The sequence below is a fragment of the Pseudomonas sp. VS40 genome, assembly GCF_018587885.1.
Classification (GTDB): domain Bacteria; phylum Pseudomonadota; class Gammaproteobacteria; order Pseudomonadales; family Pseudomonadaceae; genus Aquipseudomonas; species Aquipseudomonas pergaminensis.
In genome coordinates this window covers 57,672-112,096 of the sequence record NZ_JAGYWD010000011.1, presented here as the reverse complement: position 1 = coordinate 112,096, position 54,425 = coordinate 57,672, and the positions used below count along the sequence as shown (strand labels likewise).

Sequence of the window (54,425 nt, the reverse complement as noted above, 5' to 3'; positions counted from 1 at the left end):
CTTCCTTGATATCCGGGCGGGCCAGGGTCACCACTTGCTGGCCGGCGCTGACCACCTGGCCGGCCTCGGCATTCCAGGCGGTGACGATGCCCGCGTGGTCGGTGCGCAGTTCGGCGTAGTTGAGTTGGTCCTTGGCTTGATTGACCGAGGCCTGGGCCTGGTCGAGGGACGCCTGGGTGGTCTTCAGGTCGGTCTGGGCAATATCCAGCTGAGCCTGGGCGCCAACGCCACGGTTGAACAGCTCCTGTTGGCGGCGGGCGTTGGCCTGGGCGTTGATGTATTGCGCTTGCACGCGGGCCAGGTCGCCCTGGGCCGAGCGCAATTGGTTCTGCTGGTCGGTGGGATCGAGAACGGCGAGTAAGGCGCCCTTCTCCACCTCGGCGCCCACGTCCACGGCGCGCCGGGCAATGCGGCCTGGCACACGGAAACCCAGGTTGCTTTCATAGCGGGCCTGGATGGTGCCGGCGAAGCGGCCAAGGTTTTCCTGGTCCTCGGACGTCACTTCCATGGACAGCACCGGGCGCACAGGCTCGGGCGGCGGTTCTTCCTTGGAGCAGGCCACCAGCAACAGGCTGGCGGCGAGTATCCCCGTCAGGCGCTTCATGGTTGGGCTCCTTGCTGGGCGATCTCGACCAGCATGCCGGGGTGCAGCAATTGCCCGCCGGCCACCACGACTTTTTCGCCGCCCTTGAGGCCGTCGCCAATGATGACTTTGCCGGTGAGGTAGCGCGCCACGGTGACTTTGTGCAGCTGCGCCTTGCCGTCGCCGTCGATCAACCACACGGCGGGCTCGCTGAGATCTTTGGTTAGCGCAGCCCAAGGTAATTCGATACTGGCCTTGGCCGGGCCGTTGGCCGTAGCGCTCACTACAGAACCCAACTCCATGCCCTTGGGCAACGCTTGCAGGGCGATTTTCACCTGCACGGTGCCCGTGTTGGCCGCCACGGCAGGCGTGACTTCACGCACTTTGCCCTGGACCTTGATGCTCGGGTTATCCAGCAGGCTGACGGTGATCGGCGCGTCCGGCGGCGGCTCCACCAGCAGCGACTCATAGACGTTGAACACCGCATCGCGCTCGCCATCCCGCGCCAGGCTGAAGATCGGCACGGTGGCCTGCACTACCTGGCCGACTTCTGCCTGGCGCGCGGTAATCACTCCCGGCGCTTCAGCGATCAGCGCGGTATAGCCGAGCTGTTCGCGGGCATTGGCCAGTTGGGCCTGGGCGGCGGCGAGAGCACTCTGGCTGCTGCGCAACGCGGCCTGGGCGGAATCGTATTCGCTGCGGCTGGTGTAGCCCTTGGGCAAGAGTTTTTCCTGGCGCACGAAGGCGGCGGCCGTCTGTTTGACCCGCGCCTGCTCGGCCACGACCTGGGCCTGGGCGGAATCGACGTTGGTCTGCAAGTCTTTGGGATCGAGCTTGGCCAGCACTTGCTTGGCGGTCACACGGTCGCCCACGTCCACCATGCGCTGGATGATCTTGCCGCCCACACGGAAGGACAGATCGGTTTGCACACGGGCCTGGATATCGCCGGTCAACGTGACTGCTGCGGCAAAATCCGCCGGCTGCACGGTCTGTACAAACACCCGTGAATGCTGCTTCGGTTCGGCATTGTCCTCGCTACAGCCGCTCAAAAGCGCCAGTAGGCCAAGGCCTAGAATAAAGGTGGAAATACGACCGCCCATGCAGGCTCCTTTTGCGTGATGCCGACTTGCCAGTGTGTATGCGACTGTGAGCTTAGTTGAGGGTTCCTTATCTGCATGGAGGCTCCCATACTCCAATGGTTCCCACGCCGACTGAATGCCCATGCTCAAGACCCTCGCGGTGGCCAATTACCGCTCGATCAATAAATTGGTAGTGCCCCTGGACCGACTCAACCTGGTCACCGGCCCCAATGGCAGCGGCAAGTCCAACTTGTACCGCGCCCTGCGCCTGCTGGCGGAAACCGCCCAGGGTGGGGTGATCAATGCGCTGGCCCGTGAGGGTGGGCTGGATTCGACCTTCTGGGCCGGGCCGGAGACCATTAGCCGGCGCATGCGCAGCGGTGAGGTGCCGGTCGAGCCCATCGTGCGTCAGGGCGTCAAACGCTTGCGCCTGGGCTTTGCCGGGGAAGATTTCAGCTACGCCATTTCCCTGGGGCTGCCGGAAAAAACGCTGTCCTATTTCTCGCTGGACCCGGAAGTGAAGAAGGAATGCATCTGGGCCGGCCCTATCTACCGCCCGGCCAGCCTGCTGGTGCAGCGTTCCGGGCCGATGGTGCGGGCGCGTGAGGGCCGCGCCTGGGATGTGCTGGCCCAGCACACGCCGAACTACCACAGCCTGTTTGATCAGGTTGGCAGCCTGCGCGGTTCGCCGGAGGTGTTGCTGCTGCGCGAAAGCATCCGTGGCTGGCGCTTTTATGATCACTTTCGCAGCGATGTCGACGCGCCGGTCCGCCAACCTCAACTGGGCACACGTACGCCAGTGCTACATCACGACGGGCGCGACCTGGCGGCGGCGTTGCAGACCATTCGTGAAATCGGCGATCCCGAGGCATTGCAGCGCGCAGTCAGCGACGCTTTCCCCGGCGCACGCTTGAATATCCAACCGTTGCAGGGTGGGCGCTTTACGATTGAGTTTTATCAGGAGGGCTTGCTGCGGCCGCTGTCGGCGGCGGAGTTGTCGGACGGCACCTTGCGTTACCTGCTACTGATCGCGGCGCTGCTCACACCTCGGCCGCCGACCATGATGGTGCTGAACGAGCCAGAGACCAGTTTGCACCCGGACCTGCTACCGGCATTGGCGCGCTTGATCATCCAGGCGTCCCAGCACTGCCAGGTGTGGGTGGTGTCCCATGCCAGCCGCCTGATTGCGGCATTGCAGCAGGATGAGGGCTGCAATTCGATTGTGCTGGAAAAGGTGTTGGGGGAGACGCGGATCGTCGGGCAGGGAATATTGGATGCACCCGCCTGGCATTGGCCGGAATAGGCGGTTGCTGTGCCGGCCTCATCGGGGGCAAGCCCCCTCCCACACTGGGTTGGGTTCACAAATTTTGATGTGTGAATACCGTCAAATGTGGGAGGGGGCTTGCCCCCGATGAGGCCAGAACAATCAATCAACAATCAGCCCTGCCACTTCCCGCCTTCAACAATCACACTCTCCGGCTTGGTGTCATCGCTCAGCTCTTTACGCACATACTGGTCGTACAGCTTGAGCAGGAATTTCTCCTCGCCCAACTTGGCCAGCTCGGCATTCACCCAGTCGCGCAGTTCGATGTTGCCCTTCTTCACCGCGGGTGCAATCGGCGCTTCATCACCCAGCTTTTCTTCCAGCACACGGTAGCCCGGGTTCTGCTTGGCCCAGCTGAACAGCACAAGGTTGTCCTGGGCATAGGCATCACCACGGCCGGCAGACAACGCCTGCAACGACTCGGAGTTTTTCTCGAACTTGAGCAGTTTCCAGTCCGGGTGGTTCTTGGTCAGCCAGATATCGGCGGTGGTGCCGGTAGTGACGATGGTGGTGCGGGTGGCCAGGTCATCCAGGCTTTTCACCGCGCTGTCGTTGGGTACCAGGGCCTGTACCGCAACTTTCAAGTTGGGGTTTGTAAAGTCCACCGCTTCCTTGCGCTCCGGGGTCACGGTCATGTTGGCGAGGATCAAATCGACCTTGTCGCTCTGCAGGAACGGAATACGGCTGGCCGGCTCGACGGCAACAAACTCGACCTTGTTTTCATCGCCCAGCAGGTCTTTGGCGAATTGGCGACCGATGTCGGTATCGAAGCCTACGTAACGGCCAGCTTCGTTCACAAAACCAAACGGCGGTTTGTCGGTGAAGACACCGACGATCAGTTTGTCACGGGCCTTGATCTTATCGATGTAACTGACAGCGGCAGGTTTTACAGGCTCTTCGGCCTTTTTATCGCAGCCGGCCAGCAGAGCGACGGCAAACAGTGGCAGCAGTAACTTTTTCATATCAGCTCCAGTTCCTTGGTTTTCTTGGGCAGTGTTGAAACAAAGGAGAACTTCTCCAGGAACTGCTGCGCGCGTGCGGTTTGCGGGTTCGTAAAGAATGCCTCGGGGGTGTTTTGTTCGAGGATGCGACCGGCCTCCATGAACACCACGCGGTCGGCGACGGCGCGGGCGAAGGCCATTTCGTGGGTAACGATCAGCAAGGTCATGCCATCGCGGGCCAGGCCCTGGATCACTTCCAGCACTTCCTTGACCATCTCCGGGTCGAGGGCGGCGGTGACTTCGTCAAACAGCATGACCTGGGGGTTCATGCACAGTGAACGGACGATGGCGATGCGTTGCTGCTGGCCACCGGATAGCTGACGCGGGAAGGCGTCGCGTTTGTCGGCAAGGCCTACACGGTCGAGCAGTTTTTCTGCCTGTTCACGGGCTTCGCGGGGGTCGCGTTTTTGTACCTTCAAGGGGCCGAGCAGAATGTTGTCGAGCACGCTCATATGCGGGAACAAGTGGTAGCTCTGGAACACCATGCCCACGTCCTGGCGTACCTGGCGCCAGTCGGTGCTTTTGTCCAGAAGCTGCTTGCCGGCGAAACGCAGGCTGCCGCTGTGCGCGACTTCGAGCCCATTGAGGCAACGCAGCAAGGTGCTTTTGCCGCAGCCGCTGGGGCCGAGGATCACCACCACTTCGCCACTTTGCACACTCAGGTCGATGCCCTTGAGCACCTGCTGGTCGCCAAAGAATTTGTTGAAACCCTGGAACTCGATCAATGCGCTCATGCTTGGGCCCAGCGCCGTTCCAGCACCTTGGAGGCGGCCGACAACGGGTAGCAGATAAAGAAGAAAAACAGGAACAGCACGCCGTAGATCAGCACTGATTCATAGGTGCGTTCGATGATTTGCTGGCCAACCTTGATCACATCCACCACGCCGATCAGCACCGCCAGGGAGCTGGTCTTGATGATGCGCGTGTAGACGTTGATGGTCGGCGGCGTCATGCGTTTCAGAGCTTGGGGCAGCAGCACGTAGCCGTAGAGCTGCGGGTCCGAGAGACCAATCGACAACCCCGCTTCACGTTGCCCGCGTGGCAGCGAATGCAAGGCACCGCGCACCACTTCACCCACCTCGCTGGCGCCCCACAGTGACAGCACCAGCACCGCACACCAGAAACTCGGAATGCTCAGGCCGAAGAAAATCGGCAGCCCGAAAAACAGCAGGTACAACCACACCAACACCGGGATCGCGCGGAACAGCTCCAGGTACACCCGCAGCACCGCGTTGATCAACCGGTTGTTCAAAGTGCGCAGCACGCCATACAACACGCCGCCGATGGTGCTGAACGCGATGCTCAAGAACGAGATCGACAGGGTCTGCGCAGCGCCCTTGCCCAGTTGCGGCAACGACACCCACAGCAACTCAAGACCCGAACTGGCCATGCTGGAGCCTCCTTTCCAGGCGGCTGAGCAGCAGCGACAGTGGCAGGAACAGCAGCACGCAAATCAGCGTCAGCACGGCGAGCATTTCGTAGGTCTTGTAGTAGAGGGCGATGTAGCTCTTGGTGGTGTAGAGAATCTCTGGCACCGCCACGGCGGAGACGACGGTGGTCTCCTTGAGCAGGAAGATGAAGTTGGCGAACAGCGCCGGCAGGCTGAGGATGCCGGCCTGGGGCAGGATCACATGGCGCAGCAGCTGCCAGTCGGACAAGCCGATGGACTTGCCCGACTCGATCTGCGCCAGCGGCACTGCTTCCACACCCGCGCGCAGCACCTCAGTGAGGTAAGCGCCGCCAAGGAAGGTCATGGTGATGATCGCCGCCCAGAACCCGGAGATATTGAAACCCAGGGCCGGCAGCGCGAAGTACACGAAGAACAGCTGGATCAACAGCGGTGTGTTGCGCGCCAGCTCCACATAGAGCGCCACCAGGCGCGACAGGTACGGCGTGCGAAACACCAGCATCGCCGCGTTGATCAGCGCCACCAGTAACGAGGTGGCAATGGCGATCAGGCCGACTTGCAGCGTCACGCCCACGGCTTTCAGAAACGCCGGGAGCGTGCTGAGGATAAAAGCGAAATCGAAGGTCATTTCCAGTCCATGACGCCGCAAGGGTAATGCAGCGAGCGCAATCCGATCCGGCATGGGTAACGCCGGGTAGCGCGAACTTTAAAGGTATAAAAAAGAAAATTTAAATACCTAAATAGCATATTGATATCACCCAAAAAGATAACCGCCGGATTCGCGGGTTTGACGGGTGACAGCTATGGTTGGAGGGTCTGAGATTCGAGGGATCGAACCATGAAAGAAGTGAAACCGATTGATCCGCAGGAGCTGGTGAAATGGTTGGTGGCGCTGCGGCGGGCTATCAACAGCCGCGCTCTCTAAAATACACCGCCGACAAAGGTGGGAGCTGGCTTGCCTGCGATAGCGGTGGATCAGCCAGCACGCCATTAGCTGACAAACCGCCATCGCAGGCAAGCCAGCTCCCACAGTTTTAACCGCATTCCAATGCCGAGCATAAAAAAACGCCGACGCTGTAACAGCCGTCGGCGTTCAAACCTTGAAGGGGGTTTTGTCTACATCAGAACGCAGGCACTACCGCGCCGTTGTACTTTTTCTCGATGAAGGCTTTGACTTCCGGGCTGGTCAGGGCCTTGGACAGTTTCTGGATAGCGTCGCTGTCCTTGTTGTCCGGGCGAGCCACCAGGAAGTTCACGTACGGCGACTTGGCGTCTTCGATGATCAGCGCGTCTTTGGCTGGGTTCAGGCCAGCTTCCAGGGCGTAGTTGGTGTTGATCAGGTCCAGGTCCACCTGGTCCAGCACGCGTGGCAGCAAGGCAGATTCCAGCTCCTTGAATTTCAGATGCTTGGGGTTGTCCTTGATGTCTTTTGGCGTGGCCAGGGCGTTGGTCGGGTCTTTCAGGGTGATCACACCGGCTTTCTGCAGCAGCAACAGGGCGCGGCCGCTGTTGGAGCCTTCGTTTGGAATGGCCACGGTGGCGCCATCTTTGAGCTCGGAAATGTTCTTGATCTTTTTCGAGTAACCGCCGAAGGGTTCAACGTGCACACCGACTACGGTGACCAGGTTGGTGCCCTTGCCCTTGTTGAAGTTTTCCAGGTACGGCAGGGTCTGGAAGTAGTTGGCGTCCAGGCGCTTCTCGGCCACCTGCACGTTAGGTTGTACATAGTCGGTGAAGACTTTGATTTCCAGGTCCACGCCTTCTTTGGCGAGGGTTGGCTTGACCAGTTCGAGGATCTCGGCGTGCGGGATCGGCGTGGCGGCCACCACCAGTTTTTCGTTGGCCTGGGCGAAGCTTGCAGTCAGGGCAGCCGCCAGTGCGGTAAACAACAGAACCTTTTTCATGCAGTGTCCTTATCGAAATTCCGGGGCGTCTCTGACGACCGTTTTTTATGAGGTGTGCCAGCGAAGTGCTATCGCGGCGTGGAAGGGACAATACCTAGATTTTTTATTCCCGAACAATATCTTTTATTCACGTTGATATTCCATTTTGTTCATGTAGGAATTTACGCAGAGTTTCCTGCTCGGCGGGGCTGGCACGCTGGAAAATACGCTGCACCTGTTCCAATGGCGAACCAGCGACCGGCAGGTTCAAATGCTCGGGCAGGATCTCGTCGCCGCTGCTCACCAGCAACGCGAAGTGAATGACGTTTTCCAGCTCACGAGTATTGCCCGGCCAGCTGTGGTGTTCCAGCACACGCTGCGCGGCATCGCTGATCAGCGGCACCGGCAGGTCCAGACGCTGGCTGTAGATACCCAGGAAGTACTCGGCCAGGGACAGGATGTCACCCACGCGTTCGCGCAGTGCTGGCAAGTCCAGCCGCCCTTCGCTCAAGTAGTGAAACAAGCGCTCATGGAACTTGCCGGCTGCCACGGCCTGGGCCAGGTCGATGCTGGTGGCGGCGACCAGGCGCACATCCACTGGGCTGGGCTGATGGGCGCCGACGCGAGTGACTTCGTGGTTTTCCAGCGCGGCCAACAGCTTCACCTGGATCGGCAGCGGCAGGTCGCCAATCTCATCCAGGTACAAGGTGCCGCCATTCGCCGAACCGAACCACCCTGCCCGGCTGCTGGCCGCGCCACTGTGGGCACCGGCGGCATAACCGAATAATTCCGCATCGGCATAGGTCGGGCTGATGGCGCCGCAATTGACCGAGACAAACAGGCCTGTGCGGTCGCTGCCACGGTGGATGTGCCGCGCCAGCAACTCTTTACCACTACCGGTTTCGCCACGAATCAATACGGGCAAGGCGCGCGGCGCAAGGCTCTCGAGGTCTTCGCGCAATTGGCGCGAACGGGGATCGACAAACACCAGCGCCTTGGCGCGGATGCTCAGCGGGCTTTTTTCCGCGTCGGGAAAGGTCAGCAAAGGCTGGCCGTAGGTTTCATGCAGACTCATGGCAGGCTCCCGCCCCAAATCCACTTAAGGGACGGGGCGTTGAAAAATGTTCAGGCAGTGCGCCGGGCGTGGTGCTCAAGGCGACTTTGCAGGCGGTACAGGTAAGCAAATCCCTGCTCCCAGCGTTGGTGGCCAGACTTCACATTGATATGCCCGGCGCCGGACAGAATGCCGGCTTCGGCACCCCAGTTGCGCGCCAGCTCCAAGGCCCGAGGGGCGCTGACGGCACTGTCGTTGTCGGAGCTGACCACCTGGCTCGGAAACGGCAGCAGGTCGGTTGGAATGGGGGCGAAATTACGCAAGGCCGGCGCGCAAGCGGGACGTTCGACATCAGCCGGCGCCACCAGCAACGCACCGCGTACCTGACGCAAAAACCGCACCGGTGCAGTGGCCGCCCAGTGCGCCACGGTGATGCAGCCCAGGCTATGGGCGATCAGGATCACCGGCGTGCTGTCGGCCGCAATGGCCTCGGCCAGCGCGGCGACCCAGTCTTCGCGACGCGGGGTCAGCCAGTCGGCCTGCTCCACGCGGGCGCTATTGGGCAGGCTGTTCTGCCAGTGACTTTGCCAATGATCTTCTGGCGATCCTTGCCAGCCCGGCACGATCAGATAACGAATCGACTCGCTGTGCATGGGTGTGCCCTCCTGCAGCGTTTAACGTTGCTGAACAGTATAGGGACGGGTTTTATATTCGTTAAGGAATAAGAAGCTATTTATTAATAACCAAAAATACATATGGGTTTTACACAAAAAAAAGGCCGCACCCTGCCAAGGAGACGGCCAAAAAATTGTCGAGGCATTTGCAACTAACGTGCGGTAATCACCGACAACTTGGTGATGCCCGCGCGCTCGATAGACGCCATGGCTCGCGCCACTTCGCCGTAGTTCACGCCATCGTCAGCCTGCAGTTGCACCCGCACATCGGGGTCCTTGGCCTTGGCCGCCTGCAGGTTGAACTCCAGCAGGTCCGGCTGGATTTCGTCCTTGTTGATAAACAGCTTGCCGGCGCCGTCGATGCTCACCACCAGCGGGTCTTTCTGCTCCACCGGCGCGACCGCCTCAGTCTTGGGTAGGTTGATCGGGATCGCGTTGGTCAAAAGCGGCGCGGTGACGATAAACACCACCAGCAGCACCAGCATCACGTCTACCAGCGGTGTGACGTTGATCTCGCTCAGTACCTCATCGCTGTCTTGCGTGGAAAAGGCCATCTCAGGACGCCTCCTTCACTTTTTGCGGGTTACTGGCAGTGGTTTTGTTCAGGGTCGGGTGCAGCAGCACACGGAAGGAATTTTTCTGCGCCAGGCTGTAGAAGTCGTGGGCAAAGTCGTCCAGGTCCGCAGCCGTCAGCTTCAGGCGACGCAGGAAATAGTTGTAGACCAGCACCGCAGGCACCGCGACGGCGATACCCACACCGGTGGCGACCAAAGCCGCGCCAATCGGGCCTGCCACGGTTTCAAGGCTGGCGGAACCGGCGGCGCTGATGCCCTTGAGCGCTTCCATGATTCCCCACACGGTGCCGAACAGGCCGATAAACGGCGAGGTGCTGCCGATACTGGCAACCACCGCCAGGCCGGTCTCCAGGGAGCGGCGCTCACGCACGATTTGCTGACGCAGGGCGCGCTCGAGGCGGTCCTGGTGGTTAATCGCCTGGCTCAGGTCCGCCGCGTGCGGGGTTTCACCCACCTGGATCGCGGCATAACCGGCCTGGGCGACGCGAGCAGCGGCGCCCGGCTGGGTTTCAGCCAGCTCGGCGGCCGAGTCGAGACTCGACGCCGCCCAGAACTGTTTATGGAACTTGCGATCCTGGGCCTTGAGGCGACCGAACTGCACGCCCTTGAGCAAGGCCAGGCCCCAGGTGGCGACCGAAAAAACCACCAGCAGCCAGATCACCGCGCTTTCGATGGATTCAAGTGGAGATGCTAATGCCATGATGTCTTCCCTCTGTGCAGGTCGCGGCGTGTGCAACACACCGCAGCCGAATAGTTAGTGAATCTTGAAATCGATCGGGACGCTGACCCAGCCGTCCTGGGCCACATCGCCCTGCTTGGCCGGCACGAAGCTCCAACGCTTCACGGCGGTCAGTGCGGCGTCATCGAGTTGCTGGCGACCGCTGCTTTTCTGGACCTGGATTTCGCCCGGCTTGCCACTGGCCAGGACATGCACCCGCAACAACACCGTGCCTTCCCAACCGCGACGCTGGGCCAGTGACGGGTACTCCGGCGCCGGGTTCTTCAGGTACGCGGCGTTGGCCGAAGCAGGCGTTACCGGCGCCGGCGCAGGCGGAGCAACGGGCGCGGGGGCCGGTGGTGCTGGCGTGGGTGGCGCAGGCGGTTGCTCAACCGGCTTCGGTGCAGGCTTGGGCTCAGGCTTTGGAACCGGCTTCGGCTTGGGCTTTGGAATCGGTTTGGGTGGGGCTGGCTTAGCGGCCAACTCATCCACGACCGGCGGCGGTGGCTCGACCACAGGTGGCGGCGGCGGCGGCACAGGCGGCGGCGGTTCCACCACCGGCGGCGCCGGCTGCGAAAATTCGATGGTCATCGGTGGGATTTCCGGCGGCACAATCGGCAGAACCGGCGTCGGCTTCTGGCTCACCCAGTAAATCACCGCTCCGTGCAAGGCCAGCACCAGCAAACCGAGCAGGATCCCTTCGCGACGGCTGGAGAACCGCTTTGGGGTTTGCTGCGTTCGCAGTTGCCCCAACGGCGCGCGGTGCGGCCGGCCAAGGTCGACCAACTCACCGCTCGGTGCCTGGCGCCATTGCGCCTCGTGTGCACTGGCGGCGGTCTGGACATTGCCCATTGATTCACTCCCTACGGTTTTGAAACAAAAAAACCGACAGGCCTGCATGGGAGGCCGTCGAGGGCTGAATCATCGGGTCCAGACGCTTATCTCTTAAAGTAATCTTTAAAGTTATACATAGATCTAAATTGAATAAATGAAGCATCCTGAAATGGCAAACCCACGTCCTGCGTGGCCTGGCGCCGAGGCACCACTTTTGAATGCCTTTCAGGCATAAAAAATATTCAGTAAAGGCATGGGTCAAGCAGGGCTGTTTGCGCACAAATCGAGCAATTGCCGTTGCAGGCTCTGCCCCGCCGCGCCCAAGCCAGTGCGGCCGTACAACGCCAACCGCACGCCTTGGACCTTCGGCAAACCGCTGTCCGGACCCAGCACGACATGCCCATCCTGCACGACTCGACGGGGCAACAAACTGACACCCAGCCCCGCCGCCACCGCGGAACACACACTGGCCAGGCTCGCGCTGGAGTAACCAATGCGCCAGCGCCAGCCGCCCACTTCCAGGTGTTGCAGCATTTCATTGCGATACAGGCCGCCCACCGGAAATGCCACCAACGGCAATGGGTCGCGTCCCAGCGACGGCGTGCTGCGGCTGTCGACCCAGCACAACGGCTCCGGCCACGAGGCCTGGCAGTCATCGCTGTCACCCATCTGCTTGACCAACAATACGTCGAACTCACCGCTGCGGTACTGGCGCTGCAACTCGGGACCAAGGCCGCTGGTGACTTCCAGGCGCACCCGGGGATAGGCCTGCACAAACGACGAAAGCAGCGGCATCAGGCGCTCGGCGGCAAAGTCCTCCGGCACACCGAGGCGCAGCACACCGTCACTTTGCTGGTTGATCAACACATCGGCGGCTTCTTCATGCAGCGCGAGGATGCGCCGCGCATAGGCCAGCAGGCGCTCGCCCTCAGCGGTCGCCACCACCCGGCGCTGATCGCGGTCCAGCAACTGGCACGCTACCGCGTCTTCAAGGCGACGGATCTGCTGGCTGACGGTGGACTGGGTCAGGTGCAGGCGCTCGGCGGCGCGGGTGAAATTGCCGCAATCCACCACGGCGACAAAACTGCGCAACAACACAGGATCGAACATGACGCTCACCATTCCATTTGCCACTGGTTGGCATGGTTATATTTAATTTCAGAATACCTCGGCGGCTGCCCATACTTCACCCTCCATCCTGCCCAGAGGGGTTCCCATGACCGACGATCACCCGCACCTGCAACGCGCCATCCGACTGGCCCAGGCCAACGTCGCCAGCGGTGGCCGGCCCTTTGGCGCCGTGTTGACGCGCAACGGCGAAGTGCTGGTGGAGGCCGTGAATGAAATCCACTTGACCCAAGACCCCACCGCCCACGCCGAACTGCTGGCGATCCGCGCAGCAAGCCAGCAGCTCGGCGCGCGCCTGGACGGCTGTGTGATCTATGCCAGCGGCCAGCCCTGCCCCATGTGCCTGAGCGCCATGTACCTGTGCGGTGTGGAGCGAGTGGTGTTTGCCGCCAGCAATGCCATGGCCGAGCCGTTTGGCTTGTCGACGGCGGCGATCGGGCAACAAGTGGGCTTGCCGGTGAGCGAACAGCGCTTGCCGATCCAGCACCTGCCCGACGCCGCCATGACAGCCCTGTATCGCGAATGGAAAACCCTGCATGCCCCAGAATAAGTCCCTCGCTGGCTGGGGCCTGCTGGTGGTCCTGGGCTTGAACCTGCGCCCCATCCTCAGCTCCATCAGCCCGCTGCTCGGCGAGATCCGCCAGGCCACCGGCCTCAGTTTCCAGAGCAGCGCCCTGCTCACCAGTTTGCCGGTGGTGTGCATGGGCCTGGTGGCGCTGGTAGGCGTGCGCGTGGAAGCGCAACTGGGTGAGCGACGCGGCATCGCCCTGGGCCTGGTGATGATCCTGTTGGCGTGCCTGGCCCGCTGGCTGATGGGCCAGGGGTCGACATTGCTGGTGACGGCATTGCTTGGCGGTGCCGGCGTGGCGCTGATCCAGGCGTTGGTGCCGGCGATGATCAAGCGTGAATTCCATCACCGCGTGCCGGTGGCGATGGGCGTGTATTCCGCGTCATTGATGGCCGGCGGCGGCCTGGCGGCGCTGCTCAGCCCGGTGGCGGCCAGCCACTTCCAGCAATGGCAGGCCGGGCTCGGCGTGTGGCTGTTGCCGGCGTTGGCGGCGTTGCTGCTGTGGGCCTGGTTGCCGCTGGGCGCAGCCAAAAACCTCCAGGTGGCGCCTGCCTTCCAGGGCCTGCGCAATCGCCGCGCCTGGCTGCTGGCGCTGTACTTCGGCCTGGTCAATTGCGGCTACATGAGCATGGTGGCGTGGCTGCCGGCTTACTATCAGCAACTGGGTTGGGGCGTGCTGCCCAGTGGTTCGTTGCTGGCCTTCATGACGATCTTTCAGGTCATCGCCGCGCTATTGATGCCGGTGCTGGCACAACGCGGAGTCGACCGCCGGCCATTGCTGTGGATCAGCCTGCTGGCCCAGACCATTGGCTACCTCGGCCTATTGATCGCGCCGTTGCAGTTTCCCCACCTGTGGGTGGCGCTGTGCGGCTTCGGCCTGGGCGCGTGTTTTGCCCTAAGCCTGTTATTGACCCTCGACCACCACCGCGACCCGCGCCAAGCCGGGCAACTGGCGGCGTTCGTTCAAGGCGTGGGCTTTTTGATCAATGCAATTTCGCCATGGCTGACCGGTTGGCTGCGTGAACTCACCGGCAGTTTTGTCAGCGCCTGGGTGGTGCTGACGGTGACAGCGGTGGCGATGCTGGTGGTGACCCGGGTATTCAGCCCCTCCACCTACCGCACGGCGCCGGCTCTATAGATATGCATTTAAGATCTAGATAAAACAAACATGCTTCATTGACGGAATAAGCACCACCCTTAAAATCCCGGTTCCCCTACAGGATGCCGGGCACACCATGGACCTTCGCCAACTGCGCTACTTCATCGCGCTCAACGAGCACCGCAGTTTTGTGCGCGCGGCGGACGCCATGGGTATCACGCAGCCGGCGTTCAGCCGCAGCATCCAGGGGCTAGAGCAAGAGTTTGGCTGCGTGCTGGTGGACCGCGCCAATAAAGACCTGCGCCCCACGCCGGAAGGCCAGGTGGTCCTGCAACACGCCTTGAGCCTGGTGCAAGGCGCAGCATTGCTCAGCCATGAAGTCACGCGCATGACCAAACTCGATGCCGGCGAAGTACGCTTGGGCAGCGATGCCGTGGCGTCGGTGAACCTCGTGCCCCAGGCCATGGCGCGCTTTATCTCCACCTACCCCAAGGTACGCACCGCCTTGCAGGTGGATAACTGGGAAAAACTCGGACGCAGCCTGAACCGTGAAGAAATCGAATTCTTTATTGCCGATGTGCGTCACTTCGAGGCTGACCCGAACTTTCAGACCCAGGCCCTGACGCCTCGGCGCAGCGTGTTTTTCTGCCGCGCGGGGCACCCGCTGCTGGCCAAGGACAGCCTGTCCACCAACGACCTGTTCGGCTACCCGCTGGCGACGCCACTGATCGCACCCGGCATTCGCAAACTGCTGGCCAACCTTAGCGGGCGCATCGACTTTGCCCCCGCCATCGAGCTTGAGCAGTTTGCTGCGCTGGCCACTATCGTGCGGCAATCCGACGCCATTGGCCTGGGCGCCGAAGAAGCGTTCGTCGACGCCTTTGCCCGTGGCGAACTGCAGGTGCTGCACTGGCGCAACCTGCCTCACGCCCTGGACAGCCTGAACAACCGCTGCGGCGTGATCAGCCGCGCTGGGGTGCGCTTGTCGCCTGCGGCGAAGGCGCTGATCGAAACCCTGCAGGCGGTGGAAACCCAAGCCGATTGGCCCGCGCAAACGTCCCGAAATCATTGAAGCGCACGCCCATCTCAGCCATGACCTTGTGTGCCACCTTGGCGGTCATCTGGCGGATGTAGAACGGCTCCTTCACCACAAAATGGTGGATGCCGTGGGTGCTGCCGAAGTTGAAGCAGAACGCCTGCAACGGCCACAACCACCAAGGGTTCAATACCTGGGTCTGCTGGATCACGTTGCCCAGCTCCACATCGCCGTAGTAGTGCATGTTCGAGCTGACGAAGTGCAGGCAAAAGGTGCGCAGCACATTCGGGCCGATGATCACCACGGCGGCGATGTCGATCACCTGCATCATCTGCTGGGTGCCGGCTGACCACTCGATGGGCGCACCGAGCAGACTGGCAATGCCATTGGCGGCATGAAAGCCAAGGAACACGTACCACGCGCCCCAATGCAGCAGCGCCAGCGGTGCATACACCAGCAGCGAGCGCTTGAGGATCGTCAGTTTGTGTTTCCAGGTCTTGGCCCGCAGGATGCGGATAAACGCCGACATGACGTTATCGCCGACCATCAGCAACCGCGCAAAACCCCAGGGCTCGCCGTTAGTGATCGCGCGCTCTTCCATGTCGGTTTCGGTGCCGGAGACCTTGTGATGGTTTAGGTGCAGGTGCCGGCGCACCCACGGGTTGATCGTACTGGGCCGCGCCAGCCATACCAGGCCCATCATCAGGTTGTGAGGCACACGCTGCTTGCGAAAGTACATGCTGTGGATCAGGTCGTGTTCCAGCTCGTGGGTCAATGACGCCAGGAATGCGTTAAGCAGCAGGCACACCCACCAGGCCATGTGCCCGGTGATGTAGAGCGCCGCCGAGCCCAGCATGCCGAGCAGCGCAAACGCCAGGATGCCTGCGCCCAACGCGTCCTGATGCAGCAACCAGGGGTGCTGCTGGCGCAGACGTACGCCTTCGGCCAGCACCACTTCACGGATATGCGCCGAACGCTGTTGCGCGTTCATCTGCTGGGGACTTGCAGAAGTACCGTCCATGCTTCCATCCTCTTGCTTATTGGTGCTCACATCCTGCCCCAAGCGATCAATCAGGATGCTAGCCCCGGACGCCAACCTGTTGACCGCAAGCGCCAATCGCCATGACCGAACCCACTTCCCTTGCCAGCTGGACCCGCGCCCTGCGCAAGCAGCTCGACGCCCTGGGCCTCGACAGCGCCGCGCTGTGCGTGCAAGCCGGGCTCGACCCACAGCAGATGGACGACCCGAATGCGCGCTACCCGCTGTCGGCCACCACGCGCTTGTGGGAACTGGCAGTGCAGGCCAGCGGCGATCCAGCGATTGGGCTGCGGGTGTCGCGGTTCGTCAGCCCCACCACGTTTCATGCGTTGGGGTATGCGCTGGTGGCCAGTGGCAGCTTGCGGGAAGTGTTCGAGCGCATCGTGCGGTATCACCAGGTGGTCAGCGATGCCTTGAGCCTGGAGCTGAGCGGCGACGGCGAACGCTATCGGTTCCGCTTGCTGCAACTACCGGGAAACCCAGCGCCAGCGTTCGAGGCCATCGATGCGTTTGCGGCGATCTATGTGCGCACTTGTCGCAATCGCCTGGGGCGCGAATACGCGCCGCTGGCGGTGTACCTGCGAAGGCCGGAACCGGCCGATCCCAAGCCATGGCACACGGTGTTTCGCGCGCCGGTGTTTTTCGGCGCTGAGGAAGACCGCCTGGAGTTCGCCGCACAGGATTTCGACAGCCACCTGGACGACGCCAACCCCGAACTGGCCGAGCACAATGAAACCGTGCTCAAGCGCACCCTCGCCCAACTGCAACCGCTGACCTGGGAGCGCAAGGTCCGCCGGGTGATCGAAGCGCAGTTGCCCGACGGCGAACCCAGCGCCGAGCGGGTTGCGCAGGCGCTGCACCTGAGCCTGCGCAGCCTGCAACGCCATCTGGCGGATGAAGGCTGCCGGTTTGATGCGTTGCTCAATGAGTGCCGGGAGAATTTGGCGTTGCTGCATTTGCGGGATCCGCAATGCTCATTGGCCGAGATCAGCCATTTACTTGGGTTCGCCGACACCAGCAGTTTCAACCGTGCGTTCAAGCGCTGGACGGGGATGACGCCGGGGCAGTTCAGGGATGGGTTGCGGTAGGTGGATTTGCGGTGTTCATGATGGCCCCATCGCGGGCAAGCCCGGCTCCCACGGGGGAATGCATTCCAAATGTGGGAGCTGGCTTGCCTGCGATGGCGGTGGTCCAGGTATTGAAGATGCCGGATCAATCAGCGCCCACGGTCACGCCGCAACAACTTCTTCACCCGCGCCACCAAGGCCTTGGCTTCAAACGGCTTGAGCAAGTAATCATCCTCATGCAGTTCCAACCCGCGCAGACGGTCCTCGATCCCTTCCGGGGTCGTCAAGAACAACACCGGCGTCTCGCCCTTCTTGCGAATCGCCTGCTGCAACTTCCAGGCATTCAAACCCGGCAACATGACATCCAGGATCACCAAGTCATAGTCAGTGCTTTCCACAAACCGCTGAGCGGCCATGCCATTGGCTGCGACTTCCACTGCGAAGCCGGCCTCACTCAAGCCCTGGGCCATGACTTGCGCCAATTTCGGCTGGTCTTCCACTAACAACACCTGCATGCCTACCTCTTGGTTTATTACAAACCTGTAATCGAATTGTTCGGCTTTTGACCGAGACCGCTGGCTAAGGTAGCGGCCTGCTTTCTGGAGCCGTTCCCATGTACCGCAATGCCTTGTTCTTGAGCTTCGCCATCAGCGCCAGCGTCCTGGCAGCACCAACGTTGCCGCGCCACGCCGACCTGGATTTGCACACCGCACGCCAACTGGCAGACGCCAGCCTGGCACAGTGCACGGCAGCACTTACCGTACTCGACCGGGGCGGCAATCCGTTGCTGAGCCTGCGGGCCGACGGCGTAGGTCCACACAACAGCATCGCCAGCCAACGCAAAGCGTACACGGCGTTGTCGACTAAAACCCCCACTCGGTTGTTTGCCGAGCGTGCGCGCAACAACCCCGAGGCCGCCAACCTTAACAGCTTGTCCGAATTGCTGTTGCTCGGGGGCGGCGTGCCGCTGTTCGCCGACACTGAACTGGTAGGCGCGCTTGGCATTGCCGGTGCCGGCGGTGCCGAGCAGGACGACGCGTGCGCGGTAAAGGCGGCCAATCAACTTGGCCTGACAATCACCCCTTGAGGAAACCTCGATGAAAACCCTGACTATGACCCTCGCCGCCTTCAGCCTGAGCGGCCTGAGCAGCCTGGCCCTGGCGGCCGGCAACCCGCTGAGCGTGCATGTGCTGAACCTGGAAAACGGTCTGCCGTCTGCCGGTGTCAACGTCACCCTGGAGCAACACGTAGGCGATCACTGGCAGTCGCTGTCCGAAGGTGTCACCAACCAGCAGGGGCGCATCGCCGAACTGTTCCCGGCCAACCAAGCCATGAAGCCGGGCGAGTATCGCGTGGTGTTCAAGACCGGTGACTACTACAAGAAAGCCAATCGCGAGACGTTTTTCCCGGAAGTCCCGGTAATATTCGAGGTCAAGCAGGCCGACCAGCACTACCACATCCCGCTGCTGCTGAGCCCTTACGGCTTTTCGACGTATCGCGGTTCCTAGCCAGCCCCCGCGGCCTGCCGCAAGCGCGGCAGGTCGAGCACTTCAATCGCGCCGTAACTCAGCTTGATGATCTCCTGCTGCTCTAACGCCTTGAGCAAACTGTTGGTGGTCTGGCGCGACAGGCTCAGCATCGCGGCCAGATCTTCCTGGGGCAGTTGCAGGACGCGACGGGAATGCTCTATCTCGCCGTACCCGCCGGCAATCATCAGCAGCCGGTGAGCGATACGTGTCGCCGCCGGCATCAGGCTCATCTGTTCGATATTGATCAGCGACAGGCGCAACTTCTGGCTCATCAACAACGCCATGTCGCGCCAATACGCCGGGCTTTGGTCAAGAATCTCGAGCATCGCCGATTGCGGTACCTGCAACAGCGTGCACGGCCCAACCGACAAGGCGTCGTGGGTACGCGGCAAACCGTCGAACAGGCAGATCTCGCCGAACCAGTAAGGCGTTTCAACCAGGCTCAGAATAGCTTCCTTGCCCTGCGCATTGACCGCGCTGACCCGCACCGCCCCCTCCAATACCGCATACACCCCACAGGGCGGATCACCGCGCCGGAACAGGTACTGCCCCGCCGTCAGCTGACGCAGCCGAGCCGCCGCCAGCAAACTATCCTGTAGCGGTACAGGCAGGTGGCTGAACCACTGGCCGGTGGCCAATCGGGCATGCCAGGTTGCCGCAATCATGAGAACTCCAGAGATTGTCGCCCAGTTGACAGTCAGTCGCCGGCTGACGGGAGATGATCAAACATCCTACAGGAGGAATAACAATGAAAAGCCTCGTCGACCACCTCAGTCAATATGCCGCGTACCACCGCGACCCGCGCAATATCGCCAGCCACTTCGTCGGCATTCCACTGATTGTGGTGGCAGTGGCCGTGCTGTTGTCACGCCCCGAATGGGCGGTGGGTAACTTCTGGCTTTCACCCGCCGTGATTGTCGCGCTGTTTTCAGCATGGTTTTACCTACGCCTGGAACTGGCACTGGGTGTGCTGATGACGGTGCTGATGGGGCTGTCGGTATGGGCCGGGCATGTGCTGGCGGCGCAGAGCACGTTGGTGTGGCTCAGCAGCGGTGTGGGGATGTTTGTGGTGGGTTGGGTGATCCAGTTTGTCGGCCACTATTACGAAGGCAAGAAGCCGGCGTTTGTGGATGACGTTTCGGGGCTGATCGTGGGGCCGTTGTTTGTGGTGGCGGAGTTGGCGTTTCTGCTGGGGTTGCGCCATGACCTCAAGCAACAGATCGAGGAGCGTTCGGGCCCGGTGGCCGTTAGAGGAAAACGCGCCACGGTCTGAAGATTAATGAAGATCCACTGTGGGAGCCGGGCTTGCCCGCGATGACGGTGGACCAGCCAACATCATTGTCGACTGAAAGTCCGCCATCGCGGGCAAGCCCGGCTCCCACAAGGGTTTTGCGGTGTTTTAGGCTCAGGCTTTTTGCCAAACCTTGGGTTTGAAGAACAGCGTCTCGCCGCGCGCCAGGCCGGTCAGGCTGTCGTGGTCTTTCACCACTTCAGCTTCGATCAGCTCGCTCTGGCCTTCCACTTTCAACGTCACACGGGTAGTCGCGCCGAGTGGACGAATATCACGCACTTCAGCCGCGTGATGGTCTTCCAGCTCATGCCGTGACAGCGACACTTCGTGGGGGCGGAACAGCACGTGTTTGTCTTCACCCAGGTGCAGGCGGTTCGAATCACCCAGGAAGTGATAAACGAAATCGCTGGCCGGATTTTCGTAGACGTCACCCGGTGAACCGATCTGCTCGATCACCCCCTTGTTCATCACCACGATACGGTCGGCGACTTCCATGGCCTCTTCCTGGTCGTGGGTCACGAACACCGACGTCAGGTTGATGTCTTCGTGCAAGCGCGCCAGCCAGCGACGCAGCTCTTTACGCACCTTGGCGTCGAGGGCGCCGAAGGGCTCATCCAGCAGCAGCACTTTGGGCTCCACCGCCAGGGCGCGGGCCAGGGCGATACGTTGGCGCTGACCACCGGACAACTGCTCCGGGTAGCGATCCGACAACCAATCCAGCTGCACCATGTTCAACAGCTCATGCACCTTGACCGCAATCTGGCTTTCGCTCGGGCGCTGGTTCTTGGGCTTCATGCGCAGGCCGAACGCGACGTTGTCGAACACGGTCATGTGGCGGAACAACGCATAGTGCTGGAACACAAAGCCGACGTTGCGATCACGCACGTCGTGGCCGGAGACGTCTTCACCGTGGAACACGATGCTGCCGTCATCCGGGGTTTCCAGGCCGGCGATGATGCGCAGCAAGGTGGTCTTGCCGCAGCCGGACGGGCCAAGCAACGCCACCAGCTCGCCACTCTGGATGTCCAGGTTGATGCTGTTCAGGGCCTTGAAGGCGTTGAAGTTCTTGCTGACATTACGGACTTCGATCGACATGACTTATTCCTCAGCCGCAGCGGCGCGCAGGCGATTAATACGGTTCTCGCTCCACTGCTTGAGCAGCAGGATGAAGAGCGCCAGGATCAGCAGCAGACTCGCCACCGCAAACGCGGCAACGTGGTTGTATTCGTTGTAGAGAATCTCGACGTGCAGCGGCAGGGTGTTGGTCACGCCGCGAATGTGGCCGGACACCACCGACACCGCGCCGAACTCACCCATGGCCCGTGCGGTACACAGCACCACGCCGTAGATCAGGCCCCATTTGATATTTGGCACGGTCACATGCCAGAACATCTGCCAGCCATTGGCACCCAGCAGGCGCGCAGCCTCTTCTTCCTGGGTGCCCTGCTCCTGCATCAGCGGGATCAGTTCGCGGGCCACGAAAGGTACAGTCACGAAGATGGTCGCCAGCACGATGCCCGGCAAGGCGAACACGATCTGGATGTCGTGATCCTGCAGCCAGGGGCCAAAGAAGCCCTGGGCGCCGAACATCAGCACATAGACCAGGCCGGCGATCACCGGCGACACCGAGAATGGCAAATCGATGAGCGTCACCAGGATGCTTTTGCCACGGAACGAGTACTTGCTCACGCACCACGCGGCGCTGACGCCGAACACTAGGTTGAGCGGCACCGAAATCACCACGGCGATCACCGTGAGTTTCAACGCCGACAGCGCATCGGGTTCGAGGATCGCGGTGAAGAACGCGCCGAGGCCATTCTTCAGGCCTTGGGTCACCACGATAAACAGCGGCAACAGCAGGAACAGCGCAAACACCAGCCAGCCCAGGCCGATCAGGATACGTCGCGATGCAGCACTGCCACGCCGGGCGGCGTTGGCCGAGGACGCGGCGGAAATAGACGATTGGGACATGTTCCGCGCCTCCTTATGGACGTTCGATGCGCCGCTGCAACAAGTTGATCAGCAGCAGCAGGACAAAGGAAACCACCAGCATCAGCACGCCGATGGACGTGGCGCCGCGGTAGTCGTACTGGTCGAGCTTGACCATGATCAGCAGCGGCAGGATCTCGGTTTTCATCGGCATGTTGCCGGCAATGAAAATCACCGAACCGTACTCACCGACGCCACGGGCAAACGCCAGGGCGAAGCCGGTCAGCCAGGCCGGCAGCAACGCAGGCACAAGGATGTAGCGGAACACCTGCAACGGCTTGGCACCCAGGCAGGCGGCGGCTTCTTCGACTTCCCGGGGGATATCGGCCAACACCGGCTGCACCGTGCGCACCACGAACGGCAGGGTGACGAAGGTCAGCGCCAGGGTGATGCCCAAGGGGGTGTAGGCGATCTTGAAGCCCAGGTCTGCGGCGAACTGGCCGACCAGGCCGTTAGGCGTGTACAGCGCGGTCAACGCGATACCGGCAACGGCGGTGGGCAGGGCGAACGGCAGGTCGATCATCGCGTCGATGATCTTGCGACCGGGGAAGGTGTAGCGCACCAGCACCCAGGCCAGCAGCGTACCGATCACGCCGTTGATCAGCGCGGCGTACAGCGCGGTGCTGAAGCTCAGTTGCAACGCCGCCAGCACGCGCGGTGCGGAGATGATGTTCCAGAACTGATCCCAGGTGAGTTGAGCGGCGTGTACAAACATCGCCGCAAGGGGGATGAGTACGATCAGGCTGAGGTACACCACGGTGTAGCCCAGCGTCAGCCCGAAGCCGGGTATGACGGGGGAGATACGACGCGACATAAGAGTCCTTGGTTAAGGGGAAACCACTGGAGGCACACACGTCCTGTGGGAGCTGGCTTGCCTGCGATGCAAGCGTCGCGGTATGTCGGTCACACCGCGGCGATGCTATCGCAGGCAAGCCAGCTCCCACAGGGCATAGCGTGCGCCACCAGATTGTGTTGGTTACTGCGCGGTGTAAATCTGATCGAACACGCCGCCGTCGTTAAAGAACTTCGGTTGGGCAGTTTTCCAGCCGCCGAAGTCTTTGTCGATAGTCACCAGGTCCAGTTTCGGGAACTGCTGGGCGTATTTGGCGGCCACTTTGGCATCGCGTGGGCGGTAGAAGTTCTTCGCCGCAATCTCCTGGCCAGCCGGGCTGTACAGGTGTTTCAGGTATTCGGTGGCGATTTCGGTGTTGCCCTTTTTCTCGGCGTTCTTGTCGACCACGGCCACTGGCGGCTCCGCGAGGATCGACAGGGAAGGCACGACGATATCGAACTTGTCGGCGCCGCCGTCTTCTTTCAGGGCCAGGAACGCTTCGTTTTCCCACGCCAGCAACACGTCACCCTGACCGTTGTTGACGAAGGTGATGGTCGAACCGCGAGCACCGGTGTCCAACACAGGCACGTGCTTGAACAGCTCTTTCACGTATTCCTGGGCCTTGGCTTCGCTGCCACCGGTTTTCAGGCCGTAGGCCCAGGCAGCAAGGAAGTTCCAGCGGGCGCCGCCGGAGGTTTTCGGGTTCGGGGTGATCACGGACACGTCTTTCTTGATCAGGTCGCCCCAATCCTTGATGCCTTTAGGGTTGCCCTTGCGCACCAGGAACACGATGGTCGAGGTGTATGGGGTGCTGGCGTCCGGCAGGCGGGTCTGCCAGTTTTCCGGCAGGGTCTTGCCCAGCTTGGCGATTTCGTCGATGTCACCGGCCAGGGCCAGGGTGACCACGTCGGCGCGCAGGCCGTCGATCACGGCACGGCCTTGTTTGCCCGAACCGCCGTGGGACTGCTGGATCTTGACGTTGTCGCCTGGGTGGGACTGTTTCCAGAAGTTAGTGAACTCAGCGTTGTAGTCCTGGTACAGCTCACGGGTAGGGTCGTACGAGACGTTGAGCAACTCGTAGTCCTTGGCAACCGCGGAACCTGCAAACACGGCGCTGGCCAGGGCGGCCAGGGCATAACGGCGAATCGACGACATAGAAGCTCCTGAAATTCTGGGGTGTTGGCTTTTTCTTATAGTTGCGGGTCTAGCATGCGAATCGCCGTTCTTGCTTAGCTCGGTTTGTTACCCGGGTTCTGCAGACGGAATTTCTCTTTGCGTTCAATCTGTACCACTTGCGCGTTATGCACAGTGATTTCCACCGCGCCAAACCGCAGATCGCGCAACGCGCTCTGGATCTCACGCAAAATGGCTGCTTCGTCCTGGCCGTCGACGCTACGTAGAGATGCGCTCATGGTCTCGCTCCTGAAATGAATAGTGCGTGCCTTGCAGTGGCGGCACTGCTTGCGGCGTGAGGGCGATAGTAGATAAGCGCGGATATTCTTAAAAATACTATTTAAGAATGTTTATATAACCAGAAAGAATTTTCTGGTGGGACGTGGGGTTGCGCGCAGGTTTGGTGCCCAAGTACGTAAATAAAGCCTTGAGAAGATCCAAATGTGGGAGTGGGCTTGCCCGCGAAAGCGGTATGTCAGCTAAAAAAGTGTTAACTGATGCACCGCATTCGCGGGCAAGCCCGCTCCCACCTTATTGACTGCATTTCAGGGCTGGATTGGGGGGGCTCGGTGCCAATCAATTTCGTGGGCCGGCACCGGCCGGCCAAACCAATACCCCTGCCCCATATCGCACGCCTGATCCAACAAAAACCGCGCTTGCTCCACCTGCTCGATCCCCTCGGCGTGCACCTGCATGCCCATGCTTTTCGCCAGGGCGATCACCACGCGCACAATCGCCGCGTCGTCCTCATCCCACGGCAACCCGGCGACGAAGCCTTGGTCGATTTTGAGCTTCTGCACCGGCAGGCGCTTGAGGCGCAACAACGACGAATAGCCGGTACCAAAATCATCGATGGCCAGGCGCAGGCCCAGTTCGCGCAGGCGATGCAGTTGTTCCAGCGCCACTTCCGGGTCATCCATCACGGCGCTTTCGGTGACTTCCAGCTCCAGGAACGCCGGATCCAGAGCGGTGTCGTGCAGCACCTGGGCCACCTGCTCATACAGCTCGCGCCGGGCAAACAGGCGGCTGGACACGTTGATGGCGATAAAACTCAGCGGCACGCCCTGTGCCAGCCAATCACACATCTGTCGGCAGGCCTGGTCCATCACCCAGGCATCAATATCGGCAATCAGCCCGGTGCGTTCGGCGATCGGGATAAATTCCCCCGGCGGCACCAGGCCACGCTCCGGGTGCTGCCAGCGCACCAGCGCTTCGACGCCGATCAGACGGCTGTTGTGCAGATCGTGCACGGGTTGGTAATAGACGCAGAGTTCCTGCTGTTCGAGGGCACGGCGCAGCTCGCCAGCGATTTCCACGCGGTTCTGCGCATGGGCCGTGAGCTCTTCGGTGTACAAGGCATAGCCTTCGCGGCCAGCGCTCTTGGCCTTGAACAGCGCGGAGTCGGCGTTGCGCAGCAACTGTTCGGCGCTGAGGGCATCATTGGGGAACAGGCTGATACCAATACTGGCGCTGATAAACAGCTGATGACCGTCAAAGATAAACGGCTGTTTCATCGCATCCAGCATGCGTTGCGCCAGGCCGGCGGCTTGTGCCACCTGTGGACAACTTTCCGCCAGCACGGCGAATTCATCCCCACCCAGGCGCGCCAGGGTCACGCCTGGGCCGAACAGCGCCTTGAGCCGCTCGCCCACCAGCTTGAGCAATTGGTCTCCGACGTTATGGCCGAGGCTGTCGTTGATGATCTTGAAGTGGTCCAAGTCCAGCAACAGCAAGGCGCAGCCCCGCTTGTGGATCTGCGCCGAGGCCAGCGCCTGCTCGGCGCGGTCGGTGAACAGCAGGCGGTTGGGCAGGTCGGTCAGCGGGTCGTGATGCGCGAGGTGGGCCAGTTCGTGCTCGGAGTCCTTGATGGCACTGATGTCGGAAAACACGGCGACGTAGTGGCTGACCTTGCCCTGGTCATCGTGGATCACACGAATGGTTTGCCACTGTGGATAAATCTCGCCGCTTTTGCGCCGATTCCAGATTTCACCGCTCCATTCGCCGGTGCGCTCCAGGCTCTGGAACATCTGCTGGTAGAAATTCGACGAATGGCGACCGGACTTGAACAGGCTGGGCTGCTGGCCCATGACGTCTTCGCTGCCGTAGCCGGTGATCTCCATGAAGGCCCGGTTCACGTGCACGATCAGCCCCTGTGCATCGGTGACCAACACGCCTTCGCGAGTGCAATCGAACACTGCGGCGGCCTGGCGCAGGCGTTCACGGTTTTCTTTCAGGGGCTGTTGCAGCTGGTTGGCCCGGGCAAAACGGGCGCAGATTAGGTAAATCGCCAGTGCGCTGAGGGCCACCCACACATAGCCGCGCACCTGCAGCCAGTGGTTCAGCTCACTCGGGTTATCGAGAAACTCGATCAATACGCGCTGGGTTACGCCGATCCACAGAACGGAAACCAGCAGATATACCAGCCCCGCACGCAGGGCACCTCGGTATGAAAACAGCATATGGTTAGTAATCCTTACCAAAAAACAGAATCGCCCTACAAAGGCTGCGGATTATAGAATAAGAAACATCCAGTCACTCCTATCTGAAAGCGCGGCTGGTTTTCTCTGTAGGCTTAGTGATAATGCGTGAGCTGTTCTTTTCTTTATCTGAGGGCCATACAGCCTATGTGGTACAACGGTTTTCTTGACCTGTCAGCCTGGCAACTGGTGGCGGTCACTCTGTTGATGACCCACGTGACCATCGTTGCGGTCACGGTCTATCTGCATCGTTATTCAGCCCATCGCTCCCTGGAGCTCAATGCCGGCCTGAAACACTTCTTCCGCTTCTGGCTGTGGCTGACCACGGCGCAGAACACCCGCGAGTGGACCGCCATCCACCGCAAGCACCACGCCAAGTGCGAAACCGTCGACGATCCGCACAGCCCGGTCATCAAGGGCCTGTCCACCGTGATGCGCAAAGGCGCCGAGCTGTACCGCGCCGAGGCCGAAAACCCCGAGACCCTGCGCATCTACGGCAAGAACTGCCCGGACGACTGGATCGAACGCAAGATCTACACCCCGTACCCCTTGCTGGGCGTGGCGATCATGGGCGTGATCGACCTGATGCTGTTCGGCACCATCGGCATCACCATCTGGGCGATCCAGATGATGTGGATTCCGTTCTGGGCCGCCGGCGTGATCAACGGCCTGGGGCATGCCGTGGGTTATCGCAACTTCGAATGCCGTGACGCGGCGACCAACCTGGTGCCGTGGGGCATCATCGTTGGCGGCGAAGAGCTGCATAACAACCATCACACCTACCCCAATTCCGCCAAGCTGTCGGTGAAGAAGTGGGAGTTCGACCTGGGCTGGGCCTGGATCAAGGTGTTCAGTTTCCTGCGCCTGGCCAAGGTGCAGCGCGTCGCGCCGATTGCCCACCGCGTGGAAGGCAAGGGCAGCCTTGACATGGACACCGCCATGGCGATCCTCAACAACCGCTTCCAGATCATGGCGCAGTACCGCAAGTTGGTGATCGGTCCGCTGGTCAAGCAGGAGCTGGAAAAGGTCGATCACTCGGTTCGTCACCAATTCCACCGCGCCAAGCGCCTGCTGTCGCGAGAAACCAGCCTGTTGGACGACCGCCACCACCTGCGCATCCAGAGCATGCTGGAACACAGCCAGGCCTTGAAAGTGATCTATGAAAAGCGCCTGGCGCTGCAGCAAATCTGGCTCAAGACCAGTTCAAATGGCCACGATATGCTGGCAGCCATCAAGGAATGGGTGCATGAAGCCGAGGCCAGCGGCATCCAGTCCCTGCGGGATTTTGCCCACCAACTGAAGACCTATTCGCTGCGTCCTGCGGCGGTCTGACAGTGCGGCGGGAGGGCCTTCCCTCCCGCCCACCAGCTTTTTGGCGTCATTTCTCGGACACCGGCAATCGGTCCTGTTGACGGAACTTCACTGCAATTCGCCTCTCTCAATGAACACTTCGCCATCATGGTGGCCCCTTGTAGTGACCGCTGCTAAATCCTGCGGCGCGCCCAGAGAGAGTTGTGCCGATGGTTCACGAAAAGTCCTCCTTGATCGACGCTCCTACGACTGAGCCTCCCCGCCCAGCCGCGGCGGCGACCCTGCTGGCACTGATGCATGCCCAGGGTGAAGTCGAGCGATTGAGCGAGCGTGAGCAGCTGCTGAGCTCAATGCTGGTCAGCGTGAATGCCGTGCTGTGGGCCATCGACTGGGAAACACGCCGCGTGCTGTATGTTAGCCCGGCGTACGAGCGGGTGTTCGGGCGTTCTGCCGGCCTGCTGCTGGCCGACCATCGGGAATGGCGCAACAGCATTCACCCCGAAGACCTCGACTACGCCGAACACAGCCTGGCCCGCGTGCTGGAACAGGGCGTCGTGGAAGACCGCGAGTACCGCATCATCACCGCCGACGGGCAGATCCGTTGGTTGAGCGACAAGTGCTACATCAACCAGCAGGTGGAGCCTGGCGAACCGCTGATCGTGGTGGGCATGGCCGAGGACATCACCGAAAAGAAACAGATGGAGCTGGAGCTGCATCGTCTCGCGACCACCGACGTGCTGACCCAGAGCAGCAACCGCCGGCACTTCTTCGAGTGCGCCAACCAGGCCTTCGACAGTGCCTGTGCCCAAGGCGCGCCGCTGTCCTTCCTGTTGCTGGACATCGATGACTTCAAGGACGTCAACGACACCTACGGCCACTTGGAGGGCGATCAGGTGTTGCGGCGTATCGCCGAGAGCGGACGCGGGGTATTGCGCCGAGGTGACCTCTTTGGGCGCATAGGTGGCGAAGAGTTCGCAGCCGTGCTGCCCGGCTGCGGCCCGGAGATGGCTTTGCAAGTGGCCGAGCGGTTGGGCAAGGAGATTCAGGCGCTGAGTTTCAGCTACGAGGGCCAGGCGTTCAGCGTGACCATCAGCCAAGGCCTGGCCAGCCTCACCGAGGCAGATTCGACCCTGGACAGCCTGTTCGCCCGCGCCGATGCCGCCATGTACGAGGCCAAGCGCCAGGGCAAGAACCGCGTCATAGCAGGCTAGGCGCCTACAGGGTGGGTGCAGGCCTTAGGATTTGCGTACTCGGGTCAGTTCGGACAAGCCCACTTTGAGCAGTCGCGCCGTCTTGCCATTGGCAAGTTCTTCCAGCCCTTCATGCTCGGTCAAGCGCGCCATTTGCGCCGCCAGGTTCACCACCAGCGCATCCCGCGCATAGACCCCGCCCTCCAACGAGTAAATCGCCGCAATCAACTGGCGCAACTCATGCGGCAAGCGCCAACGCGCGCGCAGTGCCGAACCATAGGCGGCGCCAAAAGTGTAGAGGGACTCGCCAATCGCTTCGTCGTCCAGCGCTCCGCCGCCCTGGCGCCAGTCTTCCAGGCAGCGCAGCAGCGCCAGGTCACCCAGCCGATGGAGGATGCCGGCGCTGTAGCAGCGTTCGTGGTCCAGCTCCAGCATGCGCGCCAGGCGCCGGGCGTAGTCGGCAGTGTCCTGGGACAACTGCCAGTGGCGCTCGGCGTAGGCCACCAGGGCCGGATCGCCCAATACCACGTTGTGCTTGAGCGCCAACCCCAGGATCAGGTTCATGCTCTGGCCCGGCACCAGCTTGTGCAGGGCAGCGTGCAGGGTTTGCACGGGTGTGCCGTGATGACCGGCACTGTTGGCGGCGGCGATGAGCACGGCGGTGATTTGTGGGTCCATGCGCACTTGGTCTTCCAGGCGCGTGAGGTCCAGGCCTTCTGGCCCGAGGCTATGTTGCACGGCGGCTTTCACATCCACCCGCAATGGTGCGCCATCGGAGGCCTCGCGGCGGCGCTCCAGGAACACCGGCAAGGTCATGCCGGGCGCCAGCGGTGGGATCTCGCAGTAAACGTTCTCGCCTTCGTTGAGCAACAGGTCTTGCAGGCGCTGCGTCAGGCCGTCCATGTTCAGGGGTTTGGTCAGGTACGCCGTGGGCGCCAGGGGCAGGGCTTCGCGCACGCTGGCGCTGTCATTGCGACTGCTGAGCAGAATGAACGGCAGCGCGGGCGAGCGGCGCTTCTGGCGCACGTTGCGCAGCAGGCTCAGCCCATCGATTCCCGGCAGCTCCCAATCCGCCAGGATCAGGTCGTAGGCTTTTTCTCGCAGCAATGTCGCCGCGTGCTGCCCGTCGGCACACACATCCAGCCGCGCATCGCAGCGCACATTCAACAGCACTTGCTTGAGCAGATCCCGCGACCAAGGGTCCGCCTCGGCAATCAATACGCGGGGTACAGCGGGTAAATCAACAGCAGTCATCCAGCACGCTCCCTCGGCAATGCTGCAACCTTAGACAATGGAGGGGCCTACGTACAATGAACAAGGCCTGAATGTGCGGCAATAGGCACAAAAAAACCCGCCGAAGCGGGTCTTTTTCTGTCGATCAGGTCAGCATCCGCTTACAGCTCGGAGAAGCACTCTTCGATGATCGCCAGGCCTTTGTCCAACTGCTCGTCCGGCGAGGTCAGCGGGACCAGTACGCGCAACACGTTGCCGTAGGTGCCGCAGGACAGCAGGATCAGGCCCTTGTCACGCGCCTTGGCCACCACGGAGGCAACGGCAGCAGCGTTTGGCTTGTGGCTGTCGCCATCTTCGAACAGCTCGACCGCGATCATCGCGCCCAGGGCACGCACTTCGCCGATCACCGGGTACTTGGCCTGGATGGCTTTGAGACCGGTAACCAGACGCTCGCCGACAGCTTTGCAGCGGTCCAGCAGGTGTTCTTCTTCGAACACTTCCATCACCGCCAGCGCGGCCGCGCAAGCGATCGGGCTACCGGCGTAGGTGCCGCCCAGGCCGCCTGGCGCGATGGCGTCCATGTATTCCGCCTTGCCACACACACCGGCCAGCGGGAAGCCGCCAGCGATGGATTTGGCGAAGGTGGTCAGGTCGGCGGCAACGCCCATCTGTTCCATGGCAAAGAAGGTACCGGTACGGCCGGCACCGGTTTGCACTTCGTCGGCGATCAGCAGGATGCCGTGCTTGTCACACAGCTCGCGCAGGCGCTTCATAAAGGCTTTAGGCGCGACGTAGAAACCGCCTTCGCCCTGCACCGGCTCGATGATGATCGCGGCGATGTCGCGCGGCTCGGCATCGTTCTTGAAGATGCGTTCGATGCTGGCGATCGAGTCGTCCACGCTCACACCGTGCAGTTCGTTCGGGTACAGCGCGCGGAACACGCCGCCTGGCATCAAGCCCATGCCGGCCGAGTAAGGCACGACTTTACCGGTGAGACCCAGGGTCATCATGGTACGGCCGTGGTAGGCACCGGTGAATGCGATCACGCCGGCGCGGCCAGTCGCGGCACGGGCGATTTTCACGGCGTTTTCAACGGCTTCGGAACCGGTGGTGACCAGCAGGGTTTTCTTGGCGAAATCACCTGGGACCTTGGCGTTCACTTTCTCGCACAGTTCCACGTAAGGCTCGTAGGCCAAGACCTGGAAGCAGGTGTGGGTCAACTTGTTCAACTGCTCGGTCACGGCCGCGATGATTTTCGGGTGCACGTGGCCGGTGTTCAGCACGGCGATACCACCGGCGAAATCGATGAACTCGCGACCTTCAACGTCGGTCACGGTGGCGTTCTTCGCGGATTCGGCGAAGATCGGGTGGATCTGGCCAACACCGCGCGGTACAGCGGCTTCGCGGCGTTTCATCAGGGATGCGTTGGTCTTGCTCATAAAGTCCTCATTCGCCACTCATCGGGTGGCGTGGTCCAAGGAATACGTGGCGGGGAGGCAACTACGGCAGCATGCGATGATCGACTGCCACAGCTTTCCCGGCCACTACGAATTACGGGGTGAAACACGCAAAGGGACAGCGCTCTCGTGCCCTCTGCGTTTGCTGCGATCTCTTGCTGAGCTTAGATGCCCAGGCAGAGGTATTTGATTTCCAGGTAATCCTCGATCCCGTACTTGGAGCCTTCACGGCCCAGGCCCGAGGCCTTGATGCCGCCGAACGGCGCCACTTCATTGGAGATCAACCCGGTGTTGACGCCGACCATGCCGTATTCCAGGGCTTCAGCCACGCGGAACACACGGCCCAGGTCACGGGCATAGAAGTAGGAAGCCAGGCCGAACTCGGTGTCGTTGGACATCGCGATCACTTCGGCTTCGTCTTTAAAGCGGAACAGCGGCGCCAATGGGCCGAAGGTTTCTTCTTTCGCCACCGCAGCGTCTTTCGGCACGTCGACCAGAATAGTCGGCTCGAAGAAATTGCCTTCCATCACCTTGCCACCGGCCAACAGCTTGGCGCCTTTGCTCAGCGCATCGGCAATGTGCTCCTGGACCTTGGCGACGGCTTTTTCGTCGATCAGCGGACCGGTGGTGGTGCCCTCTTCCAGACCGTTGCCGATCTTGAGCTTGGCCACGGCCACTTTGAGTTTTTCCGCGAATGCGTCGTACACCGAATCCTGGATGTACAAGCGGTTGGCACAGACGCAGGTCTGGCCGTTGTTGCGGTACTTGGAGATGATCGCGCCTTCGACGGCCTTATCCAGGTCGGCGTCGTCGAACACAATGAACGGCGCGTTGCCGCCCAGTTCCAGGGAGACTTTCTTGATGTCCTTGGCGCATTCGGCCATCAACTGGCGACCGATTTCGGTCGAGCCGGTGAAGGACAATTTGCGCACGATCGGGTTGCTGGTCAGCTCGCCGCCGATGTCGCCGGCGCTGCCGGTCACCACGCTCAGCACACCTTTCGGGATACCGGCACGGTGCGCCAGCTCAACCAAGGCCAGGGCCGAGAACGGCGTTTGCGAAGCTGGCTTGATCACCATGGTGCAACCGGCGGCCAGGGCCGGACCGGCTTTACGGGTGATCATCGCGGCCGGGAAGTTCCACGGGGTAATCGCAGCGGTCACGCCGATCGGCTGCTTGATCACGATCAGGCGCTTGTCGGGCTGGTGGCCCGGGATCACGTCGCCGTAGATGCGCTTGGCTTCTTCTGCGAACCATTCGATAAAGGACGCGGCGTAGACGATCTCGCCCTTGGCTTCAGCCAGCGGCTTGCCTTGCTCGAGCGTCATCAGGCGACCGAGGTCTTCCTGGTTCTCGATCAGCAGTTCGAACCAGCGGCGCAGCTTGTTGGCGCGCTCTTTGGCAGTCAGGGCACGCCAGGCCGGCAGCGCTTTGTCGGCCGCTTCGATGGCGCGGCGTGTTTCAGCGGCGCCCATCTTCGGCACGGTGCCGAGAATCTCACCCGTGGCCGGGTTGTTGACCTTGATGGTCTGACCGTTGTCCGCATCGACCCAAGCGCCATCGATAAAGGCTTGCTGGCGGAACAACTGGGTATCTTTGAGCTGCATGTCGGCTTTCCTTAACAGCACCGCGCGCACGCGGAGCGAATTAGAGTTGTTGAAAGGCGCCTTGTGGGCTGCCGTCAGGGAAATCAGCCCCAGCGCGCGGGATTGAATAAACAGCGCACGGGAGACAGAGCGTTTGAAATCTCAAACGAATCCTAGGATCAATGGGGGTGCAGGGCAATAGTCTGTTCGAAAAAAAGAACGAAAACGGCGCATTTGCCGAAACTTTCTGATCAGCGCGTTTCAGCCAGGTTCCAGCACATCGATCACCGGCACCCGGCGCAGGGCCTCTGCGGGGCCAATTCCTACGTATAAACGGCCAAAGACCAGCATGGACGCCCAAGGTCGACATGGGTATGATGTCGCCCGCACAAGCATCCGTAGCTCAGCTGGATAGAGTACTGCCCTCCGAAGGCAGGGGTCGTGGGTTCGAATCCCGCCGGGTGCACCATATACTGGTTTCTGGCTGTCTCAGACGGTCTACGAAACGCCTCAAGAAGCCCGCCCAGTGCGGGCTTTCTTGTTTCTGGCTATCCGCCCCCCGTCTATTTCTCTGACTTCCTACCGTATACCCATGTAGTGACGCGTTTGTGCTCGCACTTCACTGCGTTTCTATGGCTTGAAAACAGATCGGCTCGCACGCCACGACTACCTACACATTTATGATGTCCGGGTCCAGTTGCCACCGATAAGCGAGGCAGGCCCTTCAGAGCAGTGGCAGCAGCAATTCAACGCAATAGGAACCAAAGAAACTAAAGTTGAGACGCTCACGATTGATGCAATCAAGGCGGGGCTCCACTTCATTGACCTTCAGCTCAAAAGAAAGGCCGGATAAAGAAGAGGCGGAAGCCTAAACAGCCTCAGCTTCTCTAGATCCTCCCATTACGAAACAAGCCTCTAGATTTTTCGGCTTCTGATCTTTGGCGGCTGTGGGCTTAGGACCGCTTTCGGCCAGTAGCGGACATCCGGGAACTACTGCTTCCGGCCAAAAGCGGTCGATGGATGCCCTGCTAACGAGTTGCCCTGATGGCTCACTTCTATCCCAAAAGAGCTTTATATTTCTCTAAAACTGAACTATATGAAAGAACAGCGTCATCTACGTCATGCAAAATACAAGGCCAAGCTTTGGCAAAGCTCAAAAAAACCTTCAAGTACATTAATTTCGCATGTTCAGTATGATCAAGATTAACCTCAATCATCACTTGCGGCACGGCCCCCAAGACATCCTCCCATTCTTGAAGGTCTTCAGCATCGTAGAACTCGTCAATAACATCCTTCGAATGCAAAGCTAACCAAATATCTGAATCACCCTCACTGATGCTACCCCGAAAAGGCTTGCCGGAACTTACATGCCCACCATCGGCCAATATGACTTCTTTAAAGTCTCCGACGGCCAATTGCTCTGAAGAAAATATTATTGCCGATAAGGACATGATTCCTCTCCCCCCCCAAAAAAACCGTTCCCACTTTCCCTCCTTCTTGCTAACAATGCCTAATTCATCTCAACCTCTGGCTGGGTTATCCGACTGTCTGCCTATGGCCGATAACAGCCTGTCAGGACAATCAACTTTCCTCCCAATGCAGTCATTGATACCCCCGTTGATTGACGTGCGCGAGCACTTAGATATTGAAAGCAAGTGCCAGGATCGGGCTGCCACCCGAAACGATGACTCGCCAGTTCACAAAAGCAGCGCATTCCACCAGAGCTTCAAATTGTTCAGGACAGCGATGCTTAAAACTCTGGGCATTGTCGATGACCAATGAGAGTGTTTGTCCGCTCTGAACGTGGACAGACGACATTTCTGCGCTGGGGTCATCGAGGTATGAAAGGCAGTCAACCCAAGCGTCCATATTGCGGCCGTAGAAACCAGGGAAACCGAATTTTTCTGCGAATACGCTGTGGAATGTGTGCCAGTCAGTTATCAGGTTTGCATCCACTCGCACCATTGTCAGATCAACCTCTGTCGAATTGGAAAAAACAGGTATGGCGGTCTCGCGAGGTGAAGTCAATTGCTGACAGCGTATTCGCGCAACCTTGGGCTCGATCCGCGACAAACGAGGCTCCAGCGGCCGTTGCTGGCCGTAACAGCCTCTCACGAAGGTCTGTTTTCGGCCATAAGCTGCCTATCGGGCAAATACCCCGACTTTTAAGCATCGCGTTCAAAGCCTCGTATCCGGTGGGTACAAACTTGCAAATTCCACCGGGTTAACTCCGCCAACGTGGCGGGTATGGCAGTCACCTAGAAGACTACAACTGCTTTCGCAAATGATCCTGTGCCTTTGTCGCCTCCAGGATTCTCCCCGCGTCCCTCGCCGGAGATAGTCCAAAAACCCGTGCGTAGTCTCGACTGAACTGGGTGGCGCTTTCGTAGCCCACCTCGAAGGCAGCCGACGTGACGCTTTTGGCGCTGGCGATCATCAGCATTCGTGCTTGCAGCAGGCGTACGCGCTTTTGATACTGCAACGGGCTTAAGGTCGTGACTGCCTTGAAGTGACGATGAAACGCAGAGACGCTCATGGCCGCTCGTTGCGCCAGGCTCTCGACCCTGATGGGTTCGGCGTAGTCACGGCGGATCCATTGTATCGCCTGGTTAACCCTGGCCATAGCCGTGTCGGGCGCTGCTATTTCTCGCAGCATCCAGCCATGTGGTCCCTGCAAAACTCTGAACAGAATCTCGCGCTCATATGCGGGTGCCAAGGCGGCGATATCGTCAGGTTTGCCCATCAAGCGCAGCATTCGCACCCAGGCGTCCATCAATTCTGGTGTGGTGGCAGCGACCGAAAAGCCCGGATCGTTGTCGTGCCGCCCGGCAGGTTTGGGCAGATCCGCCAGCAGCGTCGACAACACCATAGGATCGAGTGTTAGGCTGACTGCCAGGTATGGCTCGCCGGTGACGGCAGGGTGCACAGCGCCCACTGCGGGTAGCTCGATGGACATGACGAAATAGGTCGCAGGGTCGTACCGCAGCGTACGGTCGCCCACAGTCATGGTTTTGCTGCCTTGCAGAATCAGATTGATCATCGGGTCATAGACTGCGGCGAGCATGTGCTCCGGGATCTTGCCCTGAACCATGGCGACGCGTGGAATACCGGTCTCGGTGCGACGATTTTCGGCCTTGGCAGCCAGGGTGCGCAGTTCATTGAGTTGGATGTTCATGTTGAGCATCCTGACGCGGCCACCGTATGAGGCGCAAGTAAAAAGCAGAAACAGGCAAGTTTGCAGTAGGAACCGTCGCGCCCATTAAGCCCCAGTCCCTTACCGTGGATGCTCATTCAACGCGCAGCGGAGCAACATCATGGGCGTAATCGTCATCACCGGTGGGAGCCGTGGCATAGGGGCAAGTGCAGCGGAACACGCAGCGCAACGCGGCATGGGCGTCATCCTCACCTACAATACTCACCTAGATGCCGCGCAGGCGGTAGTGCGGCGCATCGAACAAGCCGGCGGCAAGGCCGTTGCGCTCAAACTCGATGTTGCCGACGTTTCCAGCTTCGAGGCTTTTCGCAGCACTGTGAACACGGTCCTTCAGGAAGTCTGGGGCACGACCGTGCTTGCGGGCTTGGTGAACAACGCAGGCTACGGCCTGTTCAGTCCGCTGGAGTCGGTCACCGAGGCGCAGTTTGACGGGCTCTTCAATGTCCACCTGAAAGGGCCGTTTTTCCTGACCCAGTCGCTGCTGCCGCTGCTTGGGGAGCAAGCCAGCATCGTCAACCTCACCAGCGCGACCACCCGTGTGGCCACCGCTGGAGTAGCGCCTTATGCAGCCTTCAAAGGTGGGCTGGAGGTGCTTACCCGTTACATGGCCAAGGAGTTTGGCGAGCGTCGTATCCGCAGCAATGCGGTTTCCCCAGGTGCGATTCGTACCGAGTTGGGCGGTGGCCTCAACGATGAGTTCGAAGCCCTGCTGGCCGGGCAGACCGCGCTGGGCCGGGTAGGTGAGCCCGAGGACGTAGCAAGGGTCATCGCCATGCTGCTCTCCGATGAGGGCGCCTGGATCAACGCGCAAAGCATCGAAGTCGCTGGCGGTTACATCATCTGAGGAGGGTCACCATGCTGGATCATATTTTCCTGTCGGTAAGCGATATCACACGCTCCATTCGTTTCTACGAGGCGGCACTCACGCCGCTGGGCATCACCGCACGGCTGGACTACGACGGCAAGGACGGTCCGCCCGGGCATCCTGATTTGAAGGGCTTTGGCGCCAACGGGCGTATGTTCTTCTGGTTGCGTGAGGGGGTTGTTGAAGGGCGGGCAGCGCATTTGGGTTTCATCGCGCGCAGCAAAGCCGAGGTTGAGACCGCCTATGCTGCGGCGCTGGCTCATGGTGGCGTCGACAACGGCGCGCCCGGAGCGCGTTTGCACTACGACCCCGATTACTACGCCGCCAATATGCTGGACCCGGACGGGTACAGCTTGGAATTCGTCTTTAAGAACTGGCAACACGTCCAATGAATACACTTCTGATTTATGGCGCCACGGGCTATACCGGCCGCATGGCTGCCCAACGGGCCAAGGCGCTGGGTCTGCCTTTCGAAATAGGCGGTCGCAATCATCAGAGCCTGGTTGATCTTGCAGGCGAGTTGCGCGTGCCCTATCGCGTGTTCGAGGCAGATACCAACGCCGCTTGTTCGTTGGCAGGCATCACAGTCCTACTGAACTTCGCAGGTCCCTTTGCGCATACGGCTCCAGCTTTGATGGCGGCGTGCATCGAAGCCAAGGTCGACTACCTTGATATCACCGCTGAGATCAATATCTACCGGCTGGCTGAGCAGTTGAGTGTGTCTGCGGACGCTGCAGGGGTGATGATGTTGCCCGGCGTTGGCTGGGATGTCGTACCCACCGATAGTCTAGCGGCGCACGTTGCCCAGCGCGTCGTTAATCCCTTGGCGTTGAACATTGCACTCCAGGTGCCTGGGTCGATGTCGCGGGGGTCGGCGATGAGCGTTGGCGAGATCATTGGGGCGGGTGTGCTGGCGCGAATCGATGGCGAACTGGTCCCGACTCCGAACGCCCAGCCACGCCATTTTGATTTCGGTGACGGCGAGGTCTTGTGTGTGCCATTGTCATTCGGCGATTTGGTGACTGGTTGGCATACGACGCGGATACCGAACATCGCGATGTTCGTGCATATCTCCGGTGATGCGTTTCCTGAGGGGGACTTGTCACTGCTGGCCGATGGTCCCAGTGCTCAGGAACGTGATGCCAATCGAGCCCGCGCTGTGGTCGAGGTGATGACGGAAGATGGCAGCAGGTTGTGTTCGAAGATCGAGACGGTCAACGGATATTCCTATACACCGCTGGCGGCCATCGAGGCGGCGCGGCGTGTTCTGAACGGTGAACGACGGCCCGGCTTTGCAACGCCCGTAGGCGTCTTTGGTAACGGGTTCGCCGAGAGTATTCCCGGAACGATCATCAGCGATTTATAGGCGCGATGCCCGGTTTTCACAAAACAGGTTCCGCCTAGGCGGCGGGCGGCAGTTTGAATCTCGCTGCATCGCGCGCCGGCGGCAGACCAAGAAGCCGCGCGCTCCCTTTCCCGGCATTGGCGACTACGCAGCCAGCAAAGCCGCAGTTGCCGCTTATGGCCGGGCTTGGGCTCGGATCTGGGGCAGCGCCATATCACCGTCAATATCATCCGGCCCGGTCCCATCAACACAGAGCTCAACCCTGAGACCAGTGACATGGCGGGCGCCGATGGTCAAGCAAATGAAGGCTTTGGGTCGATATGGCCAACCTGAAGAAGTCGCTGGAGCCGTAGCGTTTTTAGTGGGCCGGATGCATGCCGTCTACATCAAGGGCGTGACGCTGAATGTGGATGGTGGGGCAGAATAGCTGAATTCGGAATGTGCAACTCGGTGGTAGGCGTGTGCGTTAGCGGTTCATTGGCTGCTCCTTACCCAGCTCATGAGCAATGAAACGGCCCGCCGTCTGTGCGGCCTCGATCAGCCGTTTGCGGGGCATGCCGTTACACGCTGCGGACGATAGCCCGCGCAGGGTAATCGAAAGGTAGTCGGTAAGGCATTGGGCTTTTTCGGGCAGTGCCTGATCAAGATAATCCCGAATCACCTTGACGCCTCCGTCCGCCAGAGTTTGCGCCATCTTGCGGGCAACCTCATCGTCCGCGCGCATGCCTTCAGTGATCATGCAGCCTCGAAGGACACTGTCCTTTCCATACTGCTTCGCCGCCGCGACCAGCAAGGCGGCAAGCGCCTCAGGTACCGGTCGATCCGGAGCGAGTAGTTTGTCCAACGGCAAAGCGTGCTCGCGGGCGTAGCGCAGCATGGCCTTCTCGAACAACTCAGCCTTGCTGCCATACGCGGCGTAGAAGCTGGGCGGCTTGATATCCATGGCTTCGACCAAATCCGTGAGGCTCACCGCGTCGAAGCCGTGTTCGTGGAACATGGCTTGGGCGATGGCGACTCCAGCCTCTCTGTCGAAAGCAGGGCGGCGCTGGCGGATTTTGTCGGTCATGGTGATCTCGTTGGTGTGGTCGTGATTGTAGCGACCGCTATATGCCGGGGCAACTGTGCTGAGCTGAATGGTAGATTTATATAGTGATCACTAAATGTCTTGCTTCATTTGCTAGCGCTATGTAGTGTTCGCTATATAAGTTCATTCCTCAGTACACACTGGAGCTTCAGCATGCAATTTCAAGACAAAGTCGTTCTCGTCACCGGAGGATCCTCGGGATTGGGCCTTGCCATCGCTCAAGAGCTGGCGGGCCAGGGCGCCACTCTGGTGATCACCGGGCGTCGGCAGGAGCAACTGGACGAGGCATTATCAAAGCTCGGGGAGCGGGCCAGCGCGATGATCGCAGACGTCTCGGTGATAGCCGATCTCGCTGTGCTGTTTGACGCAATCAAAGCCCGCCATGGTCGAATTGATGTGCTCGTCGCCAATGCAGGTATGGGCGAGATCGCTCCGCTTGGCAGCATCACAGAGGCCTACTTCGACCGCGTATTCAACACCAACGTCAAGGGTGTGACCTTTACCGTTCAGGGAGCGCTGCCGCTCATGGGCAAGGGCAGCAGCATTGTCATCATCGGCTCCACAGCTTCCATCGATCCCGGTCCTGGCCTGAGCGTATACGGTGCAACCAAAGCTGCACTGCGCACGCTGGTCAGAAGCTGGACGCTCGATATCAAAGGCAGCGGGGTGCGCATCAACCTCTTGAGTCCGGGCCCCGTGGATACCCCATCACTGCGCCATATGCTCGCGGAACACGCTGAGGCCGTGATCGAGTCCTTGAGTGAAAAAAGCACCATCGGACGTATCGGCCAAGCTCATGAGATTGGCGCTGCCGTGGCCTTCCTAGCCAGTGACGCCGCCAGCTATATCAACGGTGTCGAACTGTTCGCGGATGGCGGAGCGTCGCAGTCCTAGATCACTGGATAACTGCGGACCTCGAAGTTTAACCGCAGGGTTGATCCCATTTCCGTCGCCTGCCGCAAGGCTGTCAACTCGCTTATCAAATCATTGTTCGCCAGACGCCACATTGGATTGCCGCCAAGGTCGTCTGCCGAGTGCTTCCAACGTATGGCCACCGCTATACACCATTCCTTTGTGGGCTAAGGCCCAGGAGAGAGCCATGACCAACTCACCAGAAATACCCGCGCGCCTAGCCGCCGAGAGCGCCATTCACCGCCTTCACGCCACCTACATCCATCGTCTTGATAGCGGGGATTTCTCGGGTGTGGCCGAAGTACTTCAGCATGCGGTGATTCATGTGCTTGGCAACGAGACCTCCTCGGTTGAGGGGCTGTTAGGTTTCTTCGAGTCGGGTCTTCAGATCCATGCCGATGGTACGCCCCGTACGTGGCATTCGATCACCAATGTGCTGATTGATGTCGCTCCGTCAGGCGATAAGGCTAGTTCGGAAAGCTACTACACCGTGCATCAACAGCTTGACGGCTTTCCATTGCAGCCTATATGCGCCGGTAAGTACCTCGACCAGTTCGAGCTGCATCATGGGGAATGGCGGTTCACTCGCCGTGAGGTGACTTTGCGTTTTGCCGGCGATCTGCAGCACCACGTCAAGGGTGCCCAAAGCGATGCCGCAGCTCAGAGCTCCTGACAGAACAACACGCCCCATCCCCGGCTTGCTACACGACACGGGTATGGGGGCGGATGCTTCACATTGGCAGCCCAGCGCCTTGAAACGTACAGAAAAAGCATCTTCAGACTCCGAGGACTACCACAATGACTATCACACGACAGGCGCTTGTTACCGGCGCGAATAAAGGTATCGGACTGGCGATTGCCAAAGGGCTTGCCGAGGCAGGGTTCTTCGTCTGGATCGGCGCTCGCGATCGGAGCCGTGGCGAGCAGGCCGTTACCCAATTACGTAATGCCGGGCTCAATGCAGGTCTCCTTGAGCTGGACGTTGCGGTCGAAGACAGCGTGTATCGAGCGGCAGCGACTTTATCTGCTCAAATCGGTGCTCTCGATATCCTGGTCAACAACGCCGGAATTGCGGTTGACATGACCAAGGCACCCAGTGAAGTGCGAATGCAGGATATGAAAGCCGTTTTCGAGGTCAATCTGTTTGGCCCGGTACGCGTCACCCAAGCTTTCCTGCCCTTGCTGAAAAACGCTGACCAGGCTCGGATCGTCATGATGAGCAGCGGTGTCGGTTCGCTCACGTTGATAACCGATCCGACATCGATCTATTCGACCGTCAACCTTCTCGATTATACCTCGTCAAAAGTGGCGCTGAATGCCGTGACGGTCTCCTTCGCGAAAGAACTTGAACCGCTAGGAATCAAAGTGAATGCCGTGGAGCCTGGGCATGTGCGGACTGATCTCAATGGCAACTCGGGCGTATTGACTCCTGAAGAAGGGGCGGCAACAGTCATCAAGATGGCGCTGCTGGGTTCCGACGGTCCTACTGGTGGTTTTTTTGGAAGTAACGGTCGGCAACCTTGGTAATCACGTCGAGGCCGGCCGTTTGTGCATTGATCGATTCGATTCGCGCTCCCAAAGATTTGACTATCCGCTTATGGCCGACTGCTGCCTGTCGCAAATGGCTGCAGTCGACCCAAAGCAGTCATCTGAACCGCATTGATCGACAGAAATGTCCACCGCCAATCCTAAAATCGTGAAGGTAGCTCATTTCCGGTCTTGATATTCGAAAAGACCTCATCTGGATCTGCCTGACACCAATATCTGAACAGAAGGCGAGGTTCGGTATTTCCGAAATATTGATCAACGGTGCTGTCGGGCGGCACTGTCAATTTAGGTGCTGGCCATTGCTGCGCTAAAACACCTATTGGTTTGTCAGACGACCAAATAATCCAAGTAGCCTTGCCTCCATTGATACTCGGTAAGTAGCCGGCATCTTGTATCACTTCGATTAAGGCGCGCAGCGTTGCAGATGGATCGAGTCTGATCGACGTCGCATGGCTTCCCAGATCATCTCCTGCATGAACGCTATCTCGATCAATGGCAACTTCCAACGTGACTACTCCTTTTTTTGCAGCTGTGCTGCCACTAGATCGTCCAGCGTAGAGACATCAACGGCTACCTGTCCACAGTCTGCTTTTGGCCGGAAGCAGTCAGCTGAATGTACCTATAGATACCTGGGGCAACTCGCCCTAACGAGTTTTAATACCGTGCGATGCCTTTATGGCTTCATTGCGCCGACTCACAGGCCTTCAACGGCTCCTTGGGGTGCAATGCACAGATGTCGAAACCGTCACGCCGGGTATAGCCCGCACGCTTCATACATACAAATCGCTGGGCCATCTCTTGGAAGCTGGCTTTGGGATCAACGCCGGAGCCATTCTTCTCACCACACGCCAACATGGACGCAACCACATCCTGATGACTGGCGCCGGGTTTCTCCCACAAGTCGGCATCGGCCGTGGGGGGCTGGAATGGCTTGCTAAAGCAAGCGGTGACGTGGGGGCAAATCAACAGCGCAAATGCTACATTTTTGAGCCACATGATCAATCTCCTTATTCCCTGGTGCCGACGGGCAGCGGCGGTAGCGGCCCTCTAAGCAAAAGCCCCTAATTGATAAGACCCGCCTTAATCATCACAAACCGCTCCTCCCAGAGCATTCATTGATGTAACACCTATTTGCCATGTAACACGCATATGGGCAAACCAGTCACAGCCGTTTAACGCCATATAAATCATTTAAAATCATATACTTACATACTTAATTAGCACGCGTAACACCCGTAACACGGTTTTATCAGGGTATCCCCCTAGCCCCATTTAGTATTGCTCCTCCAGCGAAGCGAGGCGGGTCATGCTCTTGGCTTTGGTTCGATAGTGAGGACCCTAGAGCATTCTTAAAGGTACGGGGCAAAGAACCCACGCGTTCGTGTTAGCGGCTGGATTTTTTAAGTTGGTTGACAGGTTGATGTGGTTGACACCCATACCATGCTTGACGGCATGCAAGGTGTTCACTATCAGCAACAGATACAGCCACCTTTACCGATGCTGTAACGATGGCCCTTTTTCTTCAACATCCTTTCAATTTCAACGATTGAAATTTCAGTAACTTCCTACGCCTCCCACTAACTCGATCTCGCGGGTTTCATGCCCCGTACCTTCAAGAATGCTCCAGGGTCCCCGGCGACATATCAGACCTACCCTCCCACCAGATTCGGGGGTATTTTCTCAGGTCACCCACTGGAGTAGGAAACACCATGTTCTGGCGCAGAGACAAACCGCTGAGGGTAGAGCTGCTTACACCTATCCATGTCACTGCTTCCTCAGTCCCTGCACATCACGAGAAGTTAGATGACCCAGCTGCCAAGGAGGCGAAAACCAATACAGACCTGGCTTTCAAACTGATTACATTTGGAGCGCTAGCATCGCAAGCCGCGCTGGTGATCTACGGGTACTCGCTCCTATCCGGCAGATTTCAGCAGTTCGGTATCGACCAGAACGAGCTATCACTGAGCACACCCACACTGCTTCTGCATGGGTACACCAGTCTGTTCTCTGGTGCATTGGACGCTGCGGAACAATGGCCCATCGTAGGCCCCAGCCTCCTGGCATTCGCATTTGTGGCAATTGCTGCGCTCTTTGTTGCGGTTATAACGAGGAGGCCCAAGGCCAACGTAGTGATTGGACTTGCAGCATGGATAGGGATTGCCATGTTTATGGCGTTCTTCGCTCCTGGCGCCGGAGTTCAACAAGGTAGGGGGGCGGGGCTTGCAGATTTTAAAAGGTATACCCAGTTAGAAACTGCCGGGGACCTCGAAGCTGTGGATACGGTGGTAACCGACAAGGGCGAACGCCTGGTAGGCCATTTGATCCTGGCGGACAGCAAAAGTACGTTTCTACTCGTGGGCAGGACCCTATTTAAGCTTGATGGTACGACTGGCCGCGTAATCCGTGAGACGGAGCTGAAACAACGTCCTCCTGAGATGGAAAAGCTCCCACCAAAGGCGTAAATCCAAGCGCAGCAGAAAGGGCCATGTATGCCCACGTGTATGCCTAACCGACACACAACCTACGAGGCCCAGTAAATACGGCAGCCTAACCGCCCAGTTCAAACGACGCCGGGGCACCAGATAGGATGAGAAAGCCCCAGGTCGAAAGACCTGGGGCTTTTTTGTGGACGACGATTTAATGTTTCTGCAACGCCTCCAACAGCGCCGGCAAATCTTCACCGGGAAAGCGCTTGTACAACTCCAACAGCTTTTCATCCGCCGCCTTGGTTTCCCCAGCCTCACGCAGGCTCACAATCTCCTGCAACCCCTCCTCCAACCCCGGCAACACCACCGGCGCGCGCTTGCTGAGCTTGGCGCTCGACTCATCCGCCATCGAGCCCATGACTTGCGCGCTCTCAGCCTTGGGGGCTACAGCCAGTCGGGCCACCGGCGCCGGCGCGGACATCGGTGCCGGGGCGGGACGCGCGACTTCATCATGAAGCGCGGAGAAGGTCGCGGTGGAGATTTCGGGTTGCGGCACGGGTTCGCGCATCACCACGCCAATCATCAATGCCAAGCCTGCGACGGTGGCGAATGCCATCTGCCAGCGTGGCCGTTGGCAGGCGTGCAGCCAGCGTTGCCACAGGCTTGGCTGTGGTGCCGGGGCTTCGCGGCGGGCGGCGTTGAGGATGAAGGCGTCGAGGGACGCGGGCGGTTCGCCGGTGCTGTGTTGACGCATGTGCTGGAGCAGCAGGTCGTCGGGGTCCGGGGTGTGTCGGGAGTCGGTCATGCGGGTATCTCCTCGGCCAGCAGGCGGCGCAGTTTCTGCTGGGCGTAACGCAGGCGGCTTTTGACGGTTTCCAGCGGGGCGCCGGTGAGGGCGGCGATTTGCGGCACTTCGAGGTCGCCGTGCAGGCGCAGCAGGAAGACTTCGCGCTGGTCTTCGGGCAGGTCTTGCAGCGCGGCGTCGAGTCGCGCCTGGTCGCGGCTGAGGCTCAGTTGCTGCTCGGGGCCGGCGCTGTCGTCGGCCTGGGCGTGCAGTTGCTCGTCGTAGCTGTCGTGTAGCGGGTTGTGGATGCCGTGCTTGCGCCAGTAATCGATCAGGCGGTTGCGGGCGATCTGGAACAACCATGTACGAAAACTCGCCCGGCCTTGTGGCTGGGTGGCGCTGCGGATCAAGCTGAGCCAGGTTTCCTGGTAGATTTCCTCGGCCAGTTCGGCCTTGTTGCTCAAGGACACGAGGAACCGGTACAGGCCCTGGCGATGCCGCGCGTACAGGGCTTCGAACGCGGCACTGTCGCCGGTTCGGTAGCGGGCCAGCAGCGCTTCGTCGCTGGGTGAATCATCGGGTACGGCCATGTAGGTGGCGAACTCCTTTCGATGGATCAATGCAGATTTCCTGTGGGAGCCGGGCTTGCCCGCGATGCAGACGCTTCGGTGTTTCAGTCACACCGCATTGATGCTATCGCAGGCAAGCCAGCTCCCACATTGGTTCGACGCTGCAGGCAAATTCAGTGTTTGAGGCTTTGAGCCAGCTCCACCAGCTGCACGAACTCGTTACGCAAGCCGAACGGGTCATTGCCTCGGGCCGAGCGGGCCAGTGCGGCAGTGTCCTGCAGGCTCATGCTGCCAGTGTAGCGGCCATCGCCCTTGAGCTGTTGTGCAAAGGCTGCCACTGCCGCCGCGAAGCGCAGGTCGTCGCTCGCTTGGGTGGATTTATTGCGGATGGGGCGCTCGATTAACTGACTGTCACCCCCCGCCGCCGACTTGTAGCGCACGCGCAGCATCGCCAGCTCACCCGATTTATCCTCAGCTGCAGGCGCAGCAGCGTAGCGCAAAGGCTCCGACCAGCCCTTCTCGCCCTTGGGCACAATTTCATACAACGCAGTGACCGTATGCCCTGCGCCAATTTCACCGGCGTCGACTTTGTCGTTATTGAAATCCTCGCGTTTCAAGGCGCGGTTTTCATAGCCCAGCAGGCGATATTCACTGACCTGCGCCGGATTGAATTCCACCTGCAACTTCACATCCCGCGCCACCACCGCCAGGGTCGAGCTGAGTTGATCCACCAGCACCTTGCGCGCCTCGCGCAGGTTGTCGATGTAGGCGTAGTTGCCATCACCGGCGTCGGCCAATTGTTCCATCAGGTGTTCGTTGTAGTTATCCACACCAAAACCCAGGGTGGTGAGGGACACGCCGCTTTTGCGCTGTTCAACCGCCATTTGCTTGAGGCTGTCGAAGTCACTGATACCGACGTTGAAGTCACCGTCGGTGGCCAGCAGGATGCGGTTGATACCCTTGTCGATAAAGCCTTCGCGCGCCATCTGGTAGGCCAGCTCGATGCCGGATGCACCCGCTGTGGAGCCGCCAGCGGTGAGCTGGTCGATGGCGTTGCGGATCTTCACCTTGTCGCGACCGGAGGTGGGCTTGAGCACCACCCGGGATTCACCGGCATAGACCACCAGCGAAACACGGTCCTGTTCACGCAGTTGATCCACCAGCAATTTCAGCGTGCTTTTCACCAGCGGCAGGCCTTCGCGACGGTCCATGGAGCCGGACACATCCACCAGGAACACCAGGTTGGCCGGCGCCAGTTGGGCCACGGCGCGGTCGGACGCCTTGATGCCGATGCGCAGCAACTGGGTGTGCGGGTTCCAAGGTGTGGCGGCCACTTCGGTGGTTACGCCAAAGGGTGAGCCGTCAGTGGGCAGCGCGTAGCTGTAGGGGAAATAGTTAACCATTTCCTCAAGTCGCACAGCGCCTTCGGGCGGCAGGCTGCCTTGGTTGAGGAAACGCCTGACGTTGGCGTAGCTGCCGGTGTCGACGTCGACGCTGAAGGTGGACACCGGCGTTTCGGCCACGCGATGCACCGGGTTATCCGGCAGGTTTGCGTATTGTTCGCGGGGTTCGCTGCGGTACTCCATCGCCGCCGAGTCCTGCCTCATCATTGTCGCGCTCATGGGCGCCGGCATGGGCATGCGCTTAACCAGCGCGCCTTGCACGGGCACGCTTTGCAGCTCGGCGACAGGCGCCGCTTCGGCAGGCTTGGCTGCATCACGGGAAGAAGACAGCCCGCAACCGGCCAGCGCCACCAGCAAGGTAACGGCAAAGCCCTGGGCAGCAGGACGCAGGAAGAGCAGAGGACGGGACATGGGCTGAACCTCGTGAATGAATGATCCGTTCACAAGGTCAGACGCAGGGCGCAGGCTGTTCGGGTTAAACCGTTCGACGGGACAGAAAAACCTGCCCCGTCGAACCGCTCAATCAGTCCGTACCGTACTTCGGATTACGCGGACCGTACAGGATCCCCGCACGCTGCCCCGGCGACAGCAGGCGCGCACTGGTAATACCGGCGATCGGGTGCGCCGCATCGGTGGAGCTGTTGATCACCTGCTTGACCGCCGCCGTGATCAGCATGCCGACGAGGCCGCCACCGTTGTTGTTGCCTTCTTCGCTGGAAGCGCGCGCCGAGCCGGTCCACAGGGTGGTGCCGGTGCGCAGGTCCACCAGTTTGGCCGAGGCCGTCACGGAGGTGTCGCTGGAGATCAGCATGTACTTGGTGCCGTACTCGGTGACGGTGATATACAGCGCCGCGTCCGCCCCAAAGATGTCGTGCAGCTTGGTCGGCGGTACGGCCTGGATATCGTTGGCGGTGGTGAGACCGTTCTGGCGGAAGGTTTCGTCCACCAGGGCAATCGGCAATACGTAGTAGCCGGCTTCCGCCAACGGGTAGGTCACTTGCGAGACCATGCTGTAGGACGCCTGCACTTCCGGCGATTCATTGAGTGGCGGCAATACCAGGATCGACTTCGGTCGTGCCTGTTTGTAGGCCGTGTAATCAATGGTCTTGGGGGCTGCGCAACCGCCGAGCAAGGCCAGGGCCAGCAAGGCGCCGGTGAGTTTCAACAGGCTCATTTAGTGGCGACTCCGGTCTTGGCGTTTTTCAGCAAAAAGTCCATGTACGCAGCAGACTCAGGGAATAGCGCTTTCTCGGTGCGGAACTCCTGCACCATCTGGTCATCCTTGCCCATGCTCAGGTACAGCATGCCCAGGTGGGCGTGGTAGCCCGGCGGGGCCTTGCGGCCGCTGGCATTGATCTTCTGCAGATCCCGCTCCAGTGCCTCGACCTGTGCTTCCTTGGGCTCGCCCTTGAAGTACTCGTAAACCTGCGGCTGGTAGCTTTCCCACTGATACAGGGGTTGAGGCGCCGTATGGCACCCGGCGACCGCTGCGACTGCTGTCAGCATCAGCGCCAACTTGACTGCCTTGCTCATCCTTGTACTGCTCCTTGAGGTGCTGCTGATCAGTTGCGCGGGTTCCAGGCGCCGGCGTTGATGCCGTCGACGAGGCGGTTGATGGCTTCGCGCATGGCCAGGTCCAGGACCTTGCCATTGAGGGTGGAGTCGTAGCTGGCGGTGCCGCCGAAGCCGACCACTTCACGGTTGGACAGCGCGTATTCACCGGCGCCCTGGGTGGAATACACCACTTCGGACGTGCTGATGTTGACGATGTTCAGCGCGACTTTGGCGTAGGCCACCTGGGTCTTGCCACGGCCGAGAATGCCAAACAGCTGGCGGTCGCCGGTTTCCTTGCGGCCGAACTCGGTCACATCGCCGGTCACGACGTAGTCAGCACCCTTGAGTTTCTGCACGGTGCCTTTGATCGCGGCTTCCTGGGAGATTTCGCCCATGTTGTCGCGGTCCAGCACGCTGAAGCGGTTGGTCTGCTGCAGGTGGGTGATCAGGATAGTCTTGGCCTGGCCACCGAGGCGGTCAACGCCGTCGGAGAAAATGCCGCGCATGTAGCTGGAGCGGTTGTCGAACTTGCCCACGGCAATCGGCACACGCACGCCGGAATAGGCGACGTGGGCGCTGGCGACTTGTTCCACCGGCATTGCGCGGTTGCTCTCCGTGGCGCAACCGGCCACGGTCAGCAACGCTGCGGCGGTGAGGCCGGACAGCAGGATTTTGGACAGTGTTTTCACGGGGTGCTCCTGGAGTGAAAGTTTGTTCTGCAAATGAACTAGCGGGACGGAATGTTGCGTAAATCATCGACGATAAAGCGGCTCAACAGACCGGTGTAGAACGGCTCTACGTTGGCGTTGCCACTGCGGGTCAGAATCCCGCCGACCGTCTTGAGGTTCTGCCAGTGCCCAACCGCGCCGGCAGGCATCAAACCTTCGCGCGCCTGGGCGAAGTGCAGGACTTCGGTATCGCCTTTCCTGACGGTGACTTTGTAGTTGAAGTCCACACCGACCAGGTACTTGTTGTCTTCGATAAGCGGGCTGACCAAACCACCCTGGGTGTCCTGAATACGCCGGGCGTAGATCACGTCCATATCCAGGATGTAGTCGGCGGATGCCTTGCTGGTCGCATAACGCTTGGCCTTGAGCAGGCGATCGATCAGGTCGACGCCCAGTTGCTGGCGGACTTTGTCATCCGGCAAGAAGCGCTCGTTTTTACCCCGGACCTCAACATCAAAGTTGTCGAGCCAATAGGTAGCCGTCTTGGGAATGGTCACCGGCGCCGGGGAGATGTAGTAATCCGGCTTGGAGGCACAGCCCGCCATGAGGCAGGCCGCGAGAAATACGACAAACACACGCATGTCTGAATTCGTCCCTGAAAAGTATCGAGCTTTAAACAATCGCGGCATTTTACGGAGTTGAAAGCCGTTCTCAAGCTGTTTTGGCGCCAGGATAGTGTCGTTTTAATGGCACTGGCGCATAAGCCCCTGGCGTCAGTCCCTAAGACGTTGTGTGGCAAACAAAAACAATAATGGCTCTTGCCTCATCCTGATAAATAAAATTGCGTGCTCAAGTTATGCCCGTAAAGGGCGAGACAGTGGCTTGGTTCGTTCTTTTATAGGGATATTACGTGTCGAAAACCCTCCTACGGGCGACGGTGCTCTTTGCCGCGCTGTCGATGACCGGCTGTGTCTCCTACACCGTCACCGGCCCCATCGGCGCCCCGCTCCATCCGGTTTCCACCAGCAGCGCGCGCAGTGCACAAGTTGCCGATGTGACGGTGAGTGCCGCCGACGTCAACGAAGCCAACAAGACGGCCATCAGCCGCTCATTGACGGCCCAGATCAACCAATACGTGCGCACGGCGGGTTATTTCAAGCAGGTCACCGAGTACCCGGTACGCCTGGGTGAGCACGACGTCACGCTCAAATTCAACATGACTTCCCTCAAGGGCCATCGCGCCCCGCACCCGGCCTACGTCCCCGGCGCGCTGCTGACGCTGACCATTTGGATCTGGGTCAACGGCCCCATCTACGTGGACAGTTTTGACGTGGCCGGCGACCTGGTCATCGTCGATCGCGACGGCAAGGAACTGGCATCGGCGAAGGAGTCGATCACGTTCGAACACAACGTCGGGCTTTACAGCGGCCAGTATTGGGCGCCTTCGATGGGCGGCCAGCAACTGACCAAACTGATCGCGCAATTGCTCGACACCGCCACCGCCAAACTGGCGAAACCTTAGTTTCAAGGAGCAACACATGAAAGGATTGATCAAGCACAGCCTGGTACTCGCGGCGGTCCTGCTGACCGGCTGCGTGTCCTACTCGCAACACGAACTGCCAGTGGTACAGACCTGGCCACCGACCGCTCACGCCCCGGCGCAAAAACCTACCGCGTACGTGCGCACCACGGCGCAAAACCATGTCAACGGCGGCCCGGGCAATGCGGCAGTCGGCGCCCCGGTAGTGCTGTGGGAAAAGGCTGTGGCCGACACCTTCCAACAGTCCAACCGCTTTTCGCGGGTCAGCACCGACAAGGCCGACTCGGACCTCTATGTGGACGCCACACTGCACAACAATGAAGAATACAGCCCGGTTTCGGCGTTCATTACTGGCTTCACATTCTTCGTGATCCCCACTACCGCGAAAAACATTTTTACCCTTGAAACCGTGTTCAAGGACAAGGATGGCAAGGAGCTGGGCCGGGTCAAAAAGAGTGAGTCGGTGCGCACCTGGGTGCATCTGGTGCTGATCGTGGGCCTGCCGTTCCAGACTGATACGCGGGAAGTGGTCGAGACGTTGACGCGCAGCACACTGGACGAAGCAGTACAACGCAAGTTGCTGTAAACCGGCACGGGCGCACGCCGTTCTGTGTGGCAAGCGGGCTTGCCACACAGGCTATTCAAAGGGTCACTGAGGCCGGCACACGTTGTAAGCCTGGTTCTCGGCGACCTCTTCCATGTGATGACCAACGACGGTATTGAGCACCAACTGGCGCTCCGACTTCCCGGTCGGGCGGTAGGCTGGGCCCTGGGCATCGCGCTGCAACTTGAAACCGCTATTGCCCAGTTCCTTGACCAGTTGCACGCGCCTGGCCATGTCGCCATTGCCACGATGGTCGCTCGGCGAAAGGAACACGAAGCGCTCTTTTTGCAGCAGCCATACCGGCCTGTCACTGCCCTCGCTTTCGAAGATGTAGGCACAGTCCACCGATGCCACCGGGAAGCTGGCCTGGCTCACATAGTGCCCGCCCTCATACCCCACCAGCGTGACCAGGCCCGGTTGCACCACGGCAACCGCATCCTTTGTCTGGGTACCGGATTGAATGCCATAGTCCGAGTAAGCCCAACGCAAGGGGATGAACTGGGAAGGTGTCGCCCCCAGTTTCAAGTCGGCGTTGATCCGCGCCTGATCTTCGGCGCCTCGGTAGGGGACACCCTGGCAACCTGCGAGTGTTGCCAGGCAAAGGAGGATGAGCGCGGCCCGGCGTCGGCCGATGCTGGCCAGAATCGTCGGGCGTTTAGCGGTGTTATTGACGTCCATGCGGTGTCGTTCCAGGTTCAAGGTGTTTGTGTCTGTCTTGAGCGGGCGCAGATGGGCTCACACTCTTTCTCAATCGTGCCCGTGTACTTGACTGAACGTCGGAAGGCTCACGGGAATAACGTGCCGATACGTGCGCGATCATTCGAGAACCAGATCCCGGTGACCTTGCCCACCACCTCTGCAACCGGGACTTGGCCCATGAAGCGGCTGTCGTTGCTGTTGTAGCGATTGTCACCCAGCAGGTAGACGTGACCCGGTTCGACCTTTACCGGTGCCAGCGTCAATGACTCAGCGCCTTTGACCCGGTCTGCCGGTGCGTGGAAGAAGCCGAGGTTTTCGCCGTTGCGGATCAACTCGCCGTTCACGATGGCCAAGGTATCGCCGCCGATGCCCGCCACGCGCTTGATCGCTTCGGTGCCATTCCAGCGGTACACCACGATGTCGCCGACCTTGGGCGCACCGGCCTTGAGGTCGGACACGATGTAGTCGCCAATCGACACTGTGGGAGCCATCGAGCCTGTCGGCACGAAGTACGTATTGAAGCCCAGCAACGGCGCCCGGAGCACGGTCAGCAGAATCAAGGTGATCACGATCAGCACGCCAACGTAGAGCGCGTGGAACCGTTTACGCGGTACGTCCAGCGGGCCTGTATAGCGGCGTGCCAAAACGGCGGACGCAACCGCCGACGCCAGCTTCACCGCGATGATGAAGCCCAACAGCACATACAACCCGACCGGTGTTGCGATCACCCCGCAGAGGCCCATCAGGATGATACCGGTGTACAAGAGTGCCGCGACGCGGATGCCCCACTTGATGCGATCGACGTACACCAGGCCCCAGCCAGCTACCAGGCAGGACATGAGGAAGGCTTGGAGGGAGAGTTTTACAGGTTTCATTGATCATCCTTGATTAGGCCATCGGGCGCGCATGTTACTGCGTGGCTCGCCATTGCACGTAACCTTTAACCACTACGAATCAGCCAAGTTCAATAGCCTCCGGCATCCAGATCCGCAATGGACAACCAATAGTCGACCACTTTATCAAAGCGTTCATCACCGGCCCGAGCCTGCAATGCCACCAGTGCCTGGCGTGCATCGGCGATGGACCAGCCAGTGGAGTTCAAGGTCAGCCATGCGCAGTCAAGGCGCCCCGCTTGCATATAAGCCTCGAACAACGGCTTTTTCTCGCGTTCAGGATCAAACCACGCGGGCAATTCCACGCCTTTGGGCACCGGCATGTGCTCGTCGACAACTTCAAAATAGCAGCTGCTTTCCCACCAATCAGGGGCTGGGGCGGACGGGTTCGGGAAGTTTCCGGTGTAACGCGTTACGCCGTCAGCAACACTGGCCAGTGGCGTCAACGTCTTGAACGGTTCGACGTTGGCGAAGCCTTTGGGGTCGTCGCCACTTTTCAAAGATTGCGCATCCAATGCGCCCAGGCAATCAAGCCCCACCGCCTTGGCGAACTGCTCAAGTTCGGGCGTGACACCCTCCTCAAGACTCATGGACATCATGGCGAGCACGGCCATCAGTTGCTCAGGCGTGCGGGCGATCTCGACGGTCATTCGGTCGCTGCCAACGTACATTTTTACGAAGGTGGGTTCACGATCAACAAACCAGTGCTTCCAGTACCCAATATAGGTAGGCCGAGATCCGTCACTCCATATCGGGATCAGCGCAGGTGGAAACCCATACCACTCGGCAGGGGCCTGCAGCGTGCAAATGGGCGGGTCGATGCTTCCATCGGCGCAGGCCACCAACGCGTGGGGTAACCCCAGCGCTTCCAATGCTGTTTTAACGTTCATGCCTTCACCGTTTTGGCGCCAGGGGCGTCGACCATTCGGGGATCTCTATTCGGTGCAACGGAGAAATAGGCCCCACCCAGATGTTAGAGGTCGCGCTCGTTTGTTGGTGTATCAGTTGATGAGCCTCGCGCGAAGGTACGGGCACAAGATGGCGAGGGTCAACGATCTGCGTTGGGAAATCTGTCTTGCCGAAGTTCCAATGGTGAATAGGATTCGGCTCGTTGCACGGTACTGCTACCTAACTCTCTATAGACCGCATGTGGGCTTAAAAAGCTTGATGGCTCGCCCT

62 protein-coding genes and 1 tRNA gene (2 of these 63 cut by a window edge) are annotated in these 54,425 nt (G+C 60.0%); 21 read left to right on the top strand and 42 right to left on the bottom strand.

Going from position 1 to position 54,425, the window contains the following annotated elements:
• Together KHP07_RS26160 and KHP07_RS26155 are read right to left on the bottom strand one after the other, a co-directional pair.
• Positions 1–604, bottom strand: the 5' portion of a protein-coding gene (locus KHP07_RS26160; protein ID WP_214498295.1) for an efflux RND transporter periplasmic adaptor subunit. It extends 467 nt beyond the left edge of the window; 604 of the gene's 1,071 nt are visible here — the first part of the coding sequence; it begins with the start codon at positions 602–604; the stop codon falls past the left edge of the window.
• On the bottom strand, positions 601–1,683 hold the full coding sequence (locus KHP07_RS26155) for an efflux RND transporter periplasmic adaptor subunit (protein WP_078046357.1): 1,083 nt from the start codon (positions 1,681–1,683) through the stop codon (positions 601–603). The genes KHP07_RS26160 and KHP07_RS26155 overlap by 4 nt, the downstream gene beginning before the upstream one ends.
• Before the next feature lie 121 nt (positions 1,684–1,804).
• On the opposite strand from KHP07_RS26155, the gene KHP07_RS26150 reads away from it, so the two are divergent.
• On the top strand, positions 1,805–2,965 hold the full coding sequence (locus tag KHP07_RS26150; RefSeq protein ID WP_214498294.1) for an AAA family ATPase: 1,161 nt from the start codon (positions 1,805–1,807) through the stop codon (positions 2,963–2,965).
• A 134-nt stretch (positions 2,966–3,099) separates the two neighbouring features.
• On the opposite strand, the gene KHP07_RS26145 is transcribed toward KHP07_RS26150, so the two are convergent.
• From KHP07_RS26145 to KHP07_RS26095, 11 genes are all read right to left on the bottom strand, one after another.
• Entirely contained in the window at positions 3,100–3,948 is an 849-nt protein-coding gene (locus tag KHP07_RS26145; RefSeq protein ID WP_071493188.1) for a transporter substrate-binding domain-containing protein, read from the bottom strand.
• On the bottom strand, positions 3,945–4,721 hold the full coding sequence (locus KHP07_RS26140) for an amino acid ABC transporter ATP-binding protein (RefSeq protein ID WP_099491449.1): 777 nt from the start codon (positions 4,719–4,721) through the stop codon (positions 3,945–3,947). Before KHP07_RS26140 ends, KHP07_RS26145 begins: the two co-directional genes overlap by 4 nt.
• Entirely contained in the window at positions 4,718–5,377 is a 660-nt protein-coding gene (locus KHP07_RS26135; protein ID WP_016975004.1) for an amino acid ABC transporter permease, read from the bottom strand. The genes KHP07_RS26140 and KHP07_RS26135 overlap by 4 nt, the downstream gene beginning before the upstream one ends.
• Entirely contained in the window at positions 5,358–6,023 is a 666-nt protein-coding gene (locus KHP07_RS26130) for an amino acid ABC transporter permease (RefSeq protein WP_078046355.1), read from the bottom strand. The genes KHP07_RS26135 and KHP07_RS26130 overlap by 20 nt, the downstream gene beginning before the upstream one ends.
• A 493-nt stretch (positions 6,024–6,516) precedes the next feature.
• A complete protein-coding gene (locus KHP07_RS26125; RefSeq protein WP_028615272.1) occupies positions 6,517–7,299 on the bottom strand; it encodes a MetQ/NlpA family ABC transporter substrate-binding protein in 783 nt (260 codons plus the stop codon).
• A 127-nt stretch (positions 7,300–7,426) separates the two neighbouring features.
• Entirely contained in the window at positions 7,427–8,353 is a 927-nt protein-coding gene (locus KHP07_RS26120) for a sigma 54-interacting transcriptional regulator (RefSeq protein ID WP_078046354.1), read from the bottom strand.
• Between the two features lie 50 nt (positions 8,354–8,403).
• Complete coding sequence (locus KHP07_RS26115) at positions 8,404–8,985, bottom strand: alpha/beta hydrolase (RefSeq protein ID WP_078046353.1); 582 nt, start codon at positions 8,983–8,985, stop codon at positions 8,404–8,406.
• Between the two features lie 173 nt (positions 8,986–9,158).
• The gene (locus tag KHP07_RS26110) at positions 9,159–9,560 is read right to left on the bottom strand and encodes an ExbD/TolR family protein (RefSeq protein ID WP_010565408.1); all 402 of its coding nucleotides are present in this window, start codon (positions 9,558–9,560) and stop codon (positions 9,159–9,161) included.
• Between the two features lies 1 nt (position 9,561).
• Complete coding sequence (locus KHP07_RS26105; protein ID WP_099491561.1) at positions 9,562–10,284, bottom strand: MotA/TolQ/ExbB proton channel family protein; 723 nt, start codon at positions 10,282–10,284, stop codon at positions 9,562–9,564.
• 51 nt (positions 10,285–10,335) lie between these two features.
• Positions 10,336–11,151: an energy transducer TonB gene (locus KHP07_RS26100; protein WP_100491754.1), complete on the bottom strand. Its 816-nt coding sequence runs from the start codon at positions 11,149–11,151 to the stop codon at positions 10,336–10,338.
• A gap of 240 nt (positions 11,152–11,391) precedes the next feature.
• The gene (locus KHP07_RS26095) at positions 11,392–12,243 is read right to left on the bottom strand and encodes a LysR family transcriptional regulator (protein WP_214498293.1); all 852 of its coding nucleotides are present in this window, start codon (positions 12,241–12,243) and stop codon (positions 11,392–11,394) included.
• Positions 12,244–12,349: 106 nt separating this feature from the next.
• On the opposite strand from KHP07_RS26095, the gene KHP07_RS26090 reads away from it, so the two are divergent.
• From KHP07_RS26090 to KHP07_RS26080, 3 genes are all read left to right on the top strand, one after another.
• Positions 12,350–12,811 carry a nucleoside deaminase gene (locus KHP07_RS26090; protein ID WP_126569777.1) on the top strand — a complete coding sequence of 154 codons (462 nt, stop codon included), beginning with the start codon at positions 12,350–12,352 and terminating at the stop codon, positions 12,809–12,811.
• Positions 12,798–13,967: a CynX/NimT family MFS transporter gene (locus tag KHP07_RS26085; protein WP_214498292.1), complete on the top strand. Its 1,170-nt coding sequence runs from the start codon at positions 12,798–12,800 to the stop codon at positions 13,965–13,967. The genes KHP07_RS26090 and KHP07_RS26085 overlap by 14 nt, the downstream gene beginning before the upstream one ends.
• A 97-nt stretch (positions 13,968–14,064) precedes the next feature.
• Positions 14,065–15,000: a LysR family transcriptional regulator gene (locus KHP07_RS26080; protein ID WP_078046348.1), complete on the top strand. Its 936-nt coding sequence runs from the start codon at positions 14,065–14,067 to the stop codon at positions 14,998–15,000.
• On the opposite strand, the gene KHP07_RS26075 is transcribed toward KHP07_RS26080, so the two are convergent.
• Positions 14,891–15,985 carry a fatty acid desaturase gene (locus KHP07_RS26075; protein ID WP_214498291.1) on the bottom strand — a complete coding sequence of 365 codons (1,095 nt, stop codon included), beginning with the start codon at positions 15,983–15,985 and terminating at the stop codon, positions 14,891–14,893. The two genes, KHP07_RS26080 and KHP07_RS26075, sit on opposite strands and share 110 nt — an antisense overlap.
• A gap of 101 nt (positions 15,986–16,086) precedes the next feature.
• Between KHP07_RS26075 and KHP07_RS26070 the strand changes: the two genes are divergently transcribed.
• Positions 16,087–17,091: an AraC family transcriptional regulator gene (locus KHP07_RS26070; protein ID WP_068937725.1), complete on the top strand. Its 1,005-nt coding sequence runs from the start codon at positions 16,087–16,089 to the stop codon at positions 17,089–17,091.
• 128 nt (positions 17,092–17,219) lie between these two features.
• Here the strand turns inward: KHP07_RS26070 and KHP07_RS26065 are convergent, their stop codons facing one another.
• Entirely contained in the window at positions 17,220–17,585 is a 366-nt protein-coding gene (locus KHP07_RS26065; RefSeq protein ID WP_058424844.1) for a response regulator, read from the bottom strand.
• Between the two features lie 98 nt (positions 17,586–17,683).
• Here KHP07_RS26065 and KHP07_RS26060 point away from each other — a divergent pair, with 98 nt between their 5' ends.
• Entirely contained in the window at positions 17,684–18,157 is a 474-nt protein-coding gene (locus KHP07_RS26060; protein WP_078046346.1) for a GlcG/HbpS family heme-binding protein, read from the top strand.
• A gap of 10 nt (positions 18,158–18,167) precedes the next feature.
• The gene (gene uraH / locus KHP07_RS26055; protein WP_214498290.1) at positions 18,168–18,578 is read left to right on the top strand and encodes a hydroxyisourate hydrolase; all 411 of its coding nucleotides are present in this window, start codon (positions 18,168–18,170) and stop codon (positions 18,576–18,578) included.
• Here uraH and KHP07_RS26050 read toward each other — a convergent pair.
• Entirely contained in the window at positions 18,575–19,264 is a 690-nt protein-coding gene (locus tag KHP07_RS26050) for a Crp/Fnr family transcriptional regulator (RefSeq protein WP_058424847.1), read from the bottom strand. The genes uraH and KHP07_RS26050 overlap by 4 nt on opposite strands.
• An 83-nt stretch (positions 19,265–19,347) precedes the next feature.
• On the opposite strand from KHP07_RS26050, the gene KHP07_RS26045 reads away from it, so the two are divergent.
• Positions 19,348–19,872: an Mpo1 family 2-hydroxy fatty acid dioxygenase gene (locus KHP07_RS26045; RefSeq protein WP_078046345.1), complete on the top strand. Its 525-nt coding sequence runs from the start codon at positions 19,348–19,350 to the stop codon at positions 19,870–19,872.
• 132 nt (positions 19,873–20,004) lie between these two features.
• Here the strand turns inward: KHP07_RS26045 and KHP07_RS26040 are convergent, their stop codons facing one another.
• The 6 genes from KHP07_RS26040 to dibA all read right to left on the bottom strand — a co-directional run bounded on the left by KHP07_RS26040 (position 20,005) and on the right by dibA (position 26,343).
• The gene (locus tag KHP07_RS26040) at positions 20,005–20,985 is read right to left on the bottom strand and encodes a sulfate/molybdate ABC transporter ATP-binding protein (protein WP_034101869.1); all 981 of its coding nucleotides are present in this window, start codon (positions 20,983–20,985) and stop codon (positions 20,005–20,007) included.
• A gap of 3 nt (positions 20,986–20,988) precedes the next feature.
• Positions 20,989–21,861, bottom strand: coding sequence for a sulfate ABC transporter permease subunit CysW (gene cysW, locus KHP07_RS26035; protein WP_078046344.1), 873 nt, complete (start codon positions 21,859–21,861; stop codon positions 20,989–20,991).
• A gap of 13 nt (positions 21,862–21,874) precedes the next feature.
• On the bottom strand, positions 21,875–22,693 hold the full coding sequence (gene cysT, locus KHP07_RS26030; RefSeq protein ID WP_012721625.1) for a sulfate ABC transporter permease subunit CysT: 819 nt from the start codon (positions 22,691–22,693) through the stop codon (positions 21,875–21,877).
• 162 nt (positions 22,694–22,855) lie between these two features.
• Positions 22,856–23,866, bottom strand: a complete 1,011-nt coding sequence (locus KHP07_RS26025) for a sulfate ABC transporter substrate-binding protein (protein WP_028615255.1) — start codon at positions 23,864–23,866, stop codon at positions 22,856–22,858.
• Between the two features lie 74 nt (positions 23,867–23,940).
• Positions 23,941–24,123 (bottom strand): sulfur starvation response protein OscA, encoded by a 183-nt coding sequence (gene oscA / locus KHP07_RS26020; protein ID WP_003170956.1) that lies wholly within the window; start codon positions 24,121–24,123, stop codon positions 23,941–23,943.
• A gap of 306 nt (positions 24,124–24,429) precedes the next feature.
• Entirely contained in the window at positions 24,430–26,343 is a 1,914-nt protein-coding gene (gene dibA, locus KHP07_RS26015; RefSeq protein WP_214498289.1) for a phosphodiesterase DibA, read from the bottom strand.
• Between the two features lie 165 nt (positions 26,344–26,508).
• On the opposite strand from dibA, the gene desA reads away from it, so the two are divergent.
• Positions 26,509–27,693, top strand: coding sequence for a delta-9 fatty acid desaturase DesA (desA, locus tag KHP07_RS26010; protein WP_078046342.1), 1,185 nt, complete (start codon positions 26,509–26,511; stop codon positions 27,691–27,693).
• A 188-nt stretch (positions 27,694–27,881) separates the two neighbouring features.
• A complete protein-coding gene (locus KHP07_RS26005) occupies positions 27,882–28,883 on the top strand; it encodes a sensor domain-containing diguanylate cyclase (RefSeq protein WP_078046341.1) in 1,002 nt (333 codons plus the stop codon).
• Positions 28,884–28,907: 24 nt separating this feature from the next.
• Here KHP07_RS26005 and KHP07_RS26000 read toward each other — a convergent pair whose 3' ends face one another.
• The 3 genes from KHP07_RS26000 to gabD all read right to left on the bottom strand — a co-directional run bounded on the left by KHP07_RS26000 (position 28,908) and on the right by gabD (position 33,159).
• On the bottom strand, positions 28,908–30,116 hold the full coding sequence (locus KHP07_RS26000) for an HDOD domain-containing protein (RefSeq protein WP_099491469.1): 1,209 nt from the start codon (positions 30,114–30,116) through the stop codon (positions 28,908–28,910).
• A gap of 140 nt (positions 30,117–30,256) precedes the next feature.
• Positions 30,257–31,534 (bottom strand): 4-aminobutyrate--2-oxoglutarate transaminase, encoded by a 1,278-nt coding sequence (gabT, locus tag KHP07_RS25995; RefSeq protein WP_025855478.1) that lies wholly within the window; start codon positions 31,532–31,534, stop codon positions 30,257–30,259.
• Between the two features lie 182 nt (positions 31,535–31,716).
• Positions 31,717–33,159, bottom strand: a complete 1,443-nt coding sequence (gabD, locus tag KHP07_RS25990) for an NADP-dependent succinate-semialdehyde dehydrogenase (RefSeq protein WP_025855477.1) — start codon at positions 33,157–33,159, stop codon at positions 31,717–31,719.
• A 371-nt stretch (positions 33,160–33,530) separates the two neighbouring features.
• On the opposite strand from gabD, the gene KHP07_RS25985 reads away from it, so the two are divergent.
• Positions 33,531–33,607: transfer RNA gene (locus KHP07_RS25985), tRNA-Arg, on the top strand.
• 586 nt (positions 33,608–34,193) lie between these two features.
• Here the strand turns inward: KHP07_RS25985 and KHP07_RS25980 are convergent.
• From KHP07_RS25980 to KHP07_RS25970, 3 genes are all read right to left on the bottom strand, one after another.
• Complete coding sequence (locus tag KHP07_RS25980) at positions 34,194–34,589, bottom strand: hypothetical protein (protein ID WP_214498288.1); 396 nt, start codon at positions 34,587–34,589, stop codon at positions 34,194–34,196.
• A gap of 187 nt (positions 34,590–34,776) precedes the next feature.
• Entirely contained in the window at positions 34,777–35,211 is a 435-nt protein-coding gene (locus KHP07_RS25975; RefSeq protein ID WP_250883732.1) for a barstar family protein, read from the bottom strand.
• A gap of 193 nt (positions 35,212–35,404) precedes the next feature.
• A complete protein-coding gene (locus KHP07_RS25970) occupies positions 35,405–36,313 on the bottom strand; it encodes an AraC family transcriptional regulator (RefSeq protein ID WP_188322558.1) in 909 nt (302 codons plus the stop codon).
• A 139-nt stretch (positions 36,314–36,452) separates the two neighbouring features.
• Here KHP07_RS25970 and KHP07_RS25965 point away from each other — a divergent pair, with 139 nt between their 5' ends.
• Genes KHP07_RS25965 through KHP07_RS25950 form a run of 4 tightly spaced genes read left to right on the top strand, consistent with a single transcriptional unit; the run spans position 36,453 to position 38,989 of the window.
• Entirely contained in the window at positions 36,453–37,196 is a 744-nt protein-coding gene (locus tag KHP07_RS25965) for an SDR family NAD(P)-dependent oxidoreductase (RefSeq protein WP_214498287.1), read from the top strand.
• Between the two features lie 11 nt (positions 37,197–37,207).
• Positions 37,208–37,609: a VOC family protein gene (locus KHP07_RS25960; RefSeq protein ID WP_214498286.1), complete on the top strand. Its 402-nt coding sequence runs from the start codon at positions 37,208–37,210 to the stop codon at positions 37,607–37,609.
• Positions 37,606–38,583 (top strand): saccharopine dehydrogenase family protein, encoded by a 978-nt coding sequence (locus KHP07_RS25955; RefSeq protein WP_078046336.1) that lies wholly within the window; start codon positions 37,606–37,608, stop codon positions 38,581–38,583. Before KHP07_RS25960 ends, KHP07_RS25955 begins: the two co-directional genes overlap by 4 nt.
• Positions 38,531–38,989 carry an SDR family oxidoreductase gene (locus tag KHP07_RS25950; protein ID WP_078046335.1) on the top strand — a complete coding sequence of 153 codons (459 nt, stop codon included), beginning with the start codon at positions 38,531–38,533 and terminating at the stop codon, positions 38,987–38,989. The genes KHP07_RS25955 and KHP07_RS25950 overlap by 53 nt, the downstream gene beginning before the upstream one ends.
• 39 nt (positions 38,990–39,028) lie before the next feature.
• On the opposite strand, the gene KHP07_RS25945 is transcribed toward KHP07_RS25950, so the two are convergent.
• Positions 39,029–39,628: a TetR/AcrR family transcriptional regulator gene (locus tag KHP07_RS25945; protein WP_078046334.1), complete on the bottom strand. Its 600-nt coding sequence runs from the start codon at positions 39,626–39,628 to the stop codon at positions 39,029–39,031.
• A 171-nt stretch (positions 39,629–39,799) separates the two neighbouring features.
• Between KHP07_RS25945 and KHP07_RS25940 the strand changes: the two genes are divergently transcribed.
• The 3 genes from KHP07_RS25940 to KHP07_RS25930 all read left to right on the top strand — a co-directional run bounded on the left by KHP07_RS25940 (position 39,800) and on the right by KHP07_RS25930 (position 42,085).
• Positions 39,800–40,540 carry an SDR family NAD(P)-dependent oxidoreductase gene (locus KHP07_RS25940; RefSeq protein WP_078046333.1) on the top strand — a complete coding sequence of 247 codons (741 nt, stop codon included), beginning with the start codon at positions 39,800–39,802 and terminating at the stop codon, positions 40,538–40,540.
• 205 nt (positions 40,541–40,745) lie between these two features.
• The gene (locus tag KHP07_RS25935; protein ID WP_078046332.1) at positions 40,746–41,231 is read left to right on the top strand and encodes a nuclear transport factor 2 family protein; all 486 of its coding nucleotides are present in this window, start codon (positions 40,746–40,748) and stop codon (positions 41,229–41,231) included.
• Positions 41,232–41,356: 125 nt separating this feature from the next.
• Positions 41,357–42,085, top strand: coding sequence for an SDR family oxidoreductase (locus tag KHP07_RS25930; protein WP_078046331.1), 729 nt, complete (start codon positions 41,357–41,359; stop codon positions 42,083–42,085).
• Between the two features lie 161 nt (positions 42,086–42,246).
• Here the strand turns inward: KHP07_RS25930 and KHP07_RS25925 are convergent, their stop codons facing one another.
• The gene (locus tag KHP07_RS25925; RefSeq protein ID WP_214498285.1) at positions 42,247–42,612 is read right to left on the bottom strand and encodes a hypothetical protein; all 366 of its coding nucleotides are present in this window, start codon (positions 42,610–42,612) and stop codon (positions 42,247–42,249) included.
• Between the two features lie 175 nt (positions 42,613–42,787).
• Entirely contained in the window at positions 42,788–43,102 is a 315-nt protein-coding gene (locus tag KHP07_RS25920) for a hypothetical protein (RefSeq protein ID WP_065945624.1), read from the bottom strand.
• Positions 43,103–43,815: 713 nt separating this feature from the next.
• Here KHP07_RS25920 and KHP07_RS25915 point away from each other — a divergent pair.
• Positions 43,816–44,568, top strand: coding sequence for a hypothetical protein (locus KHP07_RS25915; protein ID WP_078046329.1), 753 nt, complete (start codon positions 43,816–43,818; stop codon positions 44,566–44,568).
• Positions 44,569–44,743: 175 nt separating this feature from the next.
• Here KHP07_RS25915 and KHP07_RS25910 read toward each other — a convergent pair whose 3' ends face one another.
• From KHP07_RS25910 to KHP07_RS25880, 7 genes are all read right to left on the bottom strand, one after another.
• Positions 44,744–45,337 carry a hypothetical protein gene (locus KHP07_RS25910; protein WP_214498284.1) on the bottom strand — a complete coding sequence of 198 codons (594 nt, stop codon included), beginning with the start codon at positions 45,335–45,337 and terminating at the stop codon, positions 44,744–44,746.
• Positions 45,334–45,906, bottom strand: coding sequence for an RNA polymerase sigma factor (locus KHP07_RS25905; RefSeq protein ID WP_025855475.1), 573 nt, complete (start codon positions 45,904–45,906; stop codon positions 45,334–45,336). Before KHP07_RS25905 ends, KHP07_RS25910 begins: the two co-directional genes overlap by 4 nt.
• A gap of 152 nt (positions 45,907–46,058) precedes the next feature.
• Positions 46,059–47,699, bottom strand: coding sequence for a vWA domain-containing protein (locus KHP07_RS25900; RefSeq protein WP_214498283.1), 1,641 nt, complete (start codon positions 47,697–47,699; stop codon positions 46,059–46,061).
• Positions 47,700–47,811: 112 nt separating this feature from the next.
• A complete protein-coding gene (locus KHP07_RS25895) occupies positions 47,812–48,462 on the bottom strand; it encodes a DUF799 domain-containing protein (protein ID WP_078046326.1) in 651 nt (216 codons plus the stop codon).
• Positions 48,459–48,821: a DUF4810 domain-containing protein gene (locus KHP07_RS25890; RefSeq protein WP_078046325.1), complete on the bottom strand. Its 363-nt coding sequence runs from the start codon at positions 48,819–48,821 to the stop codon at positions 48,459–48,461. The genes KHP07_RS25895 and KHP07_RS25890 overlap by 4 nt, the downstream gene beginning before the upstream one ends.
• 29 nt (positions 48,822–48,850) lie before the next feature.
• A complete protein-coding gene (locus tag KHP07_RS25885; protein ID WP_078046324.1) occupies positions 48,851–49,531 on the bottom strand; it encodes a CsgG/HfaB family protein in 681 nt (226 codons plus the stop codon).
• Between the two features lie 38 nt (positions 49,532–49,569).
• A complete protein-coding gene (locus tag KHP07_RS25880) occupies positions 49,570–50,151 on the bottom strand; it encodes a hypothetical protein (RefSeq protein WP_078046323.1) in 582 nt (193 codons plus the stop codon).
• 269 nt (positions 50,152–50,420) lie between these two features.
• On the opposite strand from KHP07_RS25880, the gene KHP07_RS25875 reads away from it, so the two are divergent.
• A complete protein-coding gene (locus KHP07_RS25875) occupies positions 50,421–51,032 on the top strand; it encodes a hypothetical protein (RefSeq protein ID WP_078046322.1) in 612 nt (203 codons plus the stop codon).
• Between the two features lie 16 nt (positions 51,033–51,048).
• The gene (locus KHP07_RS25870) at positions 51,049–51,636 is read left to right on the top strand and encodes a hypothetical protein (protein ID WP_078046321.1); all 588 of its coding nucleotides are present in this window, start codon (positions 51,049–51,051) and stop codon (positions 51,634–51,636) included.
• 63 nt (positions 51,637–51,699) lie between these two features.
• Here the strand turns inward: KHP07_RS25870 and KHP07_RS25865 are convergent, their stop codons facing one another.
• The 4 genes from KHP07_RS25865 to KHP07_RS25850 all read right to left on the bottom strand — a co-directional run.
• Complete coding sequence (locus KHP07_RS25865; RefSeq protein WP_100491776.1) at positions 51,700–52,332, bottom strand: hypothetical protein; 633 nt, start codon at positions 52,330–52,332, stop codon at positions 51,700–51,702.
• 107 nt (positions 52,333–52,439) lie between these two features.
• Entirely contained in the window at positions 52,440–53,228 is a 789-nt protein-coding gene (gene lepB, locus KHP07_RS25860; protein WP_214498282.1) for a signal peptidase I, read from the bottom strand.
• An 89-nt stretch (positions 53,229–53,317) separates the two neighbouring features.
• Positions 53,318–54,136, bottom strand: coding sequence for a hypothetical protein (locus tag KHP07_RS25855; protein WP_143523141.1), 819 nt, complete (start codon positions 54,134–54,136; stop codon positions 53,318–53,320).
• Between the two features lie 158 nt (positions 54,137–54,294).
• Positions 54,295–54,425, bottom strand: the final stretch of a protein-coding gene (locus KHP07_RS25850; RefSeq protein ID WP_250883731.1) for a transposase. Its footprint extends 439 nt past the window's final position; the window shows 131 of its 570 coding nt (coding positions 440–570); the start codon falls outside the window, past its right edge; its stop codon occupies positions 54,295–54,297.

Coding starts and splice junctions, on each gene's coding strand:
- KHP07_RS26155 (WP_078046357.1), bottom strand. CDS start 1,683: ATGGGCGGTCGTATTTCCACCTTTATTCTAGGCCTTGGCCTACTGGCG.
- KHP07_RS26150 (WP_214498294.1), top strand. CDS start 1,805: ATGCTCAAGACCCTCGCGGTGGCCAATTACCGCTCGATCAATAAATTG.
- KHP07_RS26145 (WP_071493188.1), bottom strand. CDS start 3,948: ATGAAAAAGTTACTGCTGCCACTGTTTGCCGTCGCTCTGCTGGCCGGC.
- KHP07_RS26140 (WP_099491449.1), bottom strand. CDS start 4,721: ATGAGCGCATTGATCGAGTTCCAGGGTTTCAACAAATTCTTTGGCGAC.
- KHP07_RS26135 (WP_016975004.1), bottom strand. CDS start 5,377: ATGGCCAGTTCGGGTCTTGAGTTGCTGTGGGTGTCGTTGCCGCAACTG.
- KHP07_RS26130 (WP_078046355.1), bottom strand. CDS start 6,023: ATGACCTTCGATTTCGCTTTTATCCTCAGCACGCTCCCGGCGTTTCTG.
- KHP07_RS26125 (WP_028615272.1), bottom strand. CDS start 7,299: ATGAAAAAGGTTCTGTTGTTTACCGCACTGGCGGCTGCCCTGACTGCA.
- KHP07_RS26120 (WP_078046354.1), bottom strand. CDS start 8,353: ATGAGTCTGCATGAAACCTACGGCCAGCCTTTGCTGACCTTTCCCGAC.
- KHP07_RS26115 (WP_078046353.1), bottom strand. CDS start 8,985: ATGCACAGCGAGTCGATTCGTTATCTGATCGTGCCGGGCTGGCAAGGA.
- KHP07_RS26110 (WP_010565408.1), bottom strand. CDS start 9,560: ATGGCCTTTTCCACGCAAGACAGCGATGAGGTACTGAGCGAGATCAAC.
- KHP07_RS26100 (WP_100491754.1), bottom strand. CDS start 11,151: ATGGGCAATGTCCAGACCGCCGCCAGTGCACACGAGGCGCAATGGCGC.
- KHP07_RS26095 (WP_214498293.1), bottom strand. CDS start 12,243: ATGTTCGATCCTGTGTTGTTGCGCAGTTTTGTCGCCGTGGTGGATTGC.
- KHP07_RS26090 (WP_126569777.1), top strand. CDS start 12,350: ATGACCGACGATCACCCGCACCTGCAACGCGCCATCCGACTGGCCCAG.
- KHP07_RS26085 (WP_214498292.1), top strand. CDS start 12,798: ATGCCCCAGAATAAGTCCCTCGCTGGCTGGGGCCTGCTGGTGGTCCTG.
- KHP07_RS26080 (WP_078046348.1), top strand. CDS start 14,065: ATGGACCTTCGCCAACTGCGCTACTTCATCGCGCTCAACGAGCACCGC.
- KHP07_RS26075 (WP_214498291.1), bottom strand. CDS start 15,985: ATGGACGGTACTTCTGCAAGTCCCCAGCAGATGAACGCGCAACAGCGT.
- KHP07_RS26070 (WP_068937725.1), top strand. CDS start 16,087: ATGACCGAACCCACTTCCCTTGCCAGCTGGACCCGCGCCCTGCGCAAG.
- KHP07_RS26065 (WP_058424844.1), bottom strand. CDS start 17,585: ATGCAGGTGTTGTTAGTGGAAGACCAGCCGAAATTGGCGCAAGTCATG.
- KHP07_RS26060 (WP_078046346.1), top strand. CDS start 17,684: ATGTACCGCAATGCCTTGTTCTTGAGCTTCGCCATCAGCGCCAGCGTC.
- uraH (WP_214498290.1), top strand. CDS start 18,168: ATGAAAACCCTGACTATGACCCTCGCCGCCTTCAGCCTGAGCGGCCTG.
- KHP07_RS26050 (WP_058424847.1), bottom strand. CDS start 19,264: ATGATTGCGGCAACCTGGCATGCCCGATTGGCCACCGGCCAGTGGTTC.
- KHP07_RS26045 (WP_078046345.1), top strand. CDS start 19,348: ATGAAAAGCCTCGTCGACCACCTCAGTCAATATGCCGCGTACCACCGC.
- KHP07_RS26040 (WP_034101869.1), bottom strand. CDS start 20,985: ATGTCGATCGAAGTCCGTAATGTCAGCAAGAACTTCAACGCCTTCAAG.
- cysW (WP_078046344.1), bottom strand. CDS start 21,861: ATGTCCCAATCGTCTATTTCCGCCGCGTCCTCGGCCAACGCCGCCCGG.
- cysT (WP_012721625.1), bottom strand. CDS start 22,693: ATGTCGCGTCGTATCTCCCCCGTCATACCCGGCTTCGGGCTGACGCTG.
- KHP07_RS26025 (WP_028615255.1), bottom strand. CDS start 23,866: ATGTCGTCGATTCGCCGTTATGCCCTGGCCGCCCTGGCCAGCGCCGTG.
- oscA (WP_003170956.1), bottom strand. CDS start 24,123: ATGAGCGCATCTCTACGTAGCGTCGACGGCCAGGACGAAGCAGCCATT.
- dibA (WP_214498289.1), bottom strand. CDS start 26,343: ATGCTGTTTTCATACCGAGGTGCCCTGCGTGCGGGGCTGGTATATCTG.
- desA (WP_078046342.1), top strand. CDS start 26,509: ATGTGGTACAACGGTTTTCTTGACCTGTCAGCCTGGCAACTGGTGGCG.
- KHP07_RS26005 (WP_078046341.1), top strand. CDS start 27,882: ATGGTTCACGAAAAGTCCTCCTTGATCGACGCTCCTACGACTGAGCCT.
- KHP07_RS26000 (WP_099491469.1), bottom strand. CDS start 30,116: ATGACTGCTGTTGATTTACCCGCTGTACCCCGCGTATTGATTGCCGAG.
- gabT (WP_025855478.1), bottom strand. CDS start 31,534: ATGAGCAAGACCAACGCATCCCTGATGAAACGCCGCGAAGCCGCTGTA.
- gabD (WP_025855477.1), bottom strand. CDS start 33,159: ATGCAGCTCAAAGATACCCAGTTGTTCCGCCAGCAAGCCTTTATCGAT.
- KHP07_RS25980 (WP_214498288.1), bottom strand. CDS start 34,589: ATGTCCTTATCGGCAATAATATTTTCTTCAGAGCAATTGGCCGTCGGA.
- KHP07_RS25970 (WP_188322558.1), bottom strand. CDS start 36,313: ATGAACATCCAACTCAATGAACTGCGCACCCTGGCTGCCAAGGCCGAA.
- KHP07_RS25965 (WP_214498287.1), top strand. CDS start 36,453: ATGGGCGTAATCGTCATCACCGGTGGGAGCCGTGGCATAGGGGCAAGT.
- KHP07_RS25960 (WP_214498286.1), top strand. CDS start 37,208: ATGCTGGATCATATTTTCCTGTCGGTAAGCGATATCACACGCTCCATT.
- KHP07_RS25955 (WP_078046336.1), top strand. CDS start 37,606: ATGAATACACTTCTGATTTATGGCGCCACGGGCTATACCGGCCGCATG.
- KHP07_RS25945 (WP_078046334.1), bottom strand. CDS start 39,628: ATGACCGACAAAATCCGCCAGCGCCGCCCTGCTTTCGACAGAGAGGCT.
- KHP07_RS25940 (WP_078046333.1), top strand. CDS start 39,800: ATGCAATTTCAAGACAAAGTCGTTCTCGTCACCGGAGGATCCTCGGGA.
- KHP07_RS25935 (WP_078046332.1), top strand. CDS start 40,746: ATGACCAACTCACCAGAAATACCCGCGCGCCTAGCCGCCGAGAGCGCC.
- KHP07_RS25930 (WP_078046331.1), top strand. CDS start 41,357: ATGACTATCACACGACAGGCGCTTGTTACCGGCGCGAATAAAGGTATC.
- KHP07_RS25920 (WP_065945624.1), bottom strand. CDS start 43,102: ATGTGGCTCAAAAATGTAGCATTTGCGCTGTTGATTTGCCCCCACGTC.
- KHP07_RS25915 (WP_078046329.1), top strand. CDS start 43,816: ATGTTCTGGCGCAGAGACAAACCGCTGAGGGTAGAGCTGCTTACACCT.
- KHP07_RS25910 (WP_214498284.1), bottom strand. CDS start 45,337: ATGACCGACTCCCGACACACCCCGGACCCCGACGACCTGCTGCTCCAG.
- KHP07_RS25905 (WP_025855475.1), bottom strand. CDS start 45,906: ATGGCCGTACCCGATGATTCACCCAGCGACGAAGCGCTGCTGGCCCGC.
- KHP07_RS25900 (WP_214498283.1), bottom strand. CDS start 47,699: ATGTCCCGTCCTCTGCTCTTCCTGCGTCCTGCTGCCCAGGGCTTTGCC.
- KHP07_RS25895 (WP_078046326.1), bottom strand. CDS start 48,462: ATGAGCCTGTTGAAACTCACCGGCGCCTTGCTGGCCCTGGCCTTGCTC.
- KHP07_RS25890 (WP_078046325.1), bottom strand. CDS start 48,821: ATGAGCAAGGCAGTCAAGTTGGCGCTGATGCTGACAGCAGTCGCAGCG.
- KHP07_RS25880 (WP_078046323.1), bottom strand. CDS start 50,151: ATGCGTGTGTTTGTCGTATTTCTCGCGGCCTGCCTCATGGCGGGCTGT.
- KHP07_RS25870 (WP_078046321.1), top strand. CDS start 51,049: ATGAAAGGATTGATCAAGCACAGCCTGGTACTCGCGGCGGTCCTGCTG.
- KHP07_RS25865 (WP_100491776.1), bottom strand. CDS start 52,332: ATGGACGTCAATAACACCGCTAAACGCCCGACGATTCTGGCCAGCATC.
- lepB (WP_214498282.1), bottom strand. CDS start 53,228: ATGAAACCTGTAAAACTCTCCCTCCAAGCCTTCCTCATGTCCTGCCTG.
- KHP07_RS25855 (WP_143523141.1), bottom strand. CDS start 54,136: ATGAACGTTAAAACAGCATTGGAAGCGCTGGGGTTACCCCACGCGTTG.